This is a genomic window from Shewanella sp. Choline-02u-19, assembly GCF_002836205.1.
Taxonomy (GTDB): Bacteria; Pseudomonadota; Gammaproteobacteria; order Enterobacterales; family Shewanellaceae; genus Shewanella.
In genome coordinates this window covers 634,386-692,056 of record NZ_PJBE01000013.1, presented here as the reverse complement: position 1 = coordinate 692,056, position 57,671 = coordinate 634,386, and the positions used below count along the sequence as shown (strand labels likewise).

General features: G+C 42.7%; 53 protein-coding genes and 21 tRNA genes (2 of these 74 cut by a window edge). 23 read left to right on the top strand and 51 right to left on the bottom strand.

Annotated features, from left to right (window positions below):
* Both dusC and CXF83_RS09805 read left to right on the top strand, forming a co-directional pair.
* Positions 1-528, top strand: the 3' portion of a protein-coding gene (gene dusC, locus CXF83_RS09810; RefSeq protein ID WP_101089129.1) for a tRNA dihydrouridine(16) synthase DusC. The gene continues 429 nt to the left of window position 1, outside the view; only the last 528 of its 957 coding nucleotides appear in the window; its start codon lies off the left edge, out of view; its stop codon occupies positions 526-528.
* 115 nt (positions 529-643) lie between these two features.
* Complete coding sequence (locus CXF83_RS09805) at positions 644-1,000, top strand: TraR/DksA C4-type zinc finger protein (RefSeq protein WP_101089130.1); 357 nt, start codon at positions 644-646, stop codon at positions 998-1,000.
* 100 nt (positions 1,001-1,100) lie between these two features.
* On the opposite strand, the gene CXF83_RS09800 is transcribed toward CXF83_RS09805, so the two are convergent.
* The 13 genes from CXF83_RS09800 to trmJ all read right to left on the bottom strand — a co-directional run bounded on the left by CXF83_RS09800 (position 1,101) and on the right by trmJ (position 13,658).
* Positions 1,101-3,869 carry a TonB-dependent receptor gene (locus CXF83_RS09800; RefSeq protein WP_180961105.1) on the bottom strand — a complete coding sequence of 923 codons (2,769 nt, stop codon included), beginning with the start codon at positions 3,867-3,869 and terminating at the stop codon, positions 1,101-1,103.
* Between the two features lie 1,037 nt (positions 3,870-4,906).
* Positions 4,907-5,338: a nucleoside-diphosphate kinase gene (gene ndk, locus CXF83_RS09795; RefSeq protein WP_101089040.1), complete on the bottom strand. Its 432-nt coding sequence runs from the start codon at positions 5,336-5,338 to the stop codon at positions 4,907-4,909.
* A gap of 216 nt (positions 5,339-5,554) precedes the next feature.
* Positions 5,555-5,725 (bottom strand): hypothetical protein, encoded by a 171-nt coding sequence (locus CXF83_RS22690; RefSeq protein WP_180961106.1) that lies wholly within the window; start codon positions 5,723-5,725, stop codon positions 5,555-5,557.
* A 198-nt stretch (positions 5,726-5,923) separates the two neighbouring features.
* Complete coding sequence (gene iscX, locus CXF83_RS09790; protein WP_101089041.1) at positions 5,924-6,121, bottom strand: Fe-S cluster assembly protein IscX; 198 nt, start codon at positions 6,119-6,121, stop codon at positions 5,924-5,926.
* Between the two features lie 402 nt (positions 6,122-6,523).
* Positions 6,524-6,862 (bottom strand): ISC system 2Fe-2S type ferredoxin, encoded by a 339-nt coding sequence (fdx, locus tag CXF83_RS09785; protein WP_101089042.1) that lies wholly within the window; start codon positions 6,860-6,862, stop codon positions 6,524-6,526.
* 8 nt (positions 6,863-6,870) lie between these two features.
* Entirely contained in the window at positions 6,871-8,733 is a 1,863-nt protein-coding gene (gene hscA / locus CXF83_RS09780) for a Fe-S protein assembly chaperone HscA (protein WP_101089043.1), read from the bottom strand.
* Positions 8,734-8,805: 72 nt separating this feature from the next.
* The gene (gene hscB, locus CXF83_RS09775; protein WP_101089044.1) at positions 8,806-9,330 is read right to left on the bottom strand and encodes a co-chaperone HscB; all 525 of its coding nucleotides are present in this window, start codon (positions 9,328-9,330) and stop codon (positions 8,806-8,808) included.
* 17 nt (positions 9,331-9,347) lie between these two features.
* Positions 9,348-9,671: an iron-sulfur cluster assembly protein IscA gene (iscA, locus tag CXF83_RS09770; RefSeq protein WP_101089045.1), complete on the bottom strand. Its 324-nt coding sequence runs from the start codon at positions 9,669-9,671 to the stop codon at positions 9,348-9,350.
* A 14-nt stretch (positions 9,672-9,685) separates the two neighbouring features.
* A complete protein-coding gene (gene iscU / locus CXF83_RS09765; RefSeq protein ID WP_101089046.1) occupies positions 9,686-10,069 on the bottom strand; it encodes a Fe-S cluster assembly scaffold IscU in 384 nt (127 codons plus the stop codon).
* A gap of 31 nt (positions 10,070-10,100) precedes the next feature.
* Positions 10,101-11,315 (bottom strand): IscS subfamily cysteine desulfurase, encoded by a 1,215-nt coding sequence (locus CXF83_RS09760; RefSeq protein WP_101089047.1) that lies wholly within the window; start codon positions 11,313-11,315, stop codon positions 10,101-10,103.
* 82 nt (positions 11,316-11,397) lie between these two features.
* A complete protein-coding gene (iscR, locus tag CXF83_RS09755; protein WP_101089048.1) occupies positions 11,398-11,859 on the bottom strand; it encodes a Fe-S cluster assembly transcriptional regulator IscR in 462 nt (153 codons plus the stop codon).
* A gap of 197 nt (positions 11,860-12,056) precedes the next feature.
* A complete protein-coding gene (cysE, locus tag CXF83_RS09750; protein ID WP_101089049.1) occupies positions 12,057-12,878 on the bottom strand; it encodes a serine O-acetyltransferase in 822 nt (273 codons plus the stop codon).
* 15 nt (positions 12,879-12,893) lie between these two features.
* Complete coding sequence (gene trmJ / locus CXF83_RS09745; RefSeq protein WP_101089050.1) at positions 12,894-13,658, bottom strand: tRNA (cytosine(32)/uridine(32)-2'-O)-methyltransferase TrmJ; 765 nt, start codon at positions 13,656-13,658, stop codon at positions 12,894-12,896.
* A gap of 158 nt (positions 13,659-13,816) precedes the next feature.
* Here trmJ and suhB point away from each other — a divergent pair, with 158 nt between their 5' ends.
* Entirely contained in the window at positions 13,817-14,620 is an 804-nt protein-coding gene (gene suhB, locus CXF83_RS09740; RefSeq protein WP_101089051.1) for an inositol-1-monophosphatase, read from the top strand.
* Positions 14,621-15,226: 606 nt separating this feature from the next.
* Positions 15,227-15,631, top strand: a complete 405-nt coding sequence (locus tag CXF83_RS09735) for a phosphate-starvation-inducible protein PsiE (RefSeq protein ID WP_101089052.1) — start codon at positions 15,227-15,229, stop codon at positions 15,629-15,631.
* 105 nt (positions 15,632-15,736) lie between these two features.
* Here CXF83_RS09735 and CXF83_RS09730 read toward each other — a convergent pair whose 3' ends face one another.
* The 11 genes from CXF83_RS09730 to CXF83_RS22500 all read right to left on the bottom strand — a co-directional run bounded on the left by CXF83_RS09730 (position 15,737) and on the right by CXF83_RS22500 (position 24,649).
* Positions 15,737-15,979, bottom strand: coding sequence for a YecH family metal-binding protein (locus CXF83_RS09730; protein ID WP_101089053.1), 243 nt, complete (start codon positions 15,977-15,979; stop codon positions 15,737-15,739).
* 241 nt (positions 15,980-16,220) lie between these two features.
* Entirely contained in the window at positions 16,221-16,763 is a 543-nt protein-coding gene (locus CXF83_RS09725) for a YaeQ family protein (protein ID WP_101089054.1), read from the bottom strand.
* 126 nt (positions 16,764-16,889) lie between these two features.
* Positions 16,890-17,801 (bottom strand): precorrin-2 dehydrogenase/sirohydrochlorin ferrochelatase family protein, encoded by a 912-nt coding sequence (locus CXF83_RS09720; protein WP_101089055.1) that lies wholly within the window; start codon positions 17,799-17,801, stop codon positions 16,890-16,892.
* Between the two features lie 34 nt (positions 17,802-17,835).
* The gene (locus tag CXF83_RS09715; RefSeq protein ID WP_101089056.1) at positions 17,836-18,195 is read right to left on the bottom strand and encodes a rhodanese-like domain-containing protein; all 360 of its coding nucleotides are present in this window, start codon (positions 18,193-18,195) and stop codon (positions 17,836-17,838) included.
* Entirely contained in the window at positions 18,195-18,512 is a 318-nt protein-coding gene (locus tag CXF83_RS09710) for a putative signal transducing protein (RefSeq protein ID WP_101089057.1), read from the bottom strand. The genes CXF83_RS09715 and CXF83_RS09710 overlap by 1 nt, the downstream gene beginning before the upstream one ends.
* Before the next feature lie 288 nt (positions 18,513-18,800).
* On the bottom strand, positions 18,801-19,748 hold the full coding sequence (secF, locus tag CXF83_RS09705; protein WP_101089058.1) for a protein translocase subunit SecF: 948 nt from the start codon (positions 19,746-19,748) through the stop codon (positions 18,801-18,803).
* A 12-nt stretch (positions 19,749-19,760) separates the two neighbouring features.
* A complete protein-coding gene (secD, locus tag CXF83_RS09700) occupies positions 19,761-21,611 on the bottom strand; it encodes a protein translocase subunit SecD (protein WP_101089059.1) in 1,851 nt (616 codons plus the stop codon).
* Between the two features lie 17 nt (positions 21,612-21,628).
* A complete protein-coding gene (gene yajC / locus CXF83_RS09695; RefSeq protein ID WP_101089060.1) occupies positions 21,629-21,961 on the bottom strand; it encodes a preprotein translocase subunit YajC in 333 nt (110 codons plus the stop codon).
* A gap of 30 nt (positions 21,962-21,991) precedes the next feature.
* On the bottom strand, positions 21,992-23,125 hold the full coding sequence (tgt, locus tag CXF83_RS09690; RefSeq protein ID WP_101089061.1) for a tRNA guanosine(34) transglycosylase Tgt: 1,134 nt from the start codon (positions 23,123-23,125) through the stop codon (positions 21,992-21,994).
* A gap of 183 nt (positions 23,126-23,308) precedes the next feature.
* Positions 23,309-24,346, bottom strand: a complete 1,038-nt coding sequence (gene queA / locus CXF83_RS09685) for a tRNA preQ1(34) S-adenosylmethionine ribosyltransferase-isomerase QueA (protein ID WP_101089062.1) — start codon at positions 24,344-24,346, stop codon at positions 23,309-23,311.
* A gap of 141 nt (positions 24,347-24,487) precedes the next feature.
* Entirely contained in the window at positions 24,488-24,649 is a 162-nt protein-coding gene (locus CXF83_RS22500; RefSeq protein ID WP_157822858.1) for a hypothetical protein, read from the bottom strand.
* Positions 24,650-24,804: 155 nt separating this feature from the next.
* Here CXF83_RS22500 and CXF83_RS09680 point away from each other — a divergent pair, with 155 nt between their 5' ends.
* Entirely contained in the window at positions 24,805-25,398 is a 594-nt protein-coding gene (locus CXF83_RS09680) for an acyl carrier protein phosphodiesterase (protein WP_101089063.1), read from the top strand.
* Between the two features lie 388 nt (positions 25,399-25,786).
* The gene (locus tag CXF83_RS09675; protein ID WP_101089064.1) at positions 25,787-26,440 is read left to right on the top strand and encodes a pseudouridine synthase; all 654 of its coding nucleotides are present in this window, start codon (positions 25,787-25,789) and stop codon (positions 26,438-26,440) included.
* 108 nt (positions 26,441-26,548) lie between these two features.
* On the opposite strand, the gene CXF83_RS09670 is transcribed toward CXF83_RS09675, so the two are convergent.
* Positions 26,549-26,884, bottom strand: coding sequence for a hypothetical protein (locus CXF83_RS09670; RefSeq protein WP_308303198.1), 336 nt, complete (start codon positions 26,882-26,884; stop codon positions 26,549-26,551).
* A 382-nt stretch (positions 26,885-27,266) separates the two neighbouring features.
* Here CXF83_RS09670 and CXF83_RS09665 point away from each other — a divergent pair, with 382 nt between their 5' ends.
* Positions 27,267-28,637, top strand: coding sequence for a Gfo/Idh/MocA family protein (locus tag CXF83_RS09665; protein ID WP_198553571.1), 1,371 nt, complete (start codon positions 27,267-27,269; stop codon positions 28,635-28,637).
* A gap of 125 nt (positions 28,638-28,762) precedes the next feature.
* Here the strand turns inward: CXF83_RS09665 and sstT are convergent, their stop codons facing one another.
* From sstT to CXF83_RS09630, 7 genes are all read right to left on the bottom strand, one after another.
* A complete protein-coding gene (sstT, locus tag CXF83_RS09660) occupies positions 28,763-29,983 on the bottom strand; it encodes a serine/threonine transporter SstT (RefSeq protein ID WP_101089067.1) in 1,221 nt (406 codons plus the stop codon).
* Positions 29,984-30,172: 189 nt separating this feature from the next.
* Complete coding sequence (locus CXF83_RS09655) at positions 30,173-31,075, bottom strand: chemotaxis protein (RefSeq protein WP_101089068.1); 903 nt, start codon at positions 31,073-31,075, stop codon at positions 30,173-30,175.
* A gap of 90 nt (positions 31,076-31,165) precedes the next feature.
* On the bottom strand, positions 31,166-32,710 hold the full coding sequence (locus CXF83_RS09650) for a phospholipase D-like domain-containing protein (RefSeq protein ID WP_101089069.1): 1,545 nt from the start codon (positions 32,708-32,710) through the stop codon (positions 31,166-31,168).
* A 27-nt stretch (positions 32,711-32,737) separates the two neighbouring features.
* A complete protein-coding gene (locus tag CXF83_RS09645; RefSeq protein ID WP_101089070.1) occupies positions 32,738-33,208 on the bottom strand; it encodes a phosphatase domain-containing protein in 471 nt (156 codons plus the stop codon).
* Between the two features lie 55 nt (positions 33,209-33,263).
* On the bottom strand, positions 33,264-34,586 hold the full coding sequence (locus CXF83_RS09640; protein WP_101089071.1) for a DEAD/DEAH box helicase: 1,323 nt from the start codon (positions 34,584-34,586) through the stop codon (positions 33,264-33,266).
* Between the two features lie 125 nt (positions 34,587-34,711).
* Positions 34,712-35,242: a methylated-DNA--[protein]-cysteine S-methyltransferase gene (locus tag CXF83_RS09635; protein WP_101089072.1), complete on the bottom strand. Its 531-nt coding sequence runs from the start codon at positions 35,240-35,242 to the stop codon at positions 34,712-34,714.
* Positions 35,239-36,768 carry an AlkA N-terminal domain-containing protein gene (locus CXF83_RS09630; RefSeq protein ID WP_101089073.1) on the bottom strand — a complete coding sequence of 510 codons (1,530 nt, stop codon included), beginning with the start codon at positions 36,766-36,768 and terminating at the stop codon, positions 35,239-35,241. The genes CXF83_RS09635 and CXF83_RS09630 overlap by 4 nt, the downstream gene beginning before the upstream one ends.
* Before the next feature lie 178 nt (positions 36,769-36,946).
* Here CXF83_RS09630 and CXF83_RS09625 point away from each other — a divergent pair, with 178 nt between their 5' ends.
* Complete coding sequence (locus CXF83_RS09625; protein ID WP_101089074.1) at positions 36,947-38,776, top strand: ABC transporter ATP-binding protein; 1,830 nt, start codon at positions 36,947-36,949, stop codon at positions 38,774-38,776.
* A 493-nt stretch (positions 38,777-39,269) separates the two neighbouring features.
* On the opposite strand, the gene CXF83_RS09620 is transcribed toward CXF83_RS09625, so the two are convergent.
* The 13 genes from CXF83_RS09620 to gltX all read right to left on the bottom strand — a co-directional run bounded on the left by CXF83_RS09620 (position 39,270) and on the right by gltX (position 43,584).
* Positions 39,270-39,345: transfer RNA gene (locus tag CXF83_RS09620), tRNA-Ala, on the bottom strand.
* 56 nt (positions 39,346-39,401) lie between these two features.
* Positions 39,402-39,477 (bottom strand) — tRNA-Glu (locus tag CXF83_RS09615).
* A 274-nt stretch (positions 39,478-39,751) separates the two neighbouring features.
* Positions 39,752-39,827, bottom strand: a tRNA-Glu gene (locus CXF83_RS09610).
* A 262-nt stretch (positions 39,828-40,089) separates the two neighbouring features.
* Positions 40,090-40,165 (bottom strand) — tRNA-Glu (locus CXF83_RS09605).
* 274 nt (positions 40,166-40,439) lie between these two features.
* Positions 40,440-40,515: transfer RNA gene (locus CXF83_RS09600), tRNA-Glu, on the bottom strand.
* A gap of 105 nt (positions 40,516-40,620) precedes the next feature.
* Positions 40,621-40,696: transfer RNA gene (locus CXF83_RS09595), tRNA-Glu, on the bottom strand.
* Positions 40,697-40,815: 119 nt separating this feature from the next.
* A tRNA-Glu gene (locus CXF83_RS09590) sits at positions 40,816-40,891 on the bottom strand.
* A gap of 246 nt (positions 40,892-41,137) precedes the next feature.
* Positions 41,138-41,213, bottom strand: a tRNA-Glu gene (locus CXF83_RS09585).
* Positions 41,214-41,332: 119 nt separating this feature from the next.
* Positions 41,333-41,408: transfer RNA gene (locus CXF83_RS09580), tRNA-Glu, on the bottom strand.
* A 107-nt stretch (positions 41,409-41,515) separates the two neighbouring features.
* Positions 41,516-41,591: transfer RNA gene (locus CXF83_RS09575), tRNA-Glu, on the bottom strand.
* Between the two features lie 107 nt (positions 41,592-41,698).
* Positions 41,699-41,774, bottom strand: a tRNA-Glu gene (locus CXF83_RS09570).
* A 221-nt stretch (positions 41,775-41,995) separates the two neighbouring features.
* Positions 41,996-42,071 (bottom strand) — tRNA-Ala (locus tag CXF83_RS09565).
* 103 nt (positions 42,072-42,174) lie between these two features.
* Positions 42,175-43,584: a glutamate--tRNA ligase gene (gene gltX / locus CXF83_RS09560; RefSeq protein ID WP_101089234.1), complete on the bottom strand. Its 1,410-nt coding sequence runs from the start codon at positions 43,582-43,584 to the stop codon at positions 42,175-42,177.
* A 439-nt stretch (positions 43,585-44,023) separates the two neighbouring features.
* Here gltX and CXF83_RS09555 point away from each other — a divergent pair.
* The 11 genes from CXF83_RS09555 (at position 44,024) to CXF83_RS09505 (ending at position 47,090) form a co-directional block, all read left to right on the top strand.
* A tRNA-Val gene (locus CXF83_RS09555) sits at positions 44,024-44,099 on the top strand.
* Between the two features lie 47 nt (positions 44,100-44,146).
* Positions 44,147-44,222 (top strand) — tRNA-Val (locus CXF83_RS09550).
* A 49-nt stretch (positions 44,223-44,271) separates the two neighbouring features.
* Positions 44,272-44,347, top strand: a tRNA-Val gene (locus CXF83_RS09545).
* A gap of 40 nt (positions 44,348-44,387) precedes the next feature.
* Positions 44,388-44,463, top strand: a tRNA-Val gene (locus tag CXF83_RS09540).
* A gap of 45 nt (positions 44,464-44,508) precedes the next feature.
* Positions 44,509-44,584, top strand: a tRNA-Val gene (locus tag CXF83_RS09535).
* 44 nt (positions 44,585-44,628) lie between these two features.
* Positions 44,629-44,704 (top strand) — tRNA-Val (locus CXF83_RS09530).
* Between the two features lie 45 nt (positions 44,705-44,749).
* A tRNA-Val gene (locus CXF83_RS09525) sits at positions 44,750-44,825 on the top strand.
* A gap of 45 nt (positions 44,826-44,870) precedes the next feature.
* Positions 44,871-44,946, top strand: a tRNA-Val gene (locus CXF83_RS09520).
* 46 nt (positions 44,947-44,992) lie between these two features.
* Positions 44,993-45,068, top strand: a tRNA-Val gene (locus CXF83_RS09515).
* A 107-nt stretch (positions 45,069-45,175) separates the two neighbouring features.
* Complete coding sequence (locus tag CXF83_RS09510) at positions 45,176-45,403, top strand: hypothetical protein (protein WP_101089292.1); 228 nt, start codon at positions 45,176-45,178, stop codon at positions 45,401-45,403.
* Positions 45,404-45,851: 448 nt separating this feature from the next.
* A complete protein-coding gene (locus CXF83_RS09505) occupies positions 45,852-47,090 on the top strand; it encodes an MFS transporter (RefSeq protein WP_101089293.1) in 1,239 nt (412 codons plus the stop codon).
* 145 nt (positions 47,091-47,235) lie between these two features.
* Here CXF83_RS09505 and CXF83_RS09500 read toward each other — a convergent pair whose 3' ends face one another.
* The gene (locus CXF83_RS09500) at positions 47,236-48,462 is read right to left on the bottom strand and encodes an MFS transporter (RefSeq protein WP_101089294.1); all 1,227 of its coding nucleotides are present in this window, start codon (positions 48,460-48,462) and stop codon (positions 47,236-47,238) included.
* Positions 48,463-48,644: 182 nt separating this feature from the next.
* On the opposite strand from CXF83_RS09500, the gene CXF83_RS09495 reads away from it, so the two are divergent.
* Positions 48,645-49,526, top strand: coding sequence for a LysR family transcriptional regulator (locus CXF83_RS09495; protein ID WP_101089295.1), 882 nt, complete (start codon positions 48,645-48,647; stop codon positions 49,524-49,526).
* A gap of 21 nt (positions 49,527-49,547) precedes the next feature.
* On the opposite strand, the gene maiA is transcribed toward CXF83_RS09495, so the two are convergent.
* The 5 genes from maiA to phhA form a co-directional block, all read right to left on the bottom strand.
* Positions 49,548-50,201, bottom strand: coding sequence for a maleylacetoacetate isomerase (gene maiA / locus CXF83_RS09490; RefSeq protein ID WP_101089334.1), 654 nt, complete (start codon positions 50,199-50,201; stop codon positions 49,548-49,550).
* Positions 50,202-50,421: 220 nt separating this feature from the next.
* On the bottom strand, positions 50,422-51,408 hold the full coding sequence (locus CXF83_RS09485) for a fumarylacetoacetate hydrolase family protein (RefSeq protein WP_101089296.1): 987 nt from the start codon (positions 51,406-51,408) through the stop codon (positions 50,422-50,424).
* A 262-nt stretch (positions 51,409-51,670) separates the two neighbouring features.
* Positions 51,671-53,215, bottom strand: a complete 1,545-nt coding sequence (tyrR, locus tag CXF83_RS09480) for a transcriptional regulator TyrR (RefSeq protein ID WP_101089297.1) — start codon at positions 53,213-53,215, stop codon at positions 51,671-51,673.
* Between the two features lie 341 nt (positions 53,216-53,556).
* Positions 53,557-53,898 carry a 4a-hydroxytetrahydrobiopterin dehydratase gene (locus tag CXF83_RS09475; RefSeq protein WP_101089298.1) on the bottom strand — a complete coding sequence of 114 codons (342 nt, stop codon included), beginning with the start codon at positions 53,896-53,898 and terminating at the stop codon, positions 53,557-53,559.
* A 34-nt stretch (positions 53,899-53,932) separates the two neighbouring features.
* Entirely contained in the window at positions 53,933-54,724 is a 792-nt protein-coding gene (phhA, locus tag CXF83_RS09470) for a phenylalanine 4-monooxygenase (protein ID WP_101089335.1), read from the bottom strand.
* Positions 54,725-55,180: 456 nt separating this feature from the next.
* Between phhA and galU the strand changes: the two genes are divergently transcribed.
* The 3 genes from galU to napF form a co-directional block, all read left to right on the top strand.
* Complete coding sequence (galU, locus tag CXF83_RS09465; protein WP_101089299.1) at positions 55,181-56,086, top strand: UTP--glucose-1-phosphate uridylyltransferase GalU; 906 nt, start codon at positions 55,181-55,183, stop codon at positions 56,084-56,086.
* 50 nt (positions 56,087-56,136) lie between these two features.
* Positions 56,137-57,150, top strand: coding sequence for a UDP-glucose 4-epimerase GalE (gene galE, locus CXF83_RS09460; protein WP_101089300.1), 1,014 nt, complete (start codon positions 56,137-56,139; stop codon positions 57,148-57,150).
* Between the two features lie 63 nt (positions 57,151-57,213).
* A protein-coding gene (gene napF / locus CXF83_RS09455; RefSeq protein WP_101089301.1) for a ferredoxin-type protein NapF crosses the window boundary here: on the top strand, positions 57,214-57,671 show its 5' portion. 19 nt of this gene lie beyond the right edge of the window; only the first 458 of its 477 coding nucleotides appear in the window; its start codon is at positions 57,214-57,216; its stop codon lies off the right edge, out of view.

Sequence of the window (57,671 nt, the reverse complement as noted above, 5' to 3'; positions counted from 1 at the left end):
TTTAACGATAAGTCTCTCTATATGGAGAATGCACAGGCTATTTACGAAGCGGGTGCCAGTGAGATTGCGGTGCACGCCAGAAGTAAAGTTGATGGTTATAAGCCACCTGCTTATTGGGAATACATTACCGACATCAATGCAAAACTGCCTATTCCGGTTATTGCTAACGGCGAAATTTGGAATGCACAAGATGCACAGCGCTGCATGCAAGTGACCGGGTGTGACACTATCATGGTAGGACGCGGGGCCATTTCGTTGCCTAACCTAGCGGCAAGCATTAAAGGTGAAACACCTTATACGTGGCAACAATCACTGGCGCTGATGCTGGAGTACACCAACCGAGAACTCGCCGGACGTAAAAGTACCTATTACCCAGCCAGAATTAAGCAATGGTTTAATTATCTCAATCGTCAATATCCCGAAGCTGATACCTTGTTTCGCGAGCTACGGATCTACAAAACGGCTGAAGAAATTATCAATGTTCTGCAAACAGCAAATGCCAATCTGTACCATCAGCAGTCTGATTAACAGAATAATTGGTTATTATTAGTAATAATGCTCTCTGATTTGATCTTCGTCATTACCTGCGATCGTGACATGTTTAGACTGATAAACCGTGAAGTCAATAATTGTAGGCAAAGCCGTGAGTACCAACCAAATCAAACAAATGTTATCCGATATAGAATCGGAGTTAAGGCAGAAGATTGGTGCGCACCCAGATATCCAAGCCAAGCTAATGGACAAGCATAATTATTCCCTTTGTGAGCTCATTGAAATAATGACTCAAGCTCACTTATGCGATAACCCATTATTTTTTAAGTTGATGCAACTCGATGCAGCTTGTTGCCAACTGGACATTGGTTTGTATGGCGTGTGCTCTGATTGTGAATCTGAAATCGAAGCAGAACTGTTAGTCGCTAATCCACTTGAACAGCGATGTTTAAGCTGTACTAGCCAATATAAACGCGAACATCGTCAAGAGTTAAGACTAAACCATTAACTCTAGTCTATTTACTTCTTAGAGCATTCGTTGGCTCTTACAAAAAAACCTCCAATTAAGGAGGTTTTTTAATGTCTAAATCTTACTTAAATAACTATTTTTAGAACTTAACACTTGCTCTTACGAAGAAGTAACGACCTAGTACATCATAAGTGTACGGATCGGTATTTGAATCGTTGTTACCAGTGTAGTACGGTGGCTCTTCATCTAGAATGTTGTTAACGCCGCCCGATAGACGAACTGTATTTGTTACATCATACGTTGCTGATAGATCATGATAAACAATTGAGTCAACTGAAGGAGCATAACAACCTGCTGTATCATCTTTACAAGCAAATGAATCCATGCCGTCGATATAACGCGCTTCGTATGTTGCAGACCAATCATCGCCTGACGCTTTTAAGTTAAAGTTTGTTTTGAACTCAGCGTAAGCACCTACACCACCAGTGATGTAACCTTTATAGTCAACAGCGTTACCGTCTTGGTCAAATTCTTCATATTTATCAAGAATCGACGTATCAAGACCTGCTTTCCAATCTAGTCCTAAGCCTTCGAAAGCGTAAGCAACATTGATATCGTAACCAGCAGTGTTAGTTTCACCAATGTTTTGTAAACCATTATCAAACTTAATACGGCCTGTAGCATCGATTGAGATATTAGATGCTTGACATAAAGCGGTACCTGTATTGATCGTGCTACCGTTTGCATCTAAACACTGATTAGCAATGTAGTTTGAATCAACTGAAGTAATTGTGTTTGAGATTGCAATATCATAGTAATCAAGAGTGAACGATAAACCGTCAACAAAATTTGGCGAGTAAACTAAACCAACTGTTGTAATATCCGCTTCTTCTGGTGTTAGTAGTGGGTTACCACCAACGGTCACTTCTGCTTGAGTTTGCTCTGTTGCAGGGTGAACAATTTGATCAAATGATGGAGACTTACCACCAAACAACTCATCTACTGTTGGTGCACGGAATGCAGTAGATTGACCACCACGGATCATTAAGTCATCAAATACACGCCAAGTTAAACCCACTTTCCAAGTATTATCAGAACCAAATGTGCTGTAGTCGAAATAACGCATTGCTGCACTTAAATCTACTTGCTGTGCTAATGGTAAATCGCTTAGTAATGGAATCGCAATTTCTGCATAAACTTCATTAACATCAAAAGAACCAGCTGTAGCTTCAACACGTGGATCATTCGCTAAACCTTGAGCAGTTAGTGAATCTGGCGTGTAATGTGCAGATTCTTTACGGTATTCGTAACCCGCTGCAAAGCCCATAGTACCCGCTGGCAAATCAACAATATCACCAGAAATTGTTGCTGAAGCAATATCTAACTCACTGCCACCGCTATTTACTTCAGTGTAAATAAATGGAGCAATGCTTTCGCCTTCCCAAGAAGACTGAAGGAATGGGTCAAAATCACCTTCTAAAACAGCGTCATTGATTGAACCGATGTTATGCAAGTTAGCTAGGGTGTCTACAGAATCGTTCTTACCTTTGTTGTAAGAGGCGTCCCATGTCCAACCATTAGCAAACTCACCTTCTAGACCAACTACAACACGAACTGTATCAACAACTTGTGAGAAATCACGAGAACCTGATTCAACCATACGACGACCATAGCTTAATTCTTCACCTGCTTTTACCCAAGGAAGAAGGTCATCGGTCATGAAACCGCCAGCTGCCTTAGGCTTATATTCCCAAGCAGAATTATTCCAAATTGGCTGTGGAGCCATTTGTTGTTCAGACCAACGCTTAGAGTACATAGCCTCAGAGAAGAATGTGATGGTATCAGATAGCTCGTAAGTACCAGAGAAAGACAGGTTCAAACGCTCCATAGGAGTATATAAGTAGCTATCTTTAGCGTAGTTATATTTATCATCATTTTTAAAATCATGGTATTCACCACCACGACCACTTAAATCAGCTTCGGATTTTCCATCAAAGTATTTAAATTTTGCTTTGCCTTCGCCATTGTCAACGTATTCACCATACTCACCAGAATCACCAATAGCATACTCTTTATCAGGACCTGTCGGAGTAATACCAAAGTTCATGTCTCCCCAGACATGTCCACCTTGTGCGTATGAACTACCACCACAATAAAGACTTTTATCTCCAGCAGCCCCTGTTTCAGCGATTGGACAATTAGAAAAATCACGATCTGCTTGGCTAGCTTCACCACGTTTAGTGTACTGAGCATTGATGACAACGTTACCTTTATCGAACGTATTGCCTATTGTAAAATCAATGCTTGATTCATCTGCATCCCCATGACCTGACATACCTGTTTGCACGTTCATTTCAAAGCCATCAAAATCACGCTTCAAAATCACGTTAACAACGCCAGCGATGGCATCCGTTCCATAAATAGCTGAAGCACCATCTTTTAGCACTTCAACGCGTTGGATCATCGATACTGGAATGGTATTCAAATCAACAGTTGATGCTGCGCCTGTTCCTGATGCAATCATACGACGGCCATTGACCAACACCAAAGTACGGTTTGAACCTAGACCACGTAGGTTGATACTTGCATCACCACCTGAACCGTTGTTAACGGCCGCGTTCACCATCGCACCGCCCGTTGACGTCATTTGCTGCAGTATGTCATCAATAGAGGTTGCGCCAGATGCAAGAATTGCAGAGGCATCAATAACCGTGACTGGGCTAGATGTTTCCAAATCTGCACGTTTAATACGTGAACCGGTAACTTGAATTCGTTCTACTTTCTCTTCTGCTGTATTTCCTTCAGCAGCATCTTCTGCTAAAGCAAATCCAGATAAGGCAACACTACTAGCAGCAATAGCAATAAAGCTTTTACGTATTGCACTTGCAGTTAAGGTCATTGAGTTCATATATTTCCCTTCAAATTTCAACACTAAGTGTGAAAATAGTTATATTTTTTATTTTATTATTAATAAGAAGTTATTTCTTATCCCTTATACTGTTAAATATAACCAATAGTGTCAACAGTTATTACATACACACAACGTAGATGATATAAATTGATACAAATCACAAAAAACAAACGGAACAATAATGATATAAAAACAAATAAAATCATCGACTTAAAATAAAACAACCAAAAGCAGGTTAATATACAACCAGATGTTACAAAATAGTGTTTAGAATTACTATATCGCAACCTAAGATTAACAATTCAAATTGTTAATCTAAAAGATTAAAACGAAATAACACAAATATGACAGCTACATACAGAACATTTGAACAAGTAAAAACTTAAAACCACAAACATTACAACAAACAAATAAATATACAAATAATAGACATAATTGATACAAGTTAAATACATAGCTGATACAATTTACACATTACGGATACTAGTCACATGGTAATGTATCAGCAATATCAGTAGTGTTGACACTCTCGGTTTTATATTAACAACCAATAAATCAAACATTACTAATATTAAGTATCAAGCTGCTTTTGTTTTACATTCTTAATATATGAAATAGCACGGACACTCTTACTTCAACAAAGCTGACTGCTCAGTTACCAATAAAGCCTCCTTATCCGTTGTTACCTTAAGATTTCCTATTCTAATTTTGGACACATAAGCCCCTCAACCACATGCATAGGTCAAAGGAGAAAGGACAGGCTTTTTGATACTATACGTGCTTAACCGGTGAACGTTATAGATACGGTTTAGCCAGCAGAAGCCAAAACAGAGTAATATATGAACCGCTAGGTAGTTGAATGATTGAATGGTTGAATGGTTGATTTTGCCGCCACGACCTCTGGGGATGAGCAGTCACCTTGAGTAAGGTGCTATACCCGCCATTGAAAGGTAGTATCCCAGCTGAAACTATTGAGCGACAAATAAAAAAGGAGCCATAAGGCTCCTTTTCTTAAATCTTAGCTACGTCTCAAATTAACGAGTACGTGGGCAAAGCTCTTCAGTGCTGAAGAAGTATGCTACTTCACGCTCAGCAGATGCAACTGAATCAGAACCGTGTGCCGCGTTCTCATCAATGCTTTCAGCGAAATCTGCACGGATAGTACCTTCCGCAGCATCAGCTGGATTAGTAGCACCTAAGATTTCACGGTGTGCAAGAACAGCATTTTCGCCTTCAAGAGTCTGAACCATGATAGGACCAGAAGTCATGAATGCAACTAGTGCACCGAAGAAAGGACGTTCGCTGTGCTCAGCGTAAAAGCCTTCTGCTTGTTCTTGGCTTAGGTGAACCATTTTAGAAGCGATGATTTTCAGGCCAGCAGTTTCAAAACGGTTGTAGATAGCGCCAATGTGGTTTTTTGCAACAGCATCAGGCTTAATGATAGAAAAAGTACGTTCGATAGCCATGAAAAGCTTCCTTCTTAAATAAACGGGTTTTTAATTTCGCGCGGATTATACGAAATTAATGCCTAATTGCCTACCCTTATAGTGCTATCAAATAGAGATAAGTCGTATTTAGAAATGCATAAAAGCCAATCAGATCACAGTTCATAAGTGAATGCCTTAAAAATTGGCTTCTGATTTAATCATTTAAGTGATGAGTTAAGCCGCTATTAGTAGTATTTACTTGTGCTTTTTCACCCATATAAAGCCTGCGGCAATCACAACTAACAATGCCAGTGCGGGTGCAATATCCATAAAGTGATGAAACAACCCAACGCCGCCATGACCTTCATGTGCAAATGCTAAGGTTGGAGTGAGTAATGATAAGGTGAGTATTAGAAACTTGCTCATATTGACGTTCCTTTGATGAATGGCTGAAACATATCACTTTTACCACTTTGCGTAGTAAAGTCATAACAGTGATGTAAGCCTAAAATCAAACACGGAAGGTGAACTTGATGTTGATCAATCCTACGTTTATTTCACTTATTAGATGTCAACTTACATGATTTAGATCACAACAGCTTGAACAAGTAATGACAATTAGTCTCACTTTTCATCAATCCAGTGAGCTTGAATTGCTTCTAAAATACGTTCATTACAATGGTCCGGATCGTCTTCAAATGTTTCAAGCTTTATCACCCAATCACATAGTTCGGTAAATCGAATAGATTCAGGGTTAACATCTGGATAATTTTCCAGTAGCGCTAATGCGATCTCTTGCGAATCAATCCATTTAAGTACCATATCCGACTCCAACGATTCAACATGATCTAAGTATAAACCAAACTCTTTATGGTGAAGGAAATTGTGGCATTAATACTAGGGGCTCTTGATCTTTCGAGCTTAGTTTTTGTTTTTTAGTACAAGGCTTGAGCGATGATGCTTAGCTGGCTAAGCGAAAAGCTCGTAACGCATTCTAGCCATAAAAGACTAAAAGTATTGAAACGGACCCGAAGGGCCGCGCTTCTTGGCTATTTTTACTGTGTTGTAGGCTATTTGTGGAGAATGACTAAACGACATAGCCTCCGCCTTGTCAAAATAGCCAATAAACTGCGGCAAAAACAACCGTGAAAGATCAAAAGCCCCTTAACTTTTTGCAAAAAAAACCAGTAGACAAGCTACTGGTTTATATTTTGTAGTGACAGCCTACTGACTTTCACTCACCATATTAATAGTGTACTTCGGGATATCAACAACCAAATCAGATGCCGGCACTTTAGACTGGCACGAAAGACGGCTTTCAGGCTCTAAGCCCCATGCTTTATCAAGCATGTCATCTTCCAGTTCGTCACTTGGTTCAAGTTCATCAAACCCTTCACGGATAACAACGTGACAGGTTGTACAAGCACAAGACTTCTCACAAGCGTGTTCTATGTAAATACCGTTACGCAAAGCAACGTCTAATACCGTTTCACCTTCATTGGCTTCTACAACTGCACCATCTGGGCATAATTCTTCATGCGGTAAAAATACTATTTGTGGCATATTGGGACCTATATATTGTCAACGGACTGGCCTTTGAGTGCCAGTTTGATTGAATTATCCATACGCTTAGCAGCAAAATCCTGCGTTACGGTATCTAATGCTTCGATTGCTTTTTCGATAGCATCGGTGTCTTGTTCACTCGCTAGCTGCGCTAACGAAGCCATAAAGTGCTTAATTGAAACGAGTTCATCAGCCGTGAGCAGTTGACTATCTTTGCTCAGAGCGGCATTAAGTGATTCTAATACTCTCGCAGCTTCGACCTGTTTTTCAGCTAACATACGGCGGGTAATATCTTCCTCCGCATTTGCCATTGAATCTCGTAGCATCGCGCCGATTTCAGTATCCGATAAACCAAATGACGGCTTAACCTGAATGCTCGTTTTAACGCCTGTGGACTTCTCCATTGCCGTAACACTAAGCAATCCATCCGCATCGACTTGGAATGTCACACGAATATGAGCAGCCCCTGCGGCTAATGGCGGGATCCCGTTAAGCGTAAATTTAGCCAATGAGCGACAATCAGCAACGAGTTCTCGTTCGCCTTGCACTACATGAAATGCCATGGCAGTTTGACCATCTTTAAAAGTGGTAAACTCTTGAGCACGAGCCACTGGAATAGTGGTATTACGAGACACCACCTTTTCAACCAATCCGCCCATGGTTTCAACGCCTAATGATAGCGGAATAACATCTAATAGTAGCAAATCTGATTCAGGCTTATTACCCACTAAAATATCAGCTTGAATACCTGCACCAATAGCGACAACACGGTCAGGGTCAATTGATGTCAAAGGACTTTTCCCGAAGAAATTAGCCACTTCTTCTCGAACCAATGGTACTCGAGTTGAACCACCTACCATGACCGCTTCCAACACGTCTTCCTTGCTCACATCAGCATCGCGCAGTGCACGACGACAACTTGAAACAGTTTTCTTCACTAGCTTGCTGATCATGCCGTCAAAAGTCGCACGAGAAACCGTTAACGACAGCTCAAATCCATTATCATCGACAACGCTTGCCGTCGTGGTATCGCTATCCGTTAATGCTTCTTTAACGCGACGAGCTTCTATTAGCAATTTACGACTTAAGCTCGCACTAATTTCTGCTAGTGACCACTCCTGCTGGAAGTAACTTTGTAGCATATGGTCAAAATCATCGCCACCGAGCGCAGAGTCGCCACCCGTTGCTAATACTTCAAATACCCCTTTGTTCAAACGAAGAATAGAGATATCGAATGTGCCGCCGCCGAGATCATAAACAGCAATGATTCCCTCTTTACCTGAGTCCAATCCATAAGCGATTGCCGCTGCCGTCGGTTCATTTAATAAGCGCAGCACTTTAACACCAATTAATGAAGCTGCATCTTTAGTACCTTGACGCTGTGCATCATCAAAATAGGCCGGCACGGTAATCACCACGCCTTCTAAGGTACCGCCAAGTGACGCTTCAGCACGCTGGACCAGCGGTCTTAAGATTTCTGCAGAAACTTGTACAGGGTTAACTTTACCCTGAGGTGTTACAAAGATAGGCAGCCCGTGCTCACTCGCTTCAAAAGCATAAGGGAACGTTTGGCTACCAGATTTAATATCTTCTAGGCTACGGCCCATGAAACGCTTAACCGACACAATGGTGTTTTGTGGGTCTTGAGCTGAAAACGCTTCAGCTTCACGTCCAACAAAGATTGCATCTTGGGTATATCGAACAACTGACGGCAATGAATGAAGATTGCTCTCATCTGCTAAGGTGCCAGCCACGCCGCTTCGAACGGCAGCAACAAGAGAGTTGGTTGTGCCTAAATCAATGCCCACTGCGAGACGGTGTTGGTGGGGAGCTGCGGTCAGTCCAGGCTCTGCTATCTGCAAAAGTGCCATATATATCCAACTTAAAAAAATGTTGGCTCAAGGTTATTGAGCCAACAGAATTATAAAATAAAAACCAGCGGGCTAATCTAAGAGCGCGTCTTCCACTCTTGCCAACTCGTCTTGTAATTTTGCCATAAACTTAAGTTTACGAATTTGGTCCGCTGCCTGCAAATGATCAGATTCCAAATCACTCAGCAGTAACACTTTTAGCGCTGCTGTGATCGGCTTTGCAAACGCATCAAAAGAAGCATAAAGCCCTTCTATTTCCGCTTCAGGATCATCACTATCGCCAATCTCTTCAAGAGATTCTCGCCATTCGATCTGCTGCATTAAAAATTGAGTATCTTTAAGCGTAGTAGACTCGTGACTCAACTCTAACCCTTTAAGGGCCAATAAGTGCTCAGCGCGTTGGATTGGGTTTTTCAATGTTTGAAAGGCATCATTGATTTGTGCAGTACGTTGTACTGACAAGCGTTTATCTTGTTCACTTGCGTTAGCAAATTTGTCGGGATGAACCGCCCTTTGCAGATCGCGATAGCGCTCTGCAAGGATGGCGGTGTCGACATCATAGGAAGGAGATAAACTAAACAGCTCAAAATAATTCATAGTTTAACTTTCAAAGCTTATACGGTAAAACTTTCACCGCAACCACATTCACCTTTCGCATTAGGGTTGTTAAATTGGAAACCTTCGTTAAGGCCTTCTTTAATGAAGTCCAACTCAATCCCTTGAAGATAGATAAAACTCTTAGCATCAATGATGATCTTTACACCATCGATATCATATAGTTCATCGTCATCATTCAAGTCATCAACAAACTCCAGTATGTAAGCCATACCAGAACAGCCTGATGTTTTTAGCCCTAAACGTAAGCCTAGACCTTTGCCGCGGCTAACCAGAAAGCTCTTAACTCGGTCTGCCGCTGCGGGAGTGATACTAATTGCCATCTTAACTCCAGGTATTACTTCGATTGCTTTGTTTTATACTCATCCAGAGCAGCTTTAATGGCATCTTCAGCCAAAATCGAACAATGAATTTTCACAGGTGGTAACGCAAGCTCTTCAGCAATGTCGGTGTTTTTAATTGCACCGGCTTCTTCAACTGTTTTGCCTTTTACCCATTCAGTGACTAATGAACTAGACGCTATTGCGCTGCCGCAACCGTATGTCTTAAACTTAGCATCTTCGATAATCCCATTATCATTAATGCGCAGTTGTAGCTTCATTACATCGCCACAGGCAGGTGCACCGACCATTCCAGTGACAACTGAGGTGTCGTTTTTATCAAACGAACCAACGTTGCGTGGATTCTCATAATGATCTATTACTTTTTCGCTATAAGCCATGATACTACTCCAGTTTATCTATTCGTTAAGGTTAGTGGTGTGCCCACTGAACTGAGTCCAGGTCAATACCGTCTTGGAACATTTCCCAAAGCGGAGACATTTCCCTTAAGTTACCAATAGATTCTTTAATTGTTTCTATTGCATGATCGATCTCTTCATCAGTCGTAAAGCGACCCAATGAGAATCGAATCGAGCTATGAGCCATTTCGTCATTTAAACCAAGAGCACGAAGCACGTAGCTAGGTTCTAAGCTAGCAGAAGTACACGCAGAGCCTGAAGAAACAGCAAGATCTTTAAGCGCCATCATCAAAGACTCACCTTCGACAAAGTTAAAGCTGACATTTAAACTACCGCAATATCTTTGGTTCATATCGCCATTGATATAAGTCTCTTCAATGTGATTGATACCATTCCACAACTTATCGCGTAGACGACGAATGCGCTCGTTATCTGATTCCATATCAGTTTTTGCGATAGCAGCCGCTTCACCGAAACCAACAATCTGGTGCGTAGCTAATGTGCCACTGCGCATACCACGTTCATGACCACCACCGTGCATAGCCGCTTCTAAACGAATGCGAGGCTTACGGCTTACATATAATGCACCGATACCTTTAGGGCCATACATCTTGTGAGCAGAAATAGACATCAGATCAACTTTTGTCTTTCGCACATCTACTGGAATTTTGCCCACACTTTGAGCTGCATCAACATGGAATACAATTTTACGTGAACGACAAAGTTCACCAATTGCATCGATGTCTTGGATCACACCAATTTCGTTGTTAACATGCATAATGCTGACAAGTAACGTGTCTTCACGCATTGCCGCTTCGATCATAGCAATTGGAATAAGGCCGCTAGGCTCTGGCTGAAGGTAAGTAACCTCATAACCTTCACGCTCAAGTTGACGGCACGTATCTAAAACGGCTTTATGTTCTGTTTTACTGGTGATGATGTGCTTACCCTTCTTCTGGTAGAAGTGAGCAACACCTTTAATCGCTAGGTTGTCAGACTCTGTTGCGCCGGACGTAAATACGATTTCACGCGGGTCGGCATTGATCAGGTCTGCAATCTGGTTACGAGCAATATCAACAGCTTCTTCAGCTTGCCAACCGTAACGGTGAGAACGAGACGCTGGATTACCAAAAATGCCGTCCATAGTCATGCACTGCATCATTTTTTCTGCCACGCGAGGATCAACCGGCGTCGTCGCAGCATAATCTAAGTAGATAGGTAGCTTCATCACACACTCCGTACTTTGTGGTAGCCATTGTGCTACCACTTACAACGTACAAAAAATTATTTTATGTTAATAACAGAGACCGCTAAACGCTGATTCTCTGTTCCTGCTGCAATTTGTCTTGTTTAACTGAGATAAATTGCACATCTCTTTTTCGCATCAATCCGGCCAATGAAATGCCGTTTAAAAAATCTGAAATTTGTGAACTTAAATCGCCCCATAAAGAGTGAGTCAAGCATCGCGTTCCGCTTTGGCAATTACCCTTTCCTTGGCAACGAGTGGCATCGACAGATTCATCAACAGCTCGTACAACCATGCCTACAGAAATTTCGCCTGCGTCTGTACCTAAGCGATATCCGCCACCAGGGCCTCGGACGCTAGATACAAGCCCATTTTTTCTAAGTTTTGCGAAAAGTTGTTCTAGGTAAGATAGAGAGATCCCTTGGCGCTCTGAAATGTCGGCTAATGGTACTGGACCATTAGTAGAATGCATTGCAACATCTAGCATTGCAGTGACAGCATACCGACCTTTTGATGTAAGTTTCATTGCTAGTACGTCTCCCAAAAAAGCATAGGGTAATTTCATCATACCTGAGTAAATTAGTCAAGTATAAAAACCTAGTGAATTGGTCAAGTATTATAAAGAACATGACAGGGGTTAAATACCCCGTCATTTTACTGGGGTATTTAACCTTTTTATTAGGCAAGATTCAATGGTGTTTAGTAAAAATGGCGTACATAAGTCTAGATAATGGGATCAAACTCATCTAATGACTTCTGGCGTTTTTGTGCTGCCGCTAATTCAGCTTCACTAAACTCATCAACTTCAAGTTCAGGAAGCTTCTCCGTACAAACACTACCGCCCAAACTTTGTACTGCTTGACAGACTTCTTGTACTTTTGAATCCATCAAAGTCATATGGTCCAGCATTTGGCCAATTGCGTTGGCGACTGGATCAGGATTGTCAGGTGCAACAGCGTAAGCATCAAAGCCATACTTCTTCGCCATTTCAGTGCGCCGATTGGTTTGCTCTGTAGATTGCTCAGACGGGCTAGCAACTGCACGCCCAGGGATGCCAACCACGGTGGTGTCTATCGGTACATCTTTAACAACCACCGAATTAGAACCCACACGCGCGCCATCATTCATCGTAATCGGTCCAAGGATTTTTGCGCCTGCGCCAATAACGACATTATTGCCAAGCGTTGGGTGCCGCTTGCCAGACTGCCATGTCGTACCACCGAGTGTCACGCCGTGATACAAAGTACAATCATTACCAATTTCGGCCGTTTCACCAATGACAACCCCCATCCCATGGTCGATAAAGAACCGGTCGCCAATGGTGGCACCGGGGTGGATTTCAACACCGGTTAACCAACGTGAGAATGTAGATAGACATCGCGCTAACAAACGCCATTTTCGCACCCAAAGCTTATGACTGATCCTGTGGATCCATATTGCTTGCATGCCTGGATAATTGAACAGTATTTCAATTGTTCCGTTCGCGGCGGGGTCTCTATGGTAGATAGACGCTATATCATCTTTAAGTCTCGCGATAACACCCATGCTAACTACTTCCTTTTACTTATCGTTGGTTTCATTCTTAGCGACGACTTTGTCTACCGACGTTAAAATTCCACGCAAGATATTCATCTCTTGACGTTCGATTCTAGCGCGACTGAATAGCCTGCGTAGCTTTGTCATTACCTGACCTGGATGTTGTTTCACGATAAAATGGGTCGATAAAAGCGTGTTCTCCATATGTTCATAAAAGTTTTCACGCTCTTTTGAAAATGGGTATTCGTTTTCAGGCTCAACAAATCCGTCAGGCTTATTACTTTCAAACTCTTTTTGAACCTGCGCTAAATGCGCTACACGAGCTTCATAACAGATGATTTGAACAGCCTGCGCTAAGTTAAGCGAGGTGTATTCTGGATTGGCTGGTATCGCAACATGATAATCGCAGCCCTGCAACTCTTCATTAGAAAGGCCGTTGTTTTCACGTCCAAATACGATAGCGACGGGACCAGTGAGTGCTGATGCAACAAGTTTTTCACCCGCCTCTCTTGGCTCTAGCATTGGCCAATCGAGTGTACGGCTTCGCGCACTGGTAGCGATAACTAGGCTACAATCTGCAATAGCCTCTTCAACAGAGCCTACTGTAATAGCATTTTTTAAAATATCTGAAGCACCTGCGGCTAATGCCACTGAATGGCCATCAGGTGTAACCCTAGGTTCTGCTAGATATAAAGTGGATAACCCCATGGTTTTCATAGCACGGGCTGTTGAACCTATATTCCCTGGGTGGGATGTACCGACAAGAACGACGCGAATATTGCTGAGCATGAAATTACTTAATTTAAATGAGAGGACACTTGAAAATATTTTAACACAAGCCTGCTATTTTTACTTATACAAAAATCAGCATTTGATATCATCGAAAAAACACGTATAATTCGGCTCCGATAATTTATATCTGTTCTTTTACATCCAGGGGATTTGCAATGCTTCCAATGCATACCATTGCCGTGCGCGCCGCTCGCGCTGCCGGCCAAATAATTACACGTGCTTATGGCGAACTAGACCGTATTGAGGTTACTTCAAAAGGAGCTAATGACTACGTCACTAACGTGGATAAAGAAGCTGAAGCTGCAATTACCTACCAGATCCGTAAGGCTTACCCTGATCACACTATCATTGGTGAAGAAACAGGTGAGAACAAAGGCGCTAATAAAGATTACGTTTGGATCATAGACCCACTGGATGGCACTAATAACTTTGTCAGAGGTATCCCTCACTTTGCTGTATCTGTCGCGATGCAGTTTAAAGGTAAAACAGAAGTTGCTGTTGTGTATGACCCTATTCGTGATGAGCTTTTCTCTGCTGTACGCGGAAAATTTGCCAAGTTAAACGACTTCCGAATTCGCGTTAAGCCAAGAAACGATCTGAGTGACAATATCATTGCTACTGGATTCCCTTTCAAGGCAAAACAGCACACTGAAACGTACATGAAGCTTTTCGCTTTAACATTTACACAATGTGCTGATTTACGTCGTGCAGGTTCTGCCGCGTTAGATCTAGCTTACCTTGCAGCTGGCCGTGTTGATGGTTTCTTTGAAATCGGTCTTAAGCCTTGGGACATTGCAGCAGGTGATTTGATTGTTCGTGAAGCTGGCGGCACAGTAACTGACTTTACTGGCAACCATAACTACCTCACATCAGGAAATATCGTTGCAGGTAACCCAAAAACAACAACTGCACTTGTTAAGTCATTCCGCCCATTATTGAGCGAAGCGCTTAAGCGTTAATGATCAGCAGATTATAAATTATTTGGATATTTTAAAAACCGCCTCATTAGGCGGTTTTTTTATACCTCAGTATCTGGCTTAAAATGTTTATCCATTGATGCCAGTGCTGATATCAATTGCATTAAGTATGTAGTCAATTCAGAAGTGCTCAAACTTCTCAACTCAAGGCGCATTGACGACAGAATGATCTATTTTGTTCCATACAAAATATGACATTTACTCCCTACATGAAGCTCAGATGCAGAAGGTACGAGATCATGAATGGCGAAGGTAGAATAATGCAGGAGCAATTATCAAGAGTAACGCATAGAGCTGTTACCGAAGATGCCAGAGCCGAGAATAACGATTAGCTTCAACCCCCAATCTCGCCTACAGGGCTTTGAATTCCAGCTGAATGGTCAGACTTTTAATGCAACTGGTATTACATAGATTGTCTAAAAACATACACGACACAGTCATTTTTTTACCTTTCATTCATAAACGTTCCGTTTCAAAATGCTGACTTTTCTATATAAAACTCGCAACTGTGAAAAGCATCACATCGTCGATGTCGCGTTTATACGATTTACTGGTACTCTTTATGAAACGACTGCATTAGGGGACAACATGGATAAAATGTATCGAAAATACGGTATTACAAGTATCAAAGCCGTTGAACATTTAGTATTAATGATTATTGCCATCGCCACTATTGTGGCGATTGGACAAGAGATAGTGCATATATTTAACGCGGGTGAAGTTGCTTTAGCTGACTTATTATTGCTGTTTATTTACCTGGAAGTGTTAGCAATGGTTTCGCATTATGCCGAGTCGGGCAAGTTGCCGATTAGAATGCCGCTTTACATTGCTATTGTTGCGTTAGCGCGTTATTTAATTTTAGATATGAAAGCTATGGACGACTGGCGTATTGCTTCGATCTCATTCTCGACGTTAATTTTAGCAGCCACTGTTATTGTTATCCGCTGGGGGCAATTGAAATTACCGTATCCCCGCCCTAAGGAAGATGATTAGTCATCACTTAAGTGCGATGAATACAAAAAATGCTCAAAGCTAACACTTTGAGCATTTTTTATTTAGATCGTGCTAATTAAGCCGTACGTCTAATGCTTAATTATTTTAATGATTGCAAATACGATCGGCTGCTGTCGCAATGCCAGTCTCAGAGTGAATAAACTTACCTTTCTTCTCTAAAAAGTCAATCAAGGCTTCTGCATCCATCTCTTCGGCAGAACAAGTATGGTAACGAGCGTCCGCACCAAATGTCCCCTGCATTAACGCTTTTAAAGCTTCTCGTGATAAAGGCTCTTCATGCTCAAGCATGAGTTCCATAACCTTGTGACCGTGTATTGAATCTGACATATACCCTCAAAATTTAAGCTGCATTTAATAGACACTTTATACTGTAATTCCAACCGTTAAACTTTGATCTAAGCAACAATGTTTAACTTTGAGACGCTTAATCTTGGGATAAAGCAAAACAACATTGTATAAAGTCGATGTCGGATACACCGTTTATCATTTACATTTTTATGTTATAAAAAAAGAAGCCAATCATATGACTGGCTTCTTAAAGTAAGTGTAGCGTCACTAAACAGCTAGGTTATTCACCCTTTAGTATTTCAGGCTCGACCAACACACTGTCATTTGCATCTGAAATCCAAATCTGACCTTCACAGATGTTAATTTGCAATGCCATATTTTTACCCACCATTTGTCCCATCGCTTTAACGGCGTCTTCTGGGATATTGGTCACCGTTAGGTTATTGTAACGTGCTAGCGCGGCTTCGTTCTGTTTCCACCAAATGGGAACACTACGCCCAGCGTAGGTAATAAGCTGCACAGCTTTAGCGCGGCCACAGGCTTTACGGATCCATTTCTCATCACTTTGACCAAACTCAATCCAGAGATCAATTTCACCTGATAAGGTTTTATCCCAAAGCTCTGGTTCATCGTCAACGTTCATGCCCTTGCTGAAAGCTAAAGATTCGCTGGCATTCATTGCGAAAGCGAGCAATCTTACCATCATACGGTCGTCGGTTTCAGAGGGATGTTGAGCGAGCATTAATTGATGGTCGTTGTAGTAAGCACGATCCATATCGGCGATTTGGAGAGATACTTTGAATACTGTTGCTTTTAAGGCCATGAGTTTTTTCGACTGGGTATTTGCGCTAAGTGTACCTTAAATCCCCCTCTAAAAGGGCTAAACATTAAGGTACTATAAACCTTGATAACAAAATACAGTACCCACTTACTCTAAACTCAAGTTGACTTAGATTGCCCCTACTTTTAAACGCTTGGCTTGCGGAAACAGTGTGACTAATCGATCAATCTCGGCAACATCTGCATACACTAAGCAGTGCTCACCCTCGCAGAGTGCTTGTTGCAAGCTGTAATCACTCCAGTTACTGTCGCGTGCAGCATCTCGCCTAAGTAACTCATTGAGTGTATGAGGCATCGATTGTTCGCTAAAGACAATATCTAATTTTTGCAGGTAAGGCATCGCGGCGATAGGCAGAAGCTCAGCCTCGATTTGTGCATCAAGCAGTAACAGCTCCCCTTGTCCATCTTGCTGAGTAAAACTGGCTTGATAATGAGCCGTTGTTTGTTTATCAAATCGAGATTGATTGAGCTTAAAAAAACGCTCCCAAAACAATCTTCTTTGTTTAAATATTGGTAACTTTGCTTGCACGTCTTGTCGACGTTCTGCAATAAAATCAAATAGTGGCGTAATCGACTGCGGTAACCATGATTCTAGTCTGGCTCTAAGCTCCCGTGCATAAACAGGCGCGGCGCCGGCGGTGCTTATCGCTATTTGTAATCGACCTCTGTCTACAATAGAAGGCGTTATAAAACTGCAAAAGCTTGGATTATCAACCACATTAACCCATATCCCCCCCTGCTTAGCGATAGTCGCTAACCTCTCATTGAGTGCTTTATCTGCCGTTGCCAAATAAACTAAATCCCACGATCTGATATCGTGCTCGTTTACGGCACGCTGCTCTAGCGTAATACGCCCTTTTTGTTGATAAGCAATGACTTCAGCACTCGCCTCGTTCGCAATGACATGCACCTCAGCTTCAGTACGACAGAGCAAATCGAGTTTACGACTGGCAACATCGCCACCACCTACGATTAATACCCTCAAGGATTGGGTATCAACAAACAACGGAAAATATTGCATTAAGCGAATTGACCTCTACAGCTAACGAATAGCACTAACCTTCAATAAGCGGCAATTGTCTCTCAAGCCATGCTTTATAACCACCTGATAGTGAGACAACTTTGGTATAACCCATAACTTGTAAATTGAAAGCAGCCATTGCCGAGCGGTAACCACCACCACAATATAGCGTTAGGGGAGTACTCTTATCAGGAAAGCGCGTCTCGATATCTCTTTCAATAATGCCTTTGCACAAGTGATGCGCAGCGGGAAGATGATTAATATTCCACTCATGATCTTCTCTCACATCAAGTAAGGTCCAGCCTTTATGCGTCAAGTATTGTTCAATAGTGATTTCAGTAATATGTGGGAGAATACTTTCAACAAGGGCCAGAAATGCAGGGTTATGTTTCATTAATTGTACTGCTCACTTCTTTCAGCGCTGCAATTCCAACACAGCTCAAAGCTTGACTCGTTAACTTCATGGCAATTAACGCATTTCCACTGCGGACGATCCGCATTCAACGATTCCATCTGTTTTTTGGCACTCTGGTAATGGCTCTGTGATACCCAAAGCTCAACATTCTGTATCCCTGTAGGCAATTCACCCACGCCACCTAATAGCGCTTCACCTTTAAGCTCTACCGGAATACCAATAGATTCAAGCATACCTTTCCAAGTATGCGCTTCTAACAAGTTTCCAGCTGCAAGTAACCGCATTTTATCATCCATGTTATTTCCTACTGCTATTGCGCTATTGGCTATGTTTGATAAGCCAATACATCAACTAATAAACGGGTATACAACGTTATTCACCCGCCGTTCCTATTTTTCACGCGCTAAAATAGACTTACATGCTACTGCTAAAACATCAGTACTGTCGAGCGCTGTTTTATCGCTCAATACAAAATACCATACTGATAAAACAATCTTAGTCAAATCCCCTACTATTAGACAATATCCTAGTAAATTAAACAAAAAAGCCACCTAAAAGGTGGCTTTTAAACATCAACCTAATGACTAAGACATTAGTTTATCTTGATCTGCACCCTCTTTTTCAATCTCAACTGGCATCATGTGTTCACGATTGATCCCAAGTTTAATCGCTAAGAAACTCGCGACGTAGATTGAAGAAAATGTACCGACAAAAATCCCCATTAGCAAAGCCGTAGCAAAGCCGTGGATCATGGTGCCACCTTTTAAGAACAAGGCAATAACTACGACTAATGTCGTCGCTGTTGTAATAATAGTACGACTCATTGTCTGAGTAATCGACGTATTCACCACTTCTTCAGGACTGCTTTTACGCATCTTGAGGAAGTTTTCACGTATACGGTCAAATACAACAATCGTATCGTTGAGCGAGTAACCAACAACGGTTAACACACCTGCCAATACGGTGAGGTCGAATTCAAGTTGAAATAAAGAGAACACGCCAAGGGTAATGATAACGTCATGGGCTAATGCAGTTACAGAACCTAATGCTAAACGCCATTCAAAGCGGAAAGATACGTATATTAGAATACATATCAATGCGACTAAAACCGCTAATCCACCTTGCTCAGCTAACTCTTTACCGACTTGTGGTCCTACAAACTCAACTCGTTTTTGGATTACAGCAGGGTCAAGTAGAGTAACAGCGTCCATGACCTGAGCAACCTGCACATCACTCTTTATGCCTTCTTTAACAGGAAGGCGAATAAGAATGTCGCGGCTCGAACCAAAGTTTTGTACTATTGCACCATCGGTTTCATCTGTTGTGAGTCCATCACGTATCACTGTCAAATTGACTGAATTCGAAAACTCGAGTTCAACAACGGTACCGCCCGTAAAATCCAAGCCCCAATTAATACCCTTTGTCGCTAAAGACCCTAACGAGCCCAGCACTAGTATCACTGAAAGGATACTAATAGGTATAGCATGACGCAGAAAGTTGACAGAGCCTTTGATATTTAAAATCTGAAACATTTCAACTTCCTCTTAGATAGACAGTTTCTTCACGCGCTTACCACCCCAGATCGCGTTCACAATTGAACGAGTTCCGACAATAGCGGTAAACATAGAAGTAGCGATACCAATCATTAAGGTAACCGCGAAGCCTTTTACAGCACCCGTGCCGACAGCAAATAAGATAAGTGCCGTCATAAAGGTAGTAATGTTAGCATCGGCAATTGTTGAAAATGCATTGCCATAACCTTCATGAATCGCTTGCTGAACGCTTCGACCGTTACGCAGTTCTTCACGAATACGCTCGTAAATAAGTACGTTACCGTCAACCGCCATACCCACTGTTAATACCATACCGGCAATACCAGGAAGCGTTAGTACAGCGCCAGGGATCATCGACATAACACCAACAACCATCACTAGGTTAGCTGTTAACGCAAGGTTTGCGATAAGACCAAAGCCACGGTAATAAACCATCATGAAGACAAGAACAACCGCCATACCCCAGATCATTGCTTGAACACCGTTTTGGATATTTTCAGCACCTAAGCTTGGGCCAATGGTACGTTCTTCAACGATATAAACCGGCGCAATCAACGCACCAGCACGAAGTAACAGCGCTAAGTTTTGTGATTCAGCATGTTCAAGGCCGGTGATCACAAAGTTACGACCAAGACGAGCTTGAATCGTGGCGACTGAAATAACTTCTTCAATCTTCTTCATTTTCACGCTGCCGTCAGCGTTCTTATCACCAGTATCTTTATACTCAATGAATAAAGTTGCCATAGGCTTACCTATGTTGTCTTTAGTCACATTTGAGAATATAGAACCACCTTTAGAATCTAGGTTAATAGACACTTGTGGGCGGCTGTACTCATCGTAGCTTGGTTGTGCACCTTGGATATGATCACCCGTTAGCATAACCGCTTTTTTAAGTACAACAGGGCCACCTGAGCGGCGCTGATAAACTTCAGAACCCGCTGGTACACGACCACTAGCTACCGCTTGAGCGTCCGCACTCTGATCAACCATGTGGAATTCGATTGACGCAGTCGCACTCAAAATCTCTTTTGCGCGAGCCGTGTCTTGAACACCAGGCAGTTCAACAATAATACGTTCAGCACCTTGGCGCTGTACAACAGGCTCAGCCACACCAAGCTCGTTGACACGATTACGCAAGGTTGTAATATTTTGTTGTAACGCATCTTCCTTGATCTGTTTTAAATAAACGTCACTTGGATTAGCAATAAGGAAATAGTTATCTCCAGTAGAGCGGTCAGTAAAGACCATGTCGTTACTGCGAGACTTAAGGAAGCGTTCTGCATTCGCTAGGGTCTCAGCATCACGAAACTTAATCTCGATACCTTTGGCGCCATTACGAATACCCGCATAGCGAATTTTCTCAGCTCGTAAATCAGTTCTGTAGTCAGCAACTTTGGCTTCGGTCATCTTGCGAACGGCTTCACCCATGTCAACTTCCATTAAGAAGTGAACACCACCACGTAGATCGAGACCTAGTTTCATAGGCGAACCGCCCATAGACTCTAGCCATTCTGGTGTTGCAGGCGCTAAGTTAAGCGCTACTGTGAACTTGTCGCCAAGTGCATCAGAAATCGCCTCTTTCGCTAATAATTGATCTTCACCATTATTAACACGAACCAATAATTGACCGTTTTCTAGCTCAGAACGCTTAACAGCGATGCCTTTACTTACTAATACATCATTTACTGCCGACTGAGTCGACGCTGTCACCTCTGCCCCTCGGGTTGCAACCACCTGTACAGCATGGTCCTCACCGAAAAGGTTTGGTATCGCATAGAATGCACCTACGGCGATGATAATCATCACCATTAGGTTTTTCCACATTGGGTATTTATTTAACACGCCATAGCCCTCTTGGCTTAAAGTGACTTAATAGAGCCTTTTGGCAATACCGCCGCAATGTAATCCTTTTTAATAGTGATTTCGCTAGTCTCGTTGATAGCCAACAATACGTAGTCATTCTCATCACTGATTTTGGCTATCTTGCCCAAAATGCCACCGCTAGTCAGCACTTCATCGCCTTTGCTCAAAGAGCCCATAAGGTTCTTGTGCTCTTTTACGCGCTTAGACTGTGGACGGAAAATCATAAAGTAGAAAATCAGGCCAAAAATGACCAACATGAAAATAAGTTCCATAGTGCCGCCAGCGCCGCCTATAGGTGAATCTGCTGCATACGCATTTGAAATAAACATAGTTGTCTCTTCTTATTGTCTGAGTAAAAATTAATCGGTTAATTCAGGAACTTCAGGTACTTCCCGGCCAAGGCTGGTATAGAACTCTGTAACAAAGTCGTCTAATGTACCTGTCTCAATCGCACCACGCAAACCTTCCATCAATCTTTGATAATAACGAAGGTTATGCATGGTGTTTAATCGAGCACCTAGAATCTCATTACAACGATCTAAGTGGTAAAGGTATGCCCGTGAATAGTTCTTACAGGTATAACAATCACACTTAGCATCGAGTGGTGCAGTGTCATCACGATGACGTGCATTACGGATCTTGATAACACCTTCACTGGTAAACAAATGACCGTTTCGAGCATTACGTGTTGGCATAACACAATCAAACATGTCTACGCCACGACGTACGCCTTCAACTAAATCCTCTGGTTTACCGACCCCCATCAAGTAGCGTGGTTTATCAGCTGGTATCTTAGGACAAACGTGCTCAAGAATGCGGTGCATGTCTTCTTTAGGTTCACCAACGGCTAAACCACCGACTGCGTATCCATCAAAACCAATGTCGACTAGGCCATTTAGGCTTTCATCGCGCAGGTCTTCATAAACACCACCTTGAATAATGCCGAACAACGAGTTCGGGTTTTCAAGTTTGTCGAATTCATCACGTGAACGCTGAGCCCAACGTAGAGACATCTGCATCGATTTACGTGCTTCATCTTCTGTTGCTGGGTATGGCGTGCACTCATCAAAAATCATCACGACATCGCTGCCTAATGAATCTTGGATCTGCATTGATTTTTCTGGATCTAAGAAAATCTTTTCACCATTAATCGGTGAACGGAAATGTACGCCCGCTTCGGTGATCTTACGGATATCGCCCAAGCTAAATACTTGGAATCCACCTGAGTCAGTCAAAATTGGACGCTGCCAGTTCATAAAGTCATGCAGGTCACCATGTTTACGCATGATCTCTTCACCTGGGCGAAGCCATAAGTGAAAAGTATTACCTAGCAGGATATCAGCGCCAGTTTCACGCACTTCTTCAGGCGTCATCCCTTTTACAGTACCGTAAGTACCTACAGGCATAAACGCTGGTGTTTCAACGGTACCGCGTTCAAACACTAAACGACCGCGACGTGCGCGACCTTGGGTTGTATCTAATTCAAATTTCATTATTCACCTCGCCAGATAAACAGTCTGACCTGAGTTAACTCGACTATCGAGTTGTAGATTAAGACTAGAGATAAGGGCAAACAAATCAGTATCAACCCTTACCCTCAAAATAAGCACCAAAATGAGGACAAAAAAATACCCACCTCATTTGTATGGGTGGGTATTTTAAAGCATATTTTAGTATTAGTTCGCTTTTTTAGTCACAAACATGGCGTCACCATAGCTAAAGAAGCGGTATTTTTGAGCAATCGCGTGCTGATAGGCGTTTTTTACTTCATCAAAGCCAGCGAAAGCACTCAGTAACATAATCAATGTCGATTCGGGTAGATGAAAATTAGTCAGCATTGCATCGACTATTTGGAACTGATATCCAGGGTAAATAAAGATATCGGTGTCACCTTTAAAGGGTTCAAGCTCAGCTAAAGATGCTTTAGCGGCACTTTCTAAAGAGCGTACTGATGTGGTACCCACGGCAATGACTCGCTTGCCTTTCGCTTTAGTTGTTGCAATTAAGTCAACCACCTCTTGAGAGACTTCGGCCCACTCTGAATGCATTTTATGGTCAAGGATCTCGTCAACGCGTACCGGCTGGAATGTGCCTGCGCCCACGTGCAAAGTAACAAAAGCGGTGTTAACCCCTTTCTCTTTTAGTGCTGCCAGCATTGCATCATCAAAATGCAGCCCAGCGGTTGGCGCAGCGACAGCGCCTGGAGTTTGGTTATAAACGGTTTGATAACGTTCTTTATCGGCATCTTCGTCCGGTCTGTCGATATAAGGTGGCAATGGCATATGGCCGACCTCTTCTAACACCTCAAGGATCGTTTTATCAGACTGCAGTTGTAATTCAAATAGCGTGTCATGACGAGCACACATTTTCATTTCATAACCGCCATCTAAGCAAATAATAGCATCTACCTTAGGGGACTTAGAGCTACGAACATGCGCTAGAATTCGCTTATCATCAAGCATGCGCTCGACTAAGATCTCTAACTTACCACCGGACTGTTTTTTACCAAATAAGCGCGCTGGTATGACACGGGTATTATTAAATACCATCAAATCACCCGGCTGAACTTGTTCAAGAATCGCAGTAAATTGCAGATCCGCTAATGCACCACTATTACCGTCTAACGATAATAATCTAGAAGCAGTACGCTCAGGAGTGGGATAACGAGCTATAAGCTCATCAGGAAGTTCAAAAGAAAAGTCTGCAACGCGCATGGAAAGTCTCTACTGTCTTTAAATCGGCCGCTAGTCTATGACTAGAGCAAAATAAGATCAACAATAATGGCACAATAAAGTCCCACTATTGCTTTAAATAACCAGTAAAGGCCACTCTAGAGCGGTTAGCGTTAGTTTATGTCACACTTTGCTGTGGTCGTTGTCTTCCGGAGACACTTGCGTTTCATTAGCGAGATCTTCAATACGGTAGCGATGTTGCTCGTAGGGAATATCGACTTCTACTTTTCTGCGCAGGGGTTTCTCTGTACCAACAAGCTTTTTTGATAACCAGTTCCACATCATCCTTGATCCTCAAACCGTTAATATATGGGAAAATTGCTTTAAAACGATGCACATCCATGAAGCTAACGCTTCACTACAATAATTTGTAATAAAGAATTTCCTTCGCATCGCGCTGCATGTTACCGTGAAAGTACTCATATCACCAAGTATAAAATATGAACTTTCTTGCACACTTGCACCTAGCGGATGTTAGCCAAACCTCTTTAGCAGCGAATCTTGCTGGTGATTTTGCTAAAGGCAATATCGAACGTTTTCCGAAACATCTACAACAGGGTCTTTGGCTACACCGACAAATAGATAAACTGACAGATACCCATGAACTCACCAAAGAGCTACACGAAAAATTTCCAAAATCATTAACTCGTGCGGCCCCCATTATCGTTGATATTTGCTTTGACCACATGCTGGCAAAGTATTGGGAAGAATACCATCACCTAAGTTTGAGTGAGTTTGCAACTCATGCGTACAATCAAATTGATACTTGTGAGCAATTACCTGAGCAGTTACAAAGTATGGCTCCAAAAATGCGCCAAGAAAATTGGCTCGTCGCTTATCAAAGCCGAAAAGGGCTTAACCAAACCCTCGCATCGGTTGCACAACGCGTTTCAAAACCTGAGATCTTTAAGGGTGCTCAAGATTGCGTTAAGAAACTCGATATAGAAATAGAGATCGCTTTTCGTACCTTTTATCCGCAGCTTATGGCGTACAGTCGGCTTTGGACACGTAATACACCGCCAGAATATCTATAAGCAGAAACGCCATTGAATATGATGAGTTACTGAACATCATCATTTTCTACGCCTAAAATACTTTCTCATTTGAATACTTATTGTATGACTCCAACGCTTCCTCCTTTGCGTATCTGGCTTAGCCAATTTAGAGAATCCATCATAGAGTCGCTGGATAGATCAGCCCTATGCAAGCTTTGCATAACATGGAGGTGGTGAGCTTTTAGTGTTAATAATGGCAAATGATTAATGCTGTGGATTCTAGCGCTATTACTGTCTATTTTATGTTCAAACACAATAACCCAATCCCCGATTATCGATATTCTTCCGCTTAGAAAAGACCTAGAAGACAATTGTCACTTGTCGCAGGGCATTATTTTGCTAGAATTACCTCGCAACAGGAGAATTCATGCAAATATTTACCTATCAGCCACCTAATATCCCTTGGTTAGATATCCGTTATGTCGATCGAGACATCATTATCATTAATAAACCGTCAGGATTACTTTCTAATCCTGGGATAGCAAAGAATACCTATGACTGTGCTCTTACTCGAATTCAACAACGATTCAACGATGCAATATTGGTGCACCGTTTAGATTGTGCAACGTCTGGCATCATGGTGTTTGCTCGAAATAAAAAGGCAGAATCAAACCTAAAAACCCAGTTTCAAGACCGGAAAACTAAGAAAACCTATATTGCCGAAGTAAGCGGACATCTCAACCATGCCGAAGGAATAATAGAACTGTCGTTAGCGGCTGATAAAACCAATCCGCCCAAGCAGCAAGTGAGTGACAATGGCAAGGTCGCAATTACCCATTATCAAACTCTTGAAGTGAGAGTCAATAGTACTTTGTTAATGCTAAAACCCGTCACAGGCCGAACACATCAACTTCGCGTTCATATGCTTGCGATAGGTAACACCATTTTAGGTGATGATTTTTATGGCAACAAGCAGGTAATTGAGGCTGCACCCAGGTTAAAACTGCATGCGCAAGAGCTCAGTTTTACCCACCCCTACACAGGTAAAAAGACATTATTTCGCAGTTATTGTTCTTTTTAAGCTTCAAATGCTATCCAATAATAAGGGGCTCTTGCCCCCTATTTTATCTAACATTCAATTCACCGGCACTTATACAACACTCTTAACTAAAGTATTTATAATCAGTGCTTATGCTGCTTCAGCCTTAGTCGCCGTGTAATAACACAAGCTGGAATTACAGAACATTAGCTCATTACTTGCCGTCAGCATAAAATACTCACCGAAAATGTTACCGCCCTTATCCTCTAGCTTCACACCATCAGCCGACTCTTTTGAGATCATCTCATCTAAGCTGTGGCAACCATCGTTGTACCAAGTCTCTAGATAATAAGTATCCGCTAGCTTGTAAACAGTGATGTTATCACCCAGCAGTGGTCTCTCATCAACCCAACGTCCAATAACCTCTCTGGTCTCAAGATCCGTATCTTGCCAAAATAAACGCCTACGCTTTTCGACTACCGACATTTCTATCTCCTTGAGTTTTGTTCTATTCTCAATTTGAATAACTTTTTTTGTTCCATTACTCACAACAGCCATCGACTTCACTACCCCAAACGGTTAACTTGTAAAATAATTGTTATTAAAATCAGTCATTGAAATAATGTTTGCAACAAAAATACCCATTACCTCTACAATGAAATTGTATCGCACATTAAAAATAAAAACGCGATATAAGTCACTTTATATGCATAACTTTAGTAAACCTGAATAAAAAGGCAAGTGCAACAAACCGTAACGACTTTTTTTAGCCATCAACGCAATAAGTTTGATATAACTTTGTTGGAATACAAAAGCTAAAATAGGACTTCGAGTCAGCTAACGCTATTGTGCCCCATCTATAGGACCGATAATGAAACTTAATCGCAGACACTTTTTAAAAACAGCGAGCCTTGCTGCAGCAAGCTTTGCGACATCATCTTTTTCAGCAACAGAAAATTTAGTTCCTCGGCCTCCCTCGCTAGGGAGCAGTGTTATGGGGTTAGTTGTCCCAAAAATGGAAACGGTAAGAGTTGGTTTTATTGGTGTTGGGCAACGCGGTTCAGGGCATGTACAACACTTTTGCCGCTTAGAAGGCGTTGAAATAGTAGCAATATGCGATACCAACCCTTTGGCATTAGACAAGTCCATCGAGTTTGTAAAGCAGCAAGGCTTCAAGGCACCAGCGCGCCACACCGGCAGTGAGCGAGCTTACCTAGAACTACTAAGCCGCAAAGATATCGACATGGTCATCATTTCTACGCCATGGGAATGGCATGCCCCTATGGCTATCGATACCATGGAAAGCGGGAAGCATGCCTTTGTAGAAGTACCACTCGCTCTTACCGTCGAAGAGTGCTGGCAAATCGTCAACACCGCAGAAAAGACCCAGAAGAACTGCATGATGATGGAAAATGTAAACTACGGTCGAGATGAGTTAATGGTGCTCAATATGGTTCGTCAGGGAGTATTTGGCGAGCTCCTGCATGGTGAGGCAGCTTATATCCATGAACTGCGCTGGCAAATGAAAGAGGTAAACCAAAAAACAGGCTCATGGCGTACCTACTGGCACACCAAAAGAAATGGCAACCTATATCCGACCCACGGCTTAGGCCCTGTATCTCAGTATATGAACATTAACCGCGGTGACCGTTTCGACTACTTGACCTCGATGAGTTCTCCAGCGTTAGGCCGAGCATTGTACGCTCAACGAGAGTTTCCTGAAGATCATGAACGCAATCAACTTAATTATATCAACGGCGATATTAACACCAGTCTCATTAAAACTGCCAAAGGCCGTACCATTATGGTACAGCATGATACGACAACCCCGAGGCCTTACAGTCGTCATAATTTAATACAAGGTACTAACGGTGTGTTCGCTGGATTCCCAAATCGTATTGCGATTGAAAAAAATGGCAATGGTAACTTCCATCAATGGGATAGGGACATGGCTCCGTGGTATGACAAATACGACCACCCCCTTTGGCAGCGAATGGGCCAAGAGGCTGAAAAAAATGGCGGCCATGGTGGTATGGACTTTTTAATGCTTTGGAGAATGGTTTATTGCCTCAGAAACGGAGAAGCACTCGATCAGGATGTATACGATGGTGCAGCATGGTCTGTGGTCAATGTTCTCAGTGAAGCATCAGTCAACAACCGCAGTAACTCGGTTAACTTCCCAGATTTCACTCGTGGTGGCTGGAAAACGGGTAAGCCATTGGGGATCATTGGCGCATAGTTTCTCCGCTAATCTGTCTATTAAGCTATTCAGTAACTTATTCGATTAATAAAAAAGCCCCGTCAACTAAGTTGCGGGGCTTTCTTTACACTGTGATTTAACCCAGCGACATAATACTCACCGTATTAGCCCTGCTGTCTTTCCGCGGCTTCACATGCGGCAGCAGTAAAGAGAACGTCAGTAGAGCTGTTCAAACCAGTTTCAGCAGAATCTTGAATCACACCAATGATAAAGCCGACGGCAACGACCTGCATAGCAACGTCATTGGAGATCCCAAATAAGCTACAGGCCAGTGGAATAAGTAGCAATGAACCACCCGCGACTCCAGATGCCCCACAAGCAGAGACCGCGGCAACAACGCTGAGTAATATGGCGGTTAAGATATCAACTTGAACACCCATGGTATGCACAGCGGCAAGCGTTAAGATCGTAATCGTTATCGCCGCACCGCCCATGTTAATCGTCGCACCTAAAGGAATTGATACTGAGTAGGTATCCTCATGTAGCTTAAGCTTGTCACACAACGCCATGTTAACGGGAATATTCGCAGCGCTTGAGCGAGTAAAGAACGCTGTCACACCACTTTCACGCAAGCAAGTGAATACCAACGGATATGGATTACGGCGGATCTTGTAGTACACAATAGCAGGGTTAACCACTAACGCCATGATTGCCATCGCGCCGAGTAATACTGCAAGTAATTGTGCATAACCTGCGATCGCTTCAAAGCCGGTCGCTGCAAATGTTGCTGACACCAAACCGAATATACCAATAGGCGCTAAGCGGATAATAAAGCGTACCATTTGTGAAACGCCATGGCTTACATCGGCAAAGACCTGTTTGGTGGAATCACTCGCGTGATGCAAGGCTAAACCGAGTCCGACGCCCCAAGCAAGAATACCAATATAGTTACCAGTCATTAGAGCGTTAACTGGGTTATCGACCAATTTGAAGAGCAAGGTATTGATCACTTCACCGATCCCTTCTGGTGGAGTAGCACCTTCAGCACCGGTAACCAATACCAATGTGGTAGGGAATGCAAAGCTCATCAGTACCGCTGTTAACGCCGCACAAAAGGTACCAAACAGATAAAGCGTCACAATAGGACGCATATTTGTTTTGGCGTTCTTTTTTTGATTCGCGATAGAAGCTGCAACGAGAATGAACACTAGGATAGGCGCGATTGCCTTCAGCGCTCCTACGAAAAGTTCACCAAGAAAAGCGACACTTTCTGCACCACTTTTTGATACTGTCGCGAGCACGACACCGGCAATAATACCGGCTAGAATTTGTAGCACAAGATTGCTGTTTGCCAACTTGGCAAACAGTGATGTTTTTTGATTCATTACTTAACCTATCATTATAATTTTTAGTATGTATCAATTTGATTTAAGGGTTATCAGCAAAATGGTAAGCCTTAAATAAAATTAATCTTCCTTCCACACTGTTTGTATCGGATGTGACCATAGTTGTCTACCTTTGGTAGACATTTAGCCTTGGATATTACTCAGAGATAGCATCTTACTAACAAGCTACTAAACATTGGCGATGACTTGTACTTTATTAGCGCCGCGTAACATCGCGTCAATAAGCTCATGCGCATCGAATTTGGTGAGCGCTTCATCAGCACCCACTTGATGAGCCTGACTCACACTGATCTCACTCGATAACGACGTATGTAAGATAATATAGGCATCGGCAATCGCCGGATTATTCTTAACCTCAAATGCCAATTCATAACCATCTAGGCCAGGCATTTCAATATCGCTAACCAGAATATCAATCGCCTGACCACTTTTTTCAGCTTGCTTCATAATTGAAAGAGCATGTTGGCCATCGGCGGTAACCTGATAAGGGATATTGATGCTATCAAGTGCGTCAGACAACTGTTTACGTGCCACCATCGAGTCATCAACAAGCAAAATGTGTAAGGGCTTGAGACGCTCTCGCTGTACATCCGTCAATATCGCTCTTGTTGTTTCAGGGCTTGCTGGAAAGACTTTTGACAGTAATAGCTCTACGTCTAGTAATTGCACTAACTTATCGTCGATACGTGTCACCCCCGTCAAAAAAGCATTTTTGCCTAAATTATTCGGAGGCGCTTCTATATCTCGCCAGTTACATTCGATGATTTTATCGATAGCTCGCACTAGGAAGCCGATCACCATACGTTGGCAGTCCGTAATGATAATATAGCAATCTTTACGCTCCTGTTCCGATATAGGCCGATAACCCACTGCAGCGGCCATATCAACAACAGGAATAGTGGTGCCACGTATTGTTGCGGCACCTAAAATAGTGGGATGAGAGTGAGGTATGACACTCAATGGACTATAAGGCACCAACTCACGCACCTTTAGTGTTCCCAGCGCAAACAACTGAGTATATGACAGCTGAAACAATAATAACCCTTGAGCTTGCTTTGCCTTACTTTTCATTATGCTGCCGTCTCTTTTAATAAACCCATCTTGCTGGCGGATCCCAGATTACCTCGGGTAAACTTTACCCCAATCATATTAAACTCTCAATTAAAGCTGTGACTCAATGGGTAGCAATGCGATGCAATCGACTAAAAACTTACGCCAAAGGCCAGCATCGGGTTCGGTATATATTTCTCGCTGCTTCGAATCATCATGCCAGACGATCTCTTCATCTCTAATTGACAGTCGATAAGTATTTGCCGCTAAGCTTTCCCCTATGCCATTAACCACCTCACTTGCCAGCTCACGATTGCGAATAATGAGGCCCATTTCAGTATTCAACCATGCAGAGCGAGGGTCAAAATTAAAAGAGCCAACAAATAGAGAGTGTTTATCGATAATAAACGTTTTAGCATGCAGACTACTCTTTGAGCTTCCAGTCCAACTACTGCTTCGTTTCAGCTCTAGGTTGGCTTTAACTTCAAATATTCTCACCCCAGATTCTAATAACCGCTGCCGGTAAGTCCGATACCCAGCGTGTACTGCCAACACATCCGTTGCCGCTAGGCTGTTGGTTAGTATGGTAACCTTAATGCCCTTTTCGACCGCTGCAATTAAGTTATTAGCGCCCGCTCTAGTGGGCACGAAGTACGGTGATACAATAAGAACTTCTTGGTTAGCTTGCGATAGAAAAGCACCTAAATTGGCCAGAATACTGTCAGAGTCTAATTGATGGTTTTGTTTATCAGGTTGATCATAAATAAGTTTAGCCTGTCCCCAATACCAAGGTAATGAATGATTAGCCATCTTCTGTATTAACTGGCTACTTAACAAACGCTTCATGTATGGATTATCTTGATACTCCACTTTAGCGCTATCAACCACGACCATTGCTTGCGCTAACTCCAGCTCAGTCGCCTTACCCTCAACAAGCGCATTGATTTCAACCGTTAAAGGTGCATTCCAATACAAATCAAATTGGTCCGACACGTCATCGACGACCTCACCAATGGCCATTAAGTCAAAATCCCCAAAGTCGACATCCGTGTTGTTAGAAAAATATTCATTGCCAATATTGCGGCCACCCACTACGGTAATGCTGTTATCAACAGTTAGCGACTTATTATGCATTCGATGGTTTAAACGAGAAAAGCTACTGATAAAAGCGAGATTTCTAAAGTGACGTTCAAATGAGGGATTGTATAACCGAACATCAATATTGTTGTGCATTGCTAATAACAGTAGCGTGTTGTCAGCATCCTTAGTCGCCATATCATCGAGCAGTATTCTCACTCTAACTCCGCGTTCAGCGGCATCCATTAGGTGCCATAACAGCAACCTACCGGACTCATCAGCGCGATAAATATAGTATTGCAGATCAATACTTGTCGTCGCAGCATTAACCAATGCCAGCCTTGCGATGAAAGCATCTACACCGTCGATTAATGGCACTACTCCCGTTAAATCGGGATTAGCTTGAAGATCGGCTGCCACATATTGGGAAAGTACCGATTGAGTTTGTGTCGCAAGCTTGAATGTAGATGTTTTATCGGGGTATTGAGGAGAAGTCTGGCAGCCAACCTGTAATATTATGGCTGCCCAGATAAACATTGATTTGATTGATAAGCTTTTAAGCAATCCGATTGCTTTCATTAAATAACTTCAGTCGTTAACTAGTATCTATTCTTGTAACGCATAAAGCACATCAAATGCAAATTGATCCCAGCCATCAGCGCTAAAAGCAATGTCGCGTATGGCTCTTATCTGACTCACTGCATGCAATGGCGCTGCACCGTTATCCATTAAATAGTAAGCCATAATGAGGCCTGTTCTATCTTTACCAGAGCGGCAATGGATAAGCACTGTTTTATGTTGTGCTTCGCATTCTCTGATATAAGCCAGTGCTTTTGGCACTTGTTCGACACAGAACTCTAGATCCCCTGCTTCTGGCGGCGCATTGCGCGAAAAGGGAATGCACTTGTATTCAATGCCTACAGAAGAAAAATCTGCATCTTCACACGACTCGCCATTATTGACGGAAAGAATGGCATCTATGCCCTCTTCTTTCAATTCAGACAAATTCCATGCGTCTTTATTGGGGCCACTGCGTCCTGCAATTTGTCCTTCTACTAACCAAAATAGGTGCTGCATACTTTTTCCTAGATAAATTATTAGTGTTAAACGAAGTAAAATTTACAATGGAGACTTATTCTTTTGACCAAAGGTCTGTGTTTGCCTGCGGCAGCTTATTACGATGTTTCTTACCGCTACCCGCTGGTTTTGCCATCGGTTTTTCTATCCGTGATGGACAATCTTCAGGTGCCTCTTTATCGGCTTCAAAACCTGGATGTTGTTCACGTTCAAGCTTTAACTTGTTCTTTTTCTCAATCACTGCGAAATGCTGGTATTCATCGTGAGAGATCAGCGATAGTGCTATACCCGCTTCGCCAGCACGGCCACTTCGACCAATACGGTGCATGTAATCAGCAGGGCTACGTGGTAGCTCATAGTTAATGACAATAGGCAGTTTTTCAATATCAATACCGCGCGCCGCAATATCAGTAGCAATAAGCACCTGGATCTCGCCTCGTTTAAAACCATCGAGAACCCGAGTTCTTGTGCCTTGGGCTTTATCACTATGGAAGATCTCGGCCTTGATCCCTGCATTATCAAGCTTATGTGCTAAACGATCGCAGGTATATTTGGCACTGGCAAAGATTAAAATTTGTTGCCAATCATTCTCTTTAATAAGCTGCACTAACAAAGGTGTTTTACGGTTACGGTTAACCGTGATAACACGCTGCACCAAGGTGTTTTCTTCTTGGCTTTGCAGTTGAACTTCAACCGGATTATTAAGCAATGATTGGGTCAGCAAAGTCACTTCTTCAGGAAAAGTCGCTGAAAACAGTAATGTTTGCTTTTTAGCAGGCATTAGCGCAAGTAACGCGGTTAACTCTTCAGTGAAGCCTAAGCTCAACATGCGATCCGCTTCATCGAGGACGAGCGTGCTCACTTTGTCTAGCTTAACCGCATTGCTTGATATCAAGTCGAGTAGTCGACCTGGCGTCGCCACCAGAATATCTGCACCACCGCGTAAGCTCTGCATTTGGGTATTGGTTGAAACACCACCGTAAACCGCTAACACCTTTAGATTAGGCTTAATGCTCTGTGCATAGCGCATAAAACTGTCAGCAACTTGCTGTGCTAATTCTCGTGTAGGCACCAGCACTAAACTAGAAACAACATTACTCTGCTTACTTTGCTTTGATGATGTAGCAAGTAGCTGAATAATAGGCAATGCAAAAGCCGCTGTTTTCCCAGAGCCTGTGATCGCGCCGCCTAACACATCTTGACCCGCGATAACGGCTGGAATAGTGCTTTGCTGAATCGCGGTTGGAGACTGGTAATCCAATGCTTTAAGCGTTTCTAACAGTTCAGGGATCAACCCTAACTCCGCAAAAGAACGGCGATTCGCGGCATTATCCACAGAGGTTGAAATGGCTTTAGTTGTCAGGTCTGGCTGAGTCATATTTACGGGCGTTGCCTAATCAAAAATAAGGGCGTTATTCTACGCTAATATCGCTTCAAAAGCTTTTATTTGATGCTAAATAGCCTTAACAAGCACTGAGTTTTAGTCAACATGAGCGCTAAACATTACTTAAATAGACTGATCCCTTCTATTTGTAACAGCTTTTGCTTAAGCGCAATACCATAGGCATACCCCGTTAACGTGCCATTTTTCCCGATCACTCTATGGCAAGGCACAATGATGGCGATGGGATTTGCGCCATTGGCTGTACCGACGGCTCTCACCGCTTTGGGTCGACCTATTTGGCTCGCTATATCGGCATAACTGCATGTTTCACCGAAACCCAGTTGACCAAGCGCTTGCCAAACTTGCTGTTGAAATTCAGTCCCCTTCGGCGCCAAGGCCACACTAAATTGTTGCCGCTGACCCGCAAAATACTCGAGCAGTTCACTCTTTGCTTGGTTTAAGTGCATTGTGGCGAGCGCTAATGATTCAACGTCTGTTGTGACATCCAAGCTCAACTCTCTTGTCTGCCAATCGTCTGTTGATTGCGGAACAAAATTTAGATGAGAGATCCCTGATGCGTTGGCACAGATTGAGATAATACCCGCGCTAGTATCAAAATTAATTTTTGCTAATGGTATTAACGGCTTCATGATAAATTCCACAACTGAAAGGTTAAATAACTTCCCCACGGGCTCACGGTACTGGCGATCTCTTTTGTCAGAGCGCTGTAATCTATTGCAGGTGCCGACTCCAGCACTTCGTTGTGTTGCTGATAAAGAGTTAACACGCGCTTTTTAACGACCAAATCTCCACACAATAATACGTCAGGGCTACTCGCCCCACGCATATGTGCATAAGCGACGGTCCACGGGCCAATGCCTTTAATTGATAGCCAATCATTGATATCTGCAGCGGGGTTTTGTGTTACAAACTCGCCTAATGCATTAAGCGCTAATTTCCTAGTACCCGGCATCTTAAGTTCATCTAAACTCGCGTTCGCTACCGTCTCTGCAGTAGGAAACAAAACGACGTCCTTATCGCTAATAATACGCCGTTCGCCGTAGGAAAGTACTAACTGATTCAATAACTTTGACGCTTGAATGATACTAACCTGCTGTCCAAGTACCGCTCGACACCCAGCCTCGAAGGTTGACCAAGTGCCGGGTAACCTCAATCCTGGGATAATCTTTTGCTGCAATGGCGCGAGCAAGTGCAACACTTGCTCTATAGCTTGCATATTGGCATCAAGATCTAACACCCTTTTAATATTTGCGATGATAGCGCTAAGCTCTGAAAGACCTTGTTCATTATCTAATACAATATCGACGTTAAAACTATTACGGGCATTATTATGATTAGCGTCGAAGTAACCACTCACCCCATTCGTCGTAAAACTGCGACCATAATTATTGTCCCCCTCTAGCCACTCCATATTACTGACAGCCCTAACCTGATAAAAATCATGCTGTTGCTGCCATGCAAATGGTGGACGATAATACAGTTCGACACTCAATTTTATTGGTTCTACAGAAGGGACATCAACCTCATTAATTTTTGAGTGACTGTTTTTGGTTAGTTTGATATTTGCAGATATGACCTGTTTTCTAAAGGTTGAAGGCGTTAATTTCAATGTTTGTTTAAACACCTCGTTAAAGCGGCGGATACTGTTAAAACCCGCAGCAAGCCCAATTTGAGTAATACTTAACTCTGTTTGATGCAATAGCTGTTTAGCAAACATCAACTGTCTATACTGTGCATATTGTTTGATTGAAGTGCCAACCCCTTCAGTAAAGAGCTTACGCAGATAGCGACTACTTACCCCCAAACGTTCTGACAGTTGCTCAATACTGATGGCATCAGCTCCGGTAAGCACGCCCACATCAATTAGAGAGATAGCCCTCTCCAATGTAGTTGCTACACCTTTCCAAGCAAATGAACCAGGAGCACTATCGGGACGACAGCGTAAGCAAGGCCTAAGACCGACATTTGCCGCCTTTAAAGGGGAATCAAAATAACGGACATTTTCCTCTTTGGGACTCACCGCGGGGCAAATGCTGCGGCAATAAATACCGGTGGTAAGTACCCCTGTAAAAAATTGCCCATCAAACCTAGCATCTCGTGCCAGCCTAGCTTTTCGGCAAATTTCACTTGCGATCGTACAATCGTGATCAACCATTATGTTTCCGTTTTAAGCTAAGCATTAAATGAATATTACCCAATCAATGTCTTTACCACTAGCGGAAAACGGAACTGAATATAAATTTAGCTTTCTCCCCTTAACTAGACAATTCCTAGTATGCTACCTCCATAGAAGCAACACTTTGATAAACTATTAATAACAACTGAGACATTACATGTTTAAGAGATTTGAATCTTGGGTAAATGCGCTGCCCCCAGAAGAACCAGAACAACCCCCTAAAGGGATATATGCCTTTTGCCGTCATTACACCAAAGGATTTGAAGTTCCGTTAATCATTATGTCTATTTTAACGGCGCTACTGGCCATATTAGAGGTGTCTTTATTCGGTTTTATGGGCGATCTGGTCGACCTTTTAATCAACAATGATCCTGAAACGCTGCTTGAAAAAGAAGGTATGAAGCTACTGGGAATGACTATTCTTGTCTTAGTCGTTATCCCCACATTGGTCTTATTGCACGCATTGATTGTTTATCAGGGGCTATTGGGCAACTACCCCATGTCTATTCGCTGGCTTGCTCACCGCTACTTGCTCAAACAAAGCGTGTCTTTTTATCAAAATGACTTTGCGGGGCGTATTGCCACCAAAGTGATGCAGACGTCCCTTGCCGTAAGAGAAACCGTCACTAAGTTGCTCGATGTGTTGGTGTATATTTTGGTGTATTTCACTTCTATGGTCGTGATGATAGCAAAAGCCGATTTGAGACTAATGCTACCCATGCTTGTCTGGCTGCTGGTCTACATTGCTTTACAAGTAAAATTCTTACCAAAACTTAAAAAAGTATCTACAGAACAAGCTGATGCTCGTTCAACCATGATGGGGCGTATTGTCGATAGTTATACCAACATTACCACGGTAAAATTATTCTCTCACACCCAGAAAGAAGCTGAATACGCAAAAGGCAGCATGAAGACATTCTTACATACTGTTTATCGCCAAATGCGCCTTGTGACTTGGATAAATGTTAGCGTGCAGATCATTAACTACATGTTGGCGTTTAGTATTGCAGCGGTATCTATTTGGCTATGGAGTGATAGTGCTATTACTGTTGGATCGATTGCGATTGCCATTAGCTTATCTTTACGCCTTAACGGTATGTCTCAATGGATAATGTGGGAAATAAGCTCTCTATTTGAAAACATAGGGACTGTTGCAGATGGTATGAATACGCTATCGAAGCCAACTGAGATAACCGATATTGATAATGCGCCAGATCTAACGGTTGATAAAGGTAGTATTGATTTTAACGACGTGAGTTTTCATTACGGTGAAAAAACGGGTGTTATAGACAACTTAGATCTGAATATCAAAGCTGGCGAAAAAGTGGGTTTAGTTGGCCGCTCCGGCGCCGGTAAGTCAACATTAGTTAACTTGTTAATGCGTTTTCATGATGTCGAAGCAGGTAAAATTCTCATTGATAAACAAGATATAACCCAAGTCACTCAAGATTCCCTACGCGCACATATTGGTATGGTCACCCAAGATACCTCCCTGCTCCACCGCTCCATTAGGGAGAATATTCTGTATGGTAACCCAGATGCTTCTGAAGACGAGTTAACCAGTGCCATCAAACATTCACAAGCATATGAGTTTATTCAAGGACTAAGCGATCCTGAAGGCAATACGGGGCTTGACGCACAAGTCGGTGAACGTGGTGTAAAACTATCTGGCGGTCAACGTCAGCGAGTTGCTATTGCACGCGTCCTACTAAAGAATGCGCCCATTTTATTACTTGATGAGGCAACTTCAGCGTTAGATTCTGAAGTAGAGGCTGCGATTCAAGAAAGTTTATACCAGCTAATGGAAGGTAAAACGGTTATTGCTATTGCACACCGCTTATCGACTATTGCTGCAATGGATAGATTAATCGTGATCGATGAAGGGAAAATTGTTGAACAAGGAACCCATCAAGAACTGATCCATTCTGATGGGATCTACGCTCAGCTATGGGCCCACCAAACGGGCGGCTTCTTAGGGATAGACTAACTAACAAGCTTGTCATGAAGTAAGTAATTTATAGTTAAAGCTACCGTTAACGGTGGCTTTACTTTATACAAAAGCATCAATTCCCTGGCCATTATTAATGGCTAAAATGGGCTTGTACGCTGTAGTGTATTTTATAACGAGAATAACGAATTACTGTAATTTACGCCTTGTATAAGCTCCTTTCTTCACATGAATATTTAGACCACTTATGTAATGCGCTTGCTATTACTAGACACAAATCATCGCTATTTAAAGTTGTACGCTAGATCTATTTCTCCTGTGAGACAGTGAAACTAAAGTAATAATCCCATTTTATATGCACTAAATATATGTCTGCATATGACATTGACCTCAATGCTGAGGATAGCAACGTGGACGCTAGAGTGTTGATAGGCTCCCATCATTGCAATAAGGCCGTATTCATTCCCAATTTATAGGCACAAAAAAACCACCTTGAGGTGGTTTCTTGTATTTACCAAATTAATGGTCAATATGGTGGAGCCTAGCGGGATCGAACCGCTGACCTCAACACTGCCAGTGTTGCGCTCTCCCAGCTGAGCTAAGGCCCCGTATGAAGCGAACTACCGACATACATCAGTAATTTTACTCTTTCGAGATAAAAAGTTGGTATCCCCTAGGGGATTCGAACCCCTGTTACCGCCGTGAAAGGGCGGTGTCCTAGGCCTCTAGACGAAGGGGACCCGGACATATTGTTTTACTTCTAATATAACGAAGACCTACCAGTAACACTTTAGAAGGCATTTAAAGTGATACCAACCGCCCTGCTCTTAATAAAAATAGCGCGGTGTCCTAGGCGCTCTCTTCTTTAATACGAAGATTCTTTATAAGAAAGAGCTAGGACTGCATTAGACTCTGCAAAGAGTGAATACTCATCAAATCCTGTAGGCTAAGATTCAACGCTTAAGTTCAAATCACCAATTACTCAGCAATTTTATTCTTTCCGAAAAAAGAAGGTGGTATCCCCTAGGGGATTCGAACCCCTGTTACCGCCGTGAAAGGGCGGTGTCCTAGGCCTCTAGACGAAGGGGACCCGGACATATTGTTTTACTTCTAATATAACGAAGACCTACCAGTAACACTTTAGAAGGCATTTAAAGTGATACCAACCGCCCTGCTCTTAATAAAAATAGCGCGGTGTCCTAGGCGCTCTCTTCTTTTATACGAAGATTCTTTATAAGAAAGAGCTAGGACTGCATTAGACTCTGCAAAGAGTGAATACTCATCAAATCTTGTAGGCTAAGATTTAACGCTTGTTTACTATCATTCGAAATAAATCAAACAATTTTAAATAGTGGTATCCCCTAGGGGATTCGAACCCCTGTTACCGCCGTGAAAGGGCGGTGTCCTAGGCCTCTAGACGAAGGGGACCCGGACATATTGTTTTACTTCTAATATAACGAAGACCTACCAGTAACACTTTAGAAGGCATTTAAAGTGATACCAACCGCCCTGCTCTTAATAAAAATAGCGCGGTGTCCTAGGCGCTCTCTTCTTTAATACGAAGATTCTTTATAAGAAAGAGCTAGGACTGCATTAGACTCTGCAAAGAGTGAATACTCATCAAATCCTGTAGGCTAAGATTCAACGCTTAAGTTCAAATCACCAATTACTCAGCAATTTTATTCTTTCCGAAAAAAGAAGGTGGTATCCCCTAGGGGATTCGAACCCCTGTTACCGCCGTGAAAGGGCGGTGTCCTAGGCCTCTAGACGAAGGGGACCCGGACTGCATTAGACTCTGCAAAGAGTGAATACTCATTAAATCCTGTAGGCTAAGATTCAACGCTTGCTTTAATCTCTCGACATACATCAAGAAAAATAAATAGTGGTATCCCCTAGGGGATTCGAACCCCTGTTACCGCCGTGAAAGGGCGGTGTCCTAGGCCTCTAGACGAAGGGGACCCGGACTGCATTAGACTCTGCAAAGAGTGAATACTCATCAAATCCTGTAGGCTAAGATTCAACGCTTAAGTTCAAATCACCAATTACTCAGCAATTTTATTCTTTCCGAAAAAAGAAGGTGGTATCCCCTAGGGGATTCGAACCCCTGTTACCGCCGTGAAAGGGCGGTGTCCTAGGCCTCTAGACGAAGGGGACCCGGACATATTGTTTTACTTCTAATATAACGAAGACCTACCAGTAACACTTTAGAAGGCATTTAAAGTGATACCAACCGCCCTGCTCTTTATAAAAATAGCGCGGTGTCCTAGGCGCTCTCTTCTTTAATACGAAGGGGACCCGGACTGCATTAGACTCTGCAAAGAGTGAATACTCATTAAATCCTGTAGGCTAAGATTCAACGCTTGCTTTAATCTCTCGACATACGTCAAGAAAAATAAATAGTGGTATCCCCTAGGGGATTCGAACCCCTGTTACCGCCGTGAAAGGGCGGTGTCCTAGGCCTCTAGACGAAGGGGACCCGGACTGCATTAGACTCTGCAAAGAGTGAATACTCATCAAATCCTGTAGGCTAAGATTCAACGCTTAAGTTCAAATCACCAATTACTCAGCAATTTTATTCTTTCCGAAAAAAGAAGGTGGTATCCCCTAGGGGATTCGAACCCCTGTTACCGCCGTGAAAGGGCGGTGTCCTAGGCCTCTAGACGAAGGGGACCCGGACTGCATTAGACTCTGCAAAGAGTGAATACTCATCAAATCCTGTAGGCTAAGATTTAACGCTTGTTTACTATCATTCGAAATAAATCAAACAATTTTAAATAGTGGTATCCCCTAGGGGATTCGAACCCCTGTTACCGCCGTGAAAGGGCGGTGTCCTAGGCCTCTAGACGAAGGGGACCCGGACTGCATTAGACTCTGCAAAGAGTGAATACTCATCAAATCCTGTAGGCTAAGATTTAACGCTTGTTTACTATCATTCGAAATAAATCAAACAATTTTAAATAGTGGTATCCCCTAGGGGATTCGAACCCCTGTTACCGCCGTGAAAGGGCGGTGTCCTAGGCCTCTAGACGAAGGGGACCCGGACATATTGTTTTACTTCTAATATAACGAAGACCTACCAGTAACACTTTAGAAGGCATTTAAAGTGATACCAACCGCCCTGCTCTTTATAAAAATAGCGCGGTGTCCTAGGCGCTCTCTTCTTTAATACGAAGGGGACCCGGACTGCATTAGACTCTGCAAAGAGTGAATACTCATCAAATCTTGTAGGCTAAGATTTAACGCTTAAGATTAGTTAATTGGTGGAGCCTAGCGGGATCGAACCGCTGACCTCAACACTGCCAGTGTTGCGCTCTCCCAGCTGAGCTAAGGCCCCTCACTAACTAAATCACCTTTGAGTGCACTATAAGCATTTGCTACCAGTGTCTCAACTGCGTGGCGCATTCTATGCAGCACACCCAAAAGTGTCAACTCGTTTTTTAGGAATTTATTCTATTTGCTACAAATTCAATCGCTTTGGAGATTCTTTGTTCACAGCGAGCCTTTCCAACCAAGAATAAGGTTAGATCGACAGCTGGTGACATACCCGCGCCTGTAACCGCTACGCGTAAAGGCATTCCCACTTTGCCCATTCCTACCTCTAATTCACTGGCGGTGTCTTCAATTGCTTGATGGATAGCCTCTACACTCCACTCTTCCAGTTGTAATAATTTTGACTGAATAAGTTTAAGAGGCTCCATTGCAACGCCTCGAAGATGCTTCTTAGCTGCGTTTTCGTCAAAGTCGCTAAAGTCTTCAAAGAAGTAACGACTCGATGACGCTAACTCTTTCAGCGTTTTAGCTCGCTCAGAAAGTGCGGTAACCACTTCAGCTAATTTAGGGCCATTACTGGTATCTATATTTTGATCAGCCATGTGCCACTCAAGATGAGAAGCTACATATTCTGGATCCATCTCTTTAATATAATGCTGGTTCAACCAATTCAACTTTTCAGTGTTAAAGGCAGAAGCTGCTTTATTGATATCATCGAGCTTAAAGAGTTGCTTCATTTCATCAATAGAGAAAACTTCTTGATCACCATGAGACCAACCTAAACGAACCAGGTAATTAAGCAGTGCTTCAGGCAAATAGCCATCGTCACGATATTGCATAACGCCAACGGCACCATGACGCTTTGACAACTTAGCACCGTCATCACCTAAAATCATCGCCACATGAGCATATTCAGGGATCGGGGCACCAAGCGCTTTCAAAATGTTGATTTGACGCGGTGTGTTATTGATATGGTCTTCACCACGAACAACACACGTAATACCCATATCCCAGTCATCAACGACAACACAGAAGTTATAAGTAGGTGTACCTTCGGTACGAGCGATGATCAAATCGTCTAACATGCTATTTGATATTTCAATGCGCCCACGTACGTGGTCATTGAAAACAACGCTGCCTTCTGTCGGGTTTTTAAAACGAATCACAAATGGTTCATCAGTATCACGAGGTGCTTTATAACGACAACAACCATCATACTTCTGTTGTTCACCTTTAGCGGCTTGCTCTTCACGCATAAGTTCAATACGTTCGCGGCTGCAATAGCACTTGTATGCACTACCCTGCTCTAACATTTGCGCGATGATTTCGTTATAACGGTCGAAACGCTTGGTTTGATAGTAAGGACCTTCATCCCAGTTTAAACCTAACCACTCCATCCCTTCTAGAATCGCAGCACATGCTTCTGGTGTAGAACGTTCAATATCTGTATCTTCTACTCGTAATACAAATTCGCCTTGGTTTGCACGTGCATATAACCATGAATAAAGTGCTGTTCGAGCACCACCAACGTGTAGGAAACCAGTAGGGCTTGGTGCAAAACGCGTCTTAATTGTCATAATGGGACACTGACCTAATATAGAAAGTCTAAATAATAGACTGTACCAATGAATGTGGCGCACATTCTAACAGCCAAAGCGGTCAGGGAAAATAGTTCTGCTACTATATGGCAATTTTTGTGGCCGAAATGACACTTTTAAGCACTAGACTGACTTTTATCCGTCTTTAGCCCTCCTTCAATAAAAAATGATTAACTTTATCCTGCACCATTAATCGTTAATCTCCGTAAATTAGATCCGTTTCACTCTCAAAATATACCATTTTCATTCGAACACGCTAATATGATTAAGCCTAAATTTGATCACTTCCCCCAACGCTACGTGACGGAAATGATTAACTATGCTTCAATACGTGCAAAATTGAACCGCGCACCACCTTTTATCTAAAAAAGCGTTGACAGTAGATCGTTCCCCCCTATAATACGGCCCCACGCAGCGAGGTCGATTAGCTCAGCTGGGAGAGCACCTCCCTTACAAGGAGGGGGTCACTGGTTCGAGCCCAGTATCGACCACCATATTTTATTTTGAATAGAATATAGTTGTTAAAATTAGATAAGTCCCAGGTCGATTAGCTCAGCTGGGAGAGCACCTCCCTTACAAGGAGGGGGTCACTGGTTCGAGCCCAGTATCGACCACCATCTAACTAGATGAAGCTTATCTAAAAACAACGTTGTTAAAGTATTCCCAGGTCGATTAGCTCAGCTGGGAGAGCACCTCCCTTACAAGGAGGGGGTCACTGGTTCGAGCCCAGTATCGACCACCATCTTTTTGATGATGTGAATATTTTATTGTAAGAATGCCCAGGTCGATTAGCTCAGCTGGGAGAGCACCTCCCTTACAAGGAGGGGGTCACTGGTTCGAGCCCAGTATCGACCACCATTCTCTTACTAAAGAGAATAACAGTTAGTACAATGAGTAAGCCCAGGTCGATTAGCTCAGCTGGGAGAGCACCTCCCTTACAAGGAGGGGGTCACTGGTTCGAGCCCAGTATCGACCACCATTCTCTGCTAAAGAGAATAACAGTTAGTACAATGAGTAAGCCCAGGTCGATTAGCTCAGCTGGGAGAGCACCTCCCTTACAAGGAGGGGGTCACTGGTTCGAGCCCAGTATCGACCACCATTCTCTGCTAAAGAGAATAACAGTTAGTACAATGAATAAGCCCCAGGTCGATTAGCTCAGCTGGGAGAGCACCTCCCTTACAAGGAGGGGGTCACTGGTTCGAGCCCAGTATCGACCACCATTCTCTGCTAAAGAGAATAACAGTTAGTACAATGAGTAAGCCCCAGGTCGATTAGCTCAGCTGGGAGAGCACCTCCCTTACAAGGAGGGGGTCACTGGTTCGAGCCCAGTATCGACCACCATTCTCTTACTAAAGAGAATAACCGTTAGTACAATGAGTAAGCCCCAGGTCGATTAGCTCAGCTGGGAGAGCACCTCCCTTACAAGGAGGGGGTCACTGGTTCGAGCCCAGTATCGACCACCATATTTCCCCTCTAGATTCGATGTTACACACCATTTCTTTATCTATTTTTCTTCAGTACTTCCCAATTTCAACTATCCTTTAGTATGTTCTATTTTTGGATGAATCTCATGGCTGACGTTAGTCAATCGGCTTCACTTTCGAGTATTGCCGCCTACTTAAAGCTCACGTATCAATACGATCAACAAACTGCGCTTGTAGAAGCAAAAGAAGTCATGCAAAACTTAGTCAGAATGCGTCAAAAGGGTTTCATTACGGGTTGGTATTTCGACGAGCAAGGTCACCTTGAGTTGCTTCCTAGCGACACTGTGATGCACCAGATAAATCCGACTAAATAATACTCATCAATACCGTTTAGCTCTGCTAGATATATTTGACATATAATCGCTATTTGCTTCAATCATCTGCTGTCTACTTCGATGTAGTAGCGTCGATATTGCAGAAGGCATAAATGAACCATATCGACAAGATATTAAACCGCGATAAATGCTCAAAGGCTTACGCCAACAAGCATAAAAAAGTCACTTTGTCAGAACACCTCATTATCTCACTTCATAAAATGACCTCAGCATATCTAAAAAGCATCACTTAAAATTAGTTGTATTCACTTGAACTCAGGACGCTGATTGTTGATAGCCTTTGACCTATAGGGTTAACTTGCCATCAAAGATGACATCTTTTATCCAGCACGATAATTAATACCAATCGCATTAAGTAAGCTTTTTTATTTACTTAACTTGCTGTACATGTAATATTTAGCTATATCATTACCAGATAAAGCTAAATATGAAAAAGATGTCTACTCGCACGACTCAAGCTGAAGCAAAAAAAATACTGATGATCACTTTAATAGTGACGCTTATCAGTGTTGCTGGTATTGCCCTTCCCTACCCCATCTTAGCGCCGCTTTTCGAACAAGGTGAAAGTGCATTAACTCAGTTTCAAGGTCTACCTAAAGAGCTGTTGTTAGGCATAGTATTAGGTGTCTACCCCTTAGGCATTATTATAGGTAGTTCTTTTATTGGCGCTTTATCTGATAGTTACGGTAGGCGTCGCTTATTAACTCTCACCTTAGTGGGCAGTGGTATTGGCTATAGTGCAACCGCTTTCGCTGCACTCTCTGGTAACTTTGCGCTATTTTGTATCGCAAGGCTAATGACCGGTGTGTGCGAAGGCAATATTTCGATTGCCCGTGCAATCGCAGCGGACCTTCACCCTATCATCGATAAAACTCGCAGCTTTTCTCTCATTAGTGCAATGGGCTACGGTGGGTATTTATTAGGTCCTCTTATGGGTGGCTATTTAATTTATTCGGGGATTGAAACGGTATTTATTGTCGCGGCTATTGCATGTTTCTTATGCGCAGGATTAAGTCACTTCCTCATGCCATCAAGCCTAAACGAAACGACCAATGCACCAAGCAATGCTTCAAGCCTTGTACTGCTGCGCCAAGTTGATTTACGCCGTTTTTTTATGCTGTACTTATTGTTAACTATGGGAGTCAATCTCTACTACGAATTCTACCCCCTATTTTTAGTCAGGCAATTCAGCTACACCCCGGTAGATATTAGTTGGGCTACCGTATTCTTAACGGCATGTATGATTTTTACCAGCATTTGGATTAACCCAAAAATTCAGCAAACAATGTCACATGCTAGAGCAGGCTTAATGGGAGTCATTATCTTTGGCTCTGCCCTTACCGCGCTTCCCTTTCTCACCAGCCAGCTATATTTAATTTGTTTCGCACTAATGGGCGCAGGAATAGCCATTTATAACGGTTTCCTGCCAGTGTACTTATCGAATTCATACCACAACAACGCACAGGGACAACTGATGGGAATGTTGGTGACTATATTCTGCTTAGGTAACCTACTCGCTGCGGGACTTGGCAGTATATTGAGTATACTTGATGTGAAATGGGCTTTACTCAGTGGGGCTTTAGTCACATTTTTTGCAGCTGCGGTGTTCTTTCATGGCCATTACCGGGCAAAAATATGGCCACAACCCTCGAGTGCACCAGCTTAAATAAGTTAAGCAGCAATGGGCTATTTATCGAATGGTACCGAGTAACCCAGTGCACTTTAGTCGCTGGGTATTTCACATTGTCCCAATCCATAAAGATGGGCTTTAAAAACAGCTCAGCATAAACCCCGGTATTAATTAATATATGTTAAGCAGTAAATGACACTGGGCTTTTTGCATTCGCAGGCGATATTAACTTATTGACGAGTACAGCCAGTACACTCAAGCAAATCATTGAACCGAATACAACACCTTGCCAACCCCAATGTTGCCAAAAAGGTAACAAATAAGGTCCGCCAATGGCAGCGCCTAGATAGTAACTGCATAAGTACAGCGCTGTGGCTTTTGCACGATGTTGCTTAGCGATAAACGCAACCCAAGCATTACAACTGCTGTGAATAAGAAAAAAACCAAATGAGGAGACCAGAAACCCTATGTAGATGGTAATCACACTATCAAAAAGGGTAAATAGTGTCCCTAGCATTAACGCGAGAACTGACAAACTAAATACACGCTTAATGCCCAGTTTACTAATCCATTTGGCACTACGATACGATGCATATGTACCGCTTGAATAACAAAGGAAGATCAAGGTTACCTCAAAAGGTCCCTGCATGAAGGGGCTCGCCATTAAATGCAGTTGTATATAGCTAAACTGATTGACCATCACCATGAATGCGACGCCACCTACAAGATAAATCAATCTCAACTTTGGGTTAGCTAGATGGTGATAAAATCCTTTTAAATCTGATTGCACAGCCAATTTTCCAAGTCCAAGCTTAGGCTTAACAAACTGACTGTCAGGTAACATCGTTGCAGCGAGTATCGTGCCAATGAGCGATAAAGCAGCCAACAGCGCCATTGCCTCATGCCATTGCAAATATTCAGACATCATACCGCCAAGCAACCTACCCGTTATACCACCAACACTGTTCGCTGCAATATAAATGGCCCCCGCTTTTAACAGCACATTGCCACCAAGCTCATCTTTAAAATAAGCCATTGCCATCGCGGGCACTGAAGCGAGTAAAACCCCTTGTACCATTCGCAATGCAACAAGTTGACTGAAATCACCAATAAATATTGCAATTATATCCACAATAACGAGCAGATAAAGGCTAATAATGATCGGGCGTTTACGGCCGATACGATCTGACAGAACTGCAAACAGTAGCAACGAAAATGCCATCGTGAAGCTTGTCACCGATAACAATAAAGTCGCATGTGTTTTTGACACCGAAAATGACTCGGCAATAAGCGGTAGCATTCCCTGAACAAGATACAAATTGATAAAAATAACAATCGAAGCAATAGATAAACCGCCAATTAATTGTAGTTCGCGCTTATCGTTAACCTGCACAGCAGTATTGCTCATAATAATATGACTCTTCACAACGTTGTCTCAGTCCGATGATCATAGCAATGCTAGTTACATAACGATAATAACTAAAAACAGCTCTATTCATTGATTTTTGTTATGGAAAGTTAACTTCAAAATTGGCAGTATAAGCACTCGAGAACAAAACATTTCGTCGTTCCGCCTTAAGTGGGTTTGCTATGGATATAAAACAGTTAAAACATCTTGATGCATTGATAACCTCAGGAAGCTTTACTAAAGCCGCGCAACAATTAAACATAGCGCAACCAGCACTGAGCCAGAGCATAAAAAGGTTAGAAGACTCACTCGGAGTCACCTTAGTAGACAGAGGCGCCCACAAACGCAGTAAGACGCTTTCTTTAACGGCTGAGGGACGTGCACTACATCAACACGCAACGCTTATTATTAAAAATATGGCGCAAGCAGAAGCCCATATCAAAGCAATGGCGAACTTAACCAAAGGTGAGGTGAGAGTAGCCGTTCCTGGTATGCTAGGCTCTTTCTATCTGCCAAGTCGGTTAATGGCTTTTAGGCATCAACATCCGGACTTGAAGTTATCATTATTTGAAGGTGGTACTCGTGACACGTTAAAAATGCTGCTACGAGAAGATGTCGATATCGCCATCATTACTGCCAACGATTTGAACGAAAACTTTGAAAGTCACCTTTTACTGCAAGAACAGATGGTCGTTGCCGTAGGTAAACATCATCCGTTAGCCGATCAAGCTTCCGTGCCCCTTGAACAGTTTTTTCAACACGATTTAGTCCTATTTAAACAGGGATACTTTCATCGAGAATGGATGCTTGCACAGGCTGAGTTATTGGGCCTCAATGCCAGTATTGCGTTTGAAACTAATCTTATCAATCTTATCAAACAAGTGGTTGCCCAAGAGTATGGGATTACCAGTGTTTTAGAGATGGTGATTGAACCGCATGATAATATATTGGCAAAGCCTTTTGAACCGCCAGTGTATTTAGACCTGCATATAGCTTGGAAAAAACAACGCCCAATCAGTAAAGCCGATCGGGCGTTTGTCGAATTCTTAATGCAAAACCGCTAGAAATGGCCGCTAAGCATTAGCCTATACCGCGTCGTGTTGATTCTCGGGAATCGCATCAATAAAAACTTGTTGAGCTAAGCAATGTGCATTAACCCGTACAATATTAGGAAATAACGTCATGTCAACGTTAAATCGCTCTGCGTTATAAACTTGCGGCACCAGACATAGGTCAGCTAACGTGATGTTATCGCCAAAACAGAAATCACCACTATATTGTGCCAATTGCTGTTCTAATGCAGCAAACCCCTGATTTACCCAGCTGTGATACCACGCCGTTTTTGCGCTATCGCTAGTCTCTAACTCTGCGGCCAAATACTGCAATACTTTTAAGTTATTCAAAGGATGAATTTCACACGCTACCGTCAGCGCCATCGCTCTTACAATGGCTTTGTCAAAAGCACCGATAGGTAAAAGTGGACTATTGCTATACTTATCTTCAAGGTACTCGATTATCGCAAGTGACTGCGTTAACACCCACTCTTGGCCATCTTCATCTGTTGTCACCAATGTAGGCACCAACTCCTGTGCATTCAAGGCAGTGTATTGAGACTGATGTTGCTCACCACCATTTTTGACTAGATGAACAGAAATTTGCTCAGCAGTTAGTCCTTTGCAATTAAGCGCGATACGCACACGGTAAGCAGCGCTTGAACGCCAGTATCCATATAATTTCATCATTGTTAAATTCCCTATTATATCAATTGCACTGACTCACAAGCGAGCAACCAATATCTCATCAATACGTATTGAGTTGAAGCCTGAGCGCTTCTGTATTAACGACTTATTTAATGCCATTGGTATTATCTAAACCCAACAGCCTAAAAATAAAAAAGAGCTAACTCTTTACGAATTAACTCTTCATCTTGCTAAGTACATCAATGGCTTAGGCTAAAAATCAAGCTTTATACTCAACAACCTGCTGGTCAATTGTGCCAAATATTGAATGCTCATTTTCATCAAGCATTTCAATACGAACACGGTCGCCAAAGCGCATAAATGGCGTCGATGGCTTACCTTCTGCAATGGTTTCAAGCATACGAGTCTCAGCAAGACAGCTTGAGCCAGCACTGCGGTCATAGTTAGAAATCGTTCCAGAACCAATAATGGCACCAGCCCCTAAAGGACGACTCTTAGCCACGTGAGATACCAATTGGCTGAAGTTGAACGTCATGTCGACACCCGCGTTTGGACGACCAAACAGTTCATTATTCAGATGAGTGATTAATGGCAGATGTACTTTACTATCTTGCCACTTGTCGTTTAGCTCATCCGGCGTTACCGCTACAGGTGAAAAACTACTTGAAGGCTTAGCTTGGAAGAAACCAAAACCTTTGGCTAATTCTCCTGGGATCAAGTTTCTTAGGGACACATCGTTAACCAGCATTAACAGTTTAATGTGCTTAGCTGCATTTTCTGTTGTAATTCCCATTGGCACATCATCGGTGATCACGGCAATTTCAGATTCAAAATCAATGCCCCACTCTTCACTCGCTAATAGGATGTCGGCTTTAGGTGCAATAAAACAATCTGAGCCACCTTGATAAACTAACGGATCTGTCCAAAATGTTGCTGGCATCTCAGCCCCACGAGCCTTACGTACCAATTCAACATGGTTTACATAAGCACTACAATCGGCCCATTGATAAGCTCTTGGAAGCGGTGATAGGCACTTAGCTTCGTCAAATGCGATTGCGTTATCCATCAAACCTTCGTTCAATGCATCATAAAGCTCAACCAACTGTGGGTTAAGTAGATCCCATGCATCTAGCAACTGCTGCATAGTATGAGCAATAGCGGGCACTGCAACCGCTTTAGTTAGATCTCGGCTAACTAACATTAACTGGCCGTCACGGCGTCCATTATCATAACTTGCTAACTTCATACTCACTCCTAATAAAATGTGGCTAGCTGATTATCCCAGCTTTTGCATGCTGTTTTAAATGGATCAAGCTGACGCCTAAATCTACTTTGCATAGAAATATGCATTAACTATGGCAATAGTGGAATAGCGTGAGCCAAATCACATTTATGTAGAATGGCCCCTAGTTTGTAAACATATGATTACAGCCTATATAAAATAGGCTGTAATGGGGGTTATTGATGATTTATCGCTGCTAAAGCAAGCAATGACTGGCAACCCGTTGTTACAAGGTTTTTTGCTTACTTATTTTGTATTCACGCAACTTATTCGCAATAGCAGTGTGAGACACTCCTAACTTTTTAGCTAATTGGCGTGTACTTGGGTAAGCAGGATATAATCGACGCAGTAAACTGGCTTCAAATTGCTTCATCGCTTGCTCAAGGCTGCCCTCGAATTGATGATCAAAATAGCCAAAACCTTCAGCGTATGATGGTAATTTAAGCTGGTCTACCGTCAATTCCGCACTGCCATCCCACATTGATACAGCCCTAAAAATGGCATTTTTAAGCTGACGTATATTGCCAGGCCAAGCATAACCCAGCAGATGTTCACGGCACGCACCTGAAATACGACGAATAGGAATAGATAATTGCTGGCTATAATGCTCCAAAAACATTTCTGTCAGTGGAATAACGTCAACTTTTCGCTCGCGCAAAGATGGCACATGAAAGCCTAATACGTGGATACGGTAATAAAGATCTTCTCTAAATTCACCACTTTGACAAAGTTCAGCTAGATTTTTTTGCGTCGAACAGATAATCCGAACATCACTACGCACCTCTTCATCGCCGCCAACACGTCTAAAGGTACCGTCTTGTAAAAAGCGTAATAACTTAACTTGTGCAGATCGAGACATCTCAGCGATTTCGTCTAAAAAGACCGTTCCGCCTTTGGCTTCTTCAAAAAAGCCGCGTTTAACCACACTGCCATTACTCACATAGCCAAATAACTCTTCTTCGGCTGCGCTGTCTGGCATAGCGGCGCAATTAATCGCAATAAAAGGTTGATCACGGCGCATACTGGCGTCATGACACGCTCGTGACATCAACTCTTTACCGGTCCCAGTTTCGCCGGTGATCAATAATGGCGCGTCTAACTGAGCCATTCTACGGGCCTGCACAAGCACCTCTTTCATCTTATCGCTTGTGGCTAATACATTTTCAAAACCTGCTGTTTGGTTTTGCAACGCATTAAACTGTTTACCTAAACGGGCCGGTGACTTTAAAGACACCACAGCACCAGCAAGAATCGGGTTTTCACTACCGTCCGGTAAATAGATAGGTAACATTTCGGCCAGATATTCGTTCTCACCAATATTGACCCGGGTCGCTTGCGCCAGTACGGTTGATTCGCTCAACCAACGGCTAAAATTGAAGCCTTGTACCCAGTGACCAATAGATTCTTCGATGACCTCATGTTCAGCCATACCGATAATATGCAAAGCCGATTCGTTCACAATACGAATACGCCCTTTTATATCGAGGGAAAATACCGAATCAGGCAACGTCTTTAATAAAGTTTTTAACGCGTAATGCTCTTGTTCTGAAGGCATAAAGGAGACGGTTCGTACATCATGTACACCTTCTACTTTGCGGATGAGCGGCAGTAACTCACTGAGCATATCAAAACTAACCTCAGCAAATTGCAGATACAGAAAACCCTGATTGCTAGCATCGATAGCAAACAAGTTGATCCCATAATCTTCCATTATCAATAATATATCTTTCGCTAGACCGACTCGGTCCAAACAGCTGACTTCCAAGCGCATACTATTGCAGTTCCCTTTTCTAAATAATTGTTATTGGGATAAAACTAATTGCATTAACTATTTAATGGCCTTTGAAGCTAATTTAGTGGCAGCATCAATGGACAAACACCGACCCACTTTCGACGAATCGCAGACAATCAAATAGTTAATAAAACTGATAAGAAGCGAGTAACCAGCATTAAGCGACGCTAAGCTCTGATCCAATAAGAAGAACAGATAACTGTTGAGCATATTTCGCCTATACGTTAAAAGGTTATGAGGGTTGTGGCAAGGCTTGTTTACAGCAGATTTGTAACATAAAGAAAAAAGAAGCGTGCCAGCAACGCTGGCACGGCATAAAACTAGTCAGCTAATAATCCATCTGTTTTGGCAGCCATAATAAAATCGTTCTTGTGCAGCCCCTTAATTGAATGAGACCACCATGTCACCGTCACTTTTCCCCACTCGGTCAAAATGCCTGGGTGATGAAATTCAGCCTCAGCAAGATCGGCGAGCTTATTGGTGAACGCCATTGCTAACTTAAAATTCTTAAACTTGTACACACGCTCAAGCTGCATAATGCCGTCACGAACTTCTACAGTCCAGTCAGGGATCATACGTACAAGTTCACCCAGCTCGGCATCACTCACTTTAGGCGCATCTGCTTGACAGGCTTCACACTTCATTTGGGCTAATTCAGTCATTATCTTTCCTTTAATTCTGTAATTTAAATCGTATTTAGCCAGCTTTAGCAGGATACGTTGCTGCAAATAATCCAAGCTGCTGGGCTTTCTTTACTGCGCCCATAATATCCATTTCAGCGATACCATCGAGATCACTAATACTGTTTATTGCATAATAGATGGGTTGCATAATATCGATACGATAAGGGGTTCGCATCACATCGACCAGATCGAACGGTCTAATTTCAGGCTCATTGCCCATCACAAAGAGTGTTTCACCAGGCGAGCTTATAATACCGCCACCATAAATACTCAGGTCATTATTAGTTGCGCGTATTATGCCAAACTCAACAGTAAACCAATAAAGTCGTGCTAAGAAAACACGTTCCTCTCTGCTTGCTGCTAATCCTAATTGGCCATAAAGATGCGAAAAATGGGCAAACGATGGGTTGGTCAGTAATGGACAATGTCCGAATACTTCATGAAAAATATCAGGCTCTTGCAAATAATCGAGTTCTTCACGACTTCGAATAAAGGTCGCTACAGGAAAAGACTTATTCGCTAGCAGTTCAAAAAACTTACCAAAAGAGATAAGCGCCGGTACTGCCGCCGTTTTCCATCCTGTCGTTTCTTGTAGAACAGCATCAATTTCACTTAGCTGCGGGATCCTATCGCTTGGTAATGCCAGGCGCTCAAGTCCATCGATGTAAGCTTGGCATGCACGGCCAGGTAAATTGACAAGCTGTCTTGCATAAAGCTCTTGCCAGATATCATGTTCGTCTTGTGGGTACTGGATACGGCCACTTGCATCAGGCAAGTGAGCGATATACTTCGTTAGTTTGCTCATGGTGATAAAACACTCGTAACTATTGCCTGCCTCCATAGTTAACCAAACTCGGTTTTTTGTTAACTAGATCACAGTTTATTCTTTACGCGTTACGGCCGACTTAATGTAACGAATAAATTACACACATCTATCAACGCCAATAAATGCTTTTATTAACAGTGTATTTAATGTACGCCTATGTTTACATCTTGCTTGGATTTATAAAGCCAAACCATAAAATACTTCACTAAAAAGTGTAGAAGGGAGCTTTAACCCTGTACAGCCTTAAATTGCTGAGCAAAGAGGCTTAAAGGACATTGAATACTCGCTAAACAATATACGATGAAAATATCGCCTTACAAGCGTCAAATTTAATAAATATCAATCAGCAGCGCCAAAATCAAAGCACACATGATATTAATTCAGTATAGAATAGTGATACAGCACTAATCCATTGATAGGAAAAGTAGGAAGATAATGAAACAACATAAGATTCTAAAAGCAGTTATCCCCGTCGCAGGTCTTGGTACACGGATGTTGCCAGCAACAAAAGCGATGCCTAAAGAGATGCTGCCCGTTATGGATAAACCCCTTATCCAATATGTTGTAAAAGAAGCTATCGCAGCGGGGATTAAAGAAATTGTTCTGGTCACCCACGCCAGTAAGAATTCCGTTGAAAACCATTTCGATACCAGTTTTGAGCTTGAAGCGCACCTTGAGCGCCGAGTGAAAAGACAGTTACTAGCAGAAGTGCAATCAATCTGCCCTGCTGATGTGACCATTATCAGTGTGCGTCAAGCGCAAGCAAAAGGTTTAGGCCATGCCATTCTTTGCGCTAAAACCATTGTTGGCGATGCCCCTTTTGCAGTGTTATTACCTGACGTTATTGTCGATGACGCCAGCAGTAATTTAGCCAAAGACAATTTGGCACAAATGGTTGCATTATATGACGAAACCGAAGTCGGCCAGATAATGGTTGAAGGCGTGCCACACGATCAAGTCGATCAATACGGTATTGCAGACATTGGTGGCAAAGAGTTAAAACCAGGTCAATCACTTCCGCTTACCCAATTAGTTGAAAAACCAGATGTTGATGACGCACCGTCTAATTTGGGTGTCGTTGGCCGTTACGTCCTTCCAGCTGACATTTGGAAGTACCTAGCAAAGACTCCAGCGGGTGCTGGTGACGAGATTCAATTAACCGATGCGATTGCCATGCTAATGGAAAATCAAACGGTTAATGCCTATTACATGCAAGGTAAAAGTCATGACTGCGGTAATAAGTTGGGCTATATGAAAGCCAACGTAGAGCATGCACTGCGCCATAAAGATATTGGCCCAGAGTTTGCCAAGTATTTAAAAGACATAGTGAAAAGTCTTTAATACTTATTTCACTTCATGAGTAAAAAAACAAAGTAGTAAAGGATATTAAGATGACAATTTTGGTAACAGGTGGTGCTGGTTATATCGGCACGCATACAGTAGTCGAACTGCTTAACAGCGGCAGCGATGTAGTGATCGTCGACAATCTAAGTAACTCTTGTGTCACTGCATTAGAGCGCGTCGAGACAATCACGGGTAAATCGGTAACCTTTTGCCAAGGCGACATTCTGAATAAACCTTTTCTACAAAAGGTGTTTACCGACCATGAAATTGAGTCTGTCATTCATTTTGCAGGCTTTAAAGCGGTTGGTGAATCTGTAGAGCAACCGCTTCGTTACTATGAAAACAACGTTACTGGCACCATTGTTTTATGCCAAGTAATGCACGAGTTTAACGTCAAGAATTTAGTCTTTAGCTCTTCCGCAACGGTTTATGGCGATCCAGCATCCTTGCCGATAACGGAAGATTTCCCAACCAGTGCCACTAACCCTTATGGGCAATCGAAATTGATGGTTGAACATATACTCACTGACCTACACTACTCAGATCCGAGTTGGAATATTGCCCTACTAAGGTACTTTAATCCTGTTGGCGCTCACGACAGTGGTTTGATTGGTGAAGATCCAAATGATATTCCCAATAACCTAATGCCGTTCATTACCCAAGTCGCGGTAGGAAAACGAGAGCAACTCAGTGTGTTTGGTAATGATTACGATACCGTTGATGGCACTGGTGTGCGTGATTACATCCACGTGGTTGACTTAGCTATTGGTCATTTAAGAGCACTTGATAAACTCCGCACCCAGCCGGGTCTAGTAACTTATAACCTCGGCACAGGTCAAGGCTATAGTGTGCTAGAAATGGTTAAAGCATTTGAAAAAGCCAGCGGCACCGTCATAAAATATCAATTGGTTGCAAGACGAGCAGGCGATATAGCCGCTTGTTATGCTAATCCACAAAAAGCCTTAACGGAGCTTAATTGGCAGGCAACGCATAATATTGATGATATGGCACAAAGTAGTTGGCATTGGCAGTCAAGTAACCCTAATGGCTATAGCAGCTAAGCAAACAATACGTTTAGTTAGTTTTGCATTTACGCACTATCGACATAACCAAGAGTACAGCGGATGAACAGTATCAATCAAAGTCGACGTCGTCTTTTTAATCGTAAAAAGAATGATGCCGTTCATCTTCCTTGGGTGAAAAAAGACATCGAGTTTACCGATGAATGCACCCGCTGCAATAAATGTATTCAAGCGTGTGAAACCAACATCATCATCAAAGGTGATGGTGGTTTTCCCGAAGTCGATTTTAACATTGATGAATGTACTTTCTGTCAGCAATGCGTTGATGTTTGCCCAGAACCTTTATTTACCGACACCAGCGCTGCGCCTTGGGAAGTCACCGCCTCAATACAAGACACTTGCATGGCCTATCAAGGCATATGGTGCCAAAGCTGTAAAGATGCTTGTGATGTAAGCGCTATCAGCTTTACCATGGCGATAGGAAAAGCGCCTCAACCTAACATCGATGTTGATGCTTGCACGGGTTGCGGTGCCTGCGTTGCGCCTTGTCCATCAAATGC

Coding starts and splice junctions, on each gene's coding strand:
- CXF83_RS09800 (WP_180961105.1), bottom strand. CDS start 3,869: ATGAACTCAATGACCTTAACTGCAAGTGCAATACGTAAAAGCTTTATT.
- ndk (WP_101089040.1), bottom strand. CDS start 5,338: ATGGCTATCGAACGTACTTTTTCTATCATTAAGCCTGATGCTGTTGCA.
- CXF83_RS22690 (WP_180961106.1), bottom strand. CDS start 5,725: ATGAGCAAGTTTCTAATACTCACCTTATCATTACTCACTCCAACCTTA.
- iscX (WP_101089041.1), bottom strand. CDS start 6,121: ATGGTACTTAAATGGATTGATTCGCAAGAGATCGCATTAGCGCTACTG.
- fdx (WP_101089042.1), bottom strand. CDS start 6,862: ATGCCACAAATAGTATTTTTACCGCATGAAGAATTATGCCCAGATGGT.
- hscA (WP_101089043.1), bottom strand. CDS start 8,733: ATGGCACTTTTGCAGATAGCAGAGCCTGGACTGACCGCAGCTCCCCAC.
- hscB (WP_101089044.1), bottom strand. CDS start 9,330: ATGAATTATTTTGAGCTGTTTAGTTTATCTCCTTCCTATGATGTCGAC.
- iscA (WP_101089045.1), bottom strand. CDS start 9,671: ATGGCAATTAGTATCACTCCCGCAGCGGCAGACCGAGTTAAGAGCTTT.
- iscU (WP_101089046.1), bottom strand. CDS start 10,069: ATGGCTTATAGCGAAAAAGTAATAGATCATTATGAGAATCCACGCAAC.
- CXF83_RS09760 (WP_101089047.1), bottom strand. CDS start 11,315: ATGAAGCTACCTATCTACTTAGATTATGCTGCGACGACGCCGGTTGAT.
- iscR (WP_101089048.1), bottom strand. CDS start 11,859: ATGAAACTTACATCAAAAGGTCGGTATGCTGTCACTGCAATGCTAGAT.
- cysE (WP_101089049.1), bottom strand. CDS start 12,878: ATGGGTGTTATCGCGAGACTTAAAGATGATATAGCGTCTATCTACCAT.
- trmJ (WP_101089050.1), bottom strand. CDS start 13,658: ATGCTCAGCAATATTCGCGTCGTTCTTGTCGGTACATCCCACCCAGGG.
- suhB (WP_101089051.1), top strand. CDS start 13,817: ATGCTTCCAATGCATACCATTGCCGTGCGCGCCGCTCGCGCTGCCGGC.
- CXF83_RS09735 (WP_101089052.1), top strand. CDS start 15,227: ATGGATAAAATGTATCGAAAATACGGTATTACAAGTATCAAAGCCGTT.
- CXF83_RS09730 (WP_101089053.1), bottom strand. CDS start 15,979: ATGTCAGATTCAATACACGGTCACAAGGTTATGGAACTCATGCTTGAG.
- CXF83_RS09725 (WP_101089054.1), bottom strand. CDS start 16,763: ATGGCCTTAAAAGCAACAGTATTCAAAGTATCTCTCCAAATCGCCGAT.
- CXF83_RS09720 (WP_101089055.1), bottom strand. CDS start 17,801: ATGCAATATTTTCCGTTGTTTGTTGATACCCAATCCTTGAGGGTATTA.
- CXF83_RS09715 (WP_101089056.1), bottom strand. CDS start 18,195: ATGAAACATAACCCTGCATTTCTGGCCCTTGTTGAAAGTATTCTCCCA.
- CXF83_RS09710 (WP_101089057.1), bottom strand. CDS start 18,512: ATGGATGATAAAATGCGGTTACTTGCAGCTGGAAACTTGTTAGAAGCG.
- secF (WP_101089058.1), bottom strand. CDS start 19,748: ATGTTTCAGATTTTAAATATCAAAGGCTCTGTCAACTTTCTGCGTCAT.
- yajC (WP_101089060.1), bottom strand. CDS start 21,961: ATGTTTATTTCAAATGCGTATGCAGCAGATTCACCTATAGGCGGCGCT.
- tgt (WP_101089061.1), bottom strand. CDS start 23,125: ATGAAATTTGAATTAGATACAACCCAAGGTCGCGCACGTCGCGGTCGT.
- queA (WP_101089062.1), bottom strand. CDS start 24,346: ATGCGCGTTGCAGACTTTTCTTTTGAACTTCCTGATGAGCTTATAGCT.
- CXF83_RS22500 (WP_157822858.1), bottom strand. CDS start 24,649: ATGATGTGGAACTGGTTATCAAAAAAGCTTGTTGGTACAGAGAAACCC.
- CXF83_RS09680 (WP_101089063.1), top strand. CDS start 24,805: ATGAACTTTCTTGCACACTTGCACCTAGCGGATGTTAGCCAAACCTCT.
- CXF83_RS09675 (WP_101089064.1), top strand. CDS start 25,787: ATGCAAATATTTACCTATCAGCCACCTAATATCCCTTGGTTAGATATC.
- CXF83_RS09670 (WP_308303198.1), bottom strand. CDS start 26,884: ATGTCGGTAGTCGAAAAGCGTAGGCGTTTATTTTGGCAAGATACGGAT.
- sstT (WP_101089067.1), bottom strand. CDS start 29,983: ATGAATCAAAAAACATCACTGTTTGCCAAGTTGGCAAACAGCAATCTT.
- CXF83_RS09655 (WP_101089068.1), bottom strand. CDS start 31,075: ATGAAAAGTAAGGCAAAGCAAGCTCAAGGGTTATTATTGTTTCAGCTG.
- CXF83_RS09650 (WP_101089069.1), bottom strand. CDS start 32,710: ATGAAAGCAATCGGATTGCTTAAAAGCTTATCAATCAAATCAATGTTT.
- CXF83_RS09645 (WP_101089070.1), bottom strand. CDS start 33,208: ATGCAGCACCTATTTTGGTTAGTAGAAGGACAAATTGCAGGACGCAGT.
- CXF83_RS09640 (WP_101089071.1), bottom strand. CDS start 34,586: ATGACTCAGCCAGACCTGACAACTAAAGCCATTTCAACCTCTGTGGAT.
- CXF83_RS09635 (WP_101089072.1), bottom strand. CDS start 35,242: ATGAAGCCGTTAATACCATTAGCAAAAATTAATTTTGATACTAGCGCG.
- CXF83_RS09630 (WP_101089073.1), bottom strand. CDS start 36,768: ATGGTTGATCACGATTGTACGATCGCAAGTGAAATTTGCCGAAAAGCT.
- CXF83_RS09625 (WP_101089074.1), top strand. CDS start 36,947: ATGTTTAAGAGATTTGAATCTTGGGTAAATGCGCTGCCCCCAGAAGAA.
- gltX (WP_101089234.1), bottom strand. CDS start 43,584: ATGACAATTAAGACGCGTTTTGCACCAAGCCCTACTGGTTTCCTACAC.
- CXF83_RS09510 (WP_101089292.1), top strand. CDS start 45,176: ATGGCTGACGTTAGTCAATCGGCTTCACTTTCGAGTATTGCCGCCTAC.
- CXF83_RS09505 (WP_101089293.1), top strand. CDS start 45,852: ATGAAAAAGATGTCTACTCGCACGACTCAAGCTGAAGCAAAAAAAATA.
- CXF83_RS09500 (WP_101089294.1), bottom strand. CDS start 48,462: ATGAGCAATACTGCTGTGCAGGTTAACGATAAGCGCGAACTACAATTA.
- CXF83_RS09495 (WP_101089295.1), top strand. CDS start 48,645: ATGGATATAAAACAGTTAAAACATCTTGATGCATTGATAACCTCAGGA.
- maiA (WP_101089334.1), bottom strand. CDS start 50,201: ATGAAATTATATGGATACTGGCGTTCAAGCGCTGCTTACCGTGTGCGT.
- CXF83_RS09485 (WP_101089296.1), bottom strand. CDS start 51,408: ATGAAGTTAGCAAGTTATGATAATGGACGCCGTGACGGCCAGTTAATG.
- tyrR (WP_101089297.1), bottom strand. CDS start 53,215: ATGCGCTTGGAAGTCAGCTGTTTGGACCGAGTCGGTCTAGCGAAAGAT.
- CXF83_RS09475 (WP_101089298.1), bottom strand. CDS start 53,898: ATGACTGAATTAGCCCAAATGAAGTGTGAAGCCTGTCAAGCAGATGCG.
- phhA (WP_101089335.1), bottom strand. CDS start 54,724: ATGAGCAAACTAACGAAGTATATCGCTCACTTGCCTGATGCAAGTGGC.
- galU (WP_101089299.1), top strand. CDS start 55,181: ATGAAACAACATAAGATTCTAAAAGCAGTTATCCCCGTCGCAGGTCTT.
- galE (WP_101089300.1), top strand. CDS start 56,137: ATGACAATTTTGGTAACAGGTGGTGCTGGTTATATCGGCACGCATACA.